This window comes from Stenotrophomonas beteli (genome assembly GCF_001431665.1).
In the GTDB taxonomy this organism is placed as follows: Bacteria; Pseudomonadota; Gammaproteobacteria; order Xanthomonadales; family Xanthomonadaceae; genus Stenotrophomonas; species Stenotrophomonas beteli.
Map to the genome: position 1 here is coordinate 112,875 of NZ_LLXV01000019.1, position 46,276 is coordinate 159,150.

General features: G+C 67.6%; 36 protein-coding genes (1 of these 36 running past the window's edge). 24 read left to right on the plus strand and 12 right to left on the minus strand.

From position 1 onward, the window contains the following. Positions 1–8,430: the 3' portion of a filamentous haemagglutinin family protein gene (locus ARC23_RS04105; RefSeq protein WP_057496058.1), read on the plus strand. It extends 3,963 nt beyond the left edge of the window; only the last 8,430 of its 12,393 coding nucleotides appear in the window; its start codon lies beyond the left edge, outside the window; its stop codon occupies positions 8,428–8,430. Between the two features lie 420 nt (positions 8,431–8,850). Here the strand turns inward: ARC23_RS04105 and ARC23_RS04110 are convergent, their stop codons facing one another. From ARC23_RS04110 to gspH, 3 genes are read right to left on the minus strand one after another with little or no spacing between them, the layout of a single operon-like run. Next, a complete protein-coding gene (locus ARC23_RS04110) occupies positions 8,851–9,465 on the minus strand; it encodes a prepilin-type N-terminal cleavage/methylation domain-containing protein (RefSeq protein WP_057496096.1) in 615 nt (204 codons plus the stop codon). Next, positions 9,462–9,824: a type II secretion system minor pseudopilin GspI gene (gene gspI, locus ARC23_RS04115; RefSeq protein WP_057496059.1), complete on the minus strand. Its 363-nt coding sequence runs from the start codon at positions 9,822–9,824 to the stop codon at positions 9,462–9,464. Before gspI ends, ARC23_RS04110 begins: the two co-directional genes overlap by 4 nt. Next, entirely contained in the window at positions 9,821–10,267 is a 447-nt protein-coding gene (gspH, locus tag ARC23_RS04120; protein WP_057496097.1) for a type II secretion system minor pseudopilin GspH, read from the minus strand. Before gspH ends, gspI begins: the two co-directional genes overlap by 4 nt. A 103-nt stretch (positions 10,268–10,370) precedes the next feature. On the opposite strand from gspH, the gene ARC23_RS04125 reads away from it, so the two are divergent. Then, entirely contained in the window at positions 10,371–10,847 is a 477-nt protein-coding gene (locus ARC23_RS04125) for a general secretion pathway protein (protein WP_203226337.1), read from the plus strand. A 90-nt stretch (positions 10,848–10,937) separates the two neighbouring features. Here the strand turns inward: ARC23_RS04125 and ARC23_RS04130 are convergent, their stop codons facing one another. After that, complete coding sequence (locus tag ARC23_RS04130) at positions 10,938–11,276, minus strand: hypothetical protein (RefSeq protein ID WP_057496060.1); 339 nt, start codon at positions 11,274–11,276, stop codon at positions 10,938–10,940. A gap of 200 nt (positions 11,277–11,476) precedes the next feature. On the opposite strand from ARC23_RS04130, the gene ARC23_RS04135 reads away from it, so the two are divergent. From ARC23_RS04135 to ARC23_RS04160, 6 genes are all read left to right on the plus strand, one after another. Continuing rightward, entirely contained in the window at positions 11,477–13,093 is a 1,617-nt protein-coding gene (locus ARC23_RS04135; RefSeq protein WP_057496061.1) for a ShlB/FhaC/HecB family hemolysin secretion/activation protein, read from the plus strand. A 38-nt stretch (positions 13,094–13,131) separates the two neighbouring features. Next, positions 13,132–14,916, plus strand: a complete 1,785-nt coding sequence (locus ARC23_RS04140) for a DUF2341 domain-containing protein (RefSeq protein ID WP_057496062.1) — start codon at positions 13,132–13,134, stop codon at positions 14,914–14,916. Between the two features lie 10 nt (positions 14,917–14,926). Continuing rightward, the gene (locus ARC23_RS04145) at positions 14,927–15,340 is read left to right on the plus strand and encodes an ExbD/TolR family protein (RefSeq protein ID WP_005409874.1); all 414 of its coding nucleotides are present in this window, start codon (positions 14,927–14,929) and stop codon (positions 15,338–15,340) included. Between the two features lie 39 nt (positions 15,341–15,379). Continuing rightward, positions 15,380–16,045: a cell envelope integrity protein TolA gene (locus tag ARC23_RS04150; protein WP_057496063.1), complete on the plus strand. Its 666-nt coding sequence runs from the start codon at positions 15,380–15,382 to the stop codon at positions 16,043–16,045. A 42-nt stretch (positions 16,046–16,087) separates the two neighbouring features. Continuing rightward, positions 16,088–17,833 carry a putative porin gene (locus ARC23_RS04155; RefSeq protein ID WP_057496064.1) on the plus strand — a complete coding sequence of 582 codons (1,746 nt, stop codon included), beginning with the start codon at positions 16,088–16,090 and terminating at the stop codon, positions 17,831–17,833. A gap of 97 nt (positions 17,834–17,930) precedes the next feature. Further along, a complete protein-coding gene (locus ARC23_RS04160; protein WP_057496065.1) occupies positions 17,931–18,260 on the plus strand; it encodes a hypothetical protein in 330 nt (109 codons plus the stop codon). A gap of 63 nt (positions 18,261–18,323) precedes the next feature. Here ARC23_RS04160 and ARC23_RS04165 read toward each other — a convergent pair whose 3' ends face one another. The 4 genes from ARC23_RS04165 to ARC23_RS04180 form a co-directional block, all read right to left on the minus strand. Next, the gene (locus ARC23_RS04165) at positions 18,324–18,722 is read right to left on the minus strand and encodes an OsmC family protein (protein ID WP_057496066.1); all 399 of its coding nucleotides are present in this window, start codon (positions 18,720–18,722) and stop codon (positions 18,324–18,326) included. A 148-nt stretch (positions 18,723–18,870) separates the two neighbouring features. Continuing rightward, positions 18,871–19,512: a hydrolase gene (locus ARC23_RS04170; protein WP_057496067.1), complete on the minus strand. Its 642-nt coding sequence runs from the start codon at positions 19,510–19,512 to the stop codon at positions 18,871–18,873. A gap of 53 nt (positions 19,513–19,565) precedes the next feature. Then, a complete protein-coding gene (locus tag ARC23_RS04175; protein ID WP_057496068.1) occupies positions 19,566–20,246 on the minus strand; it encodes a hydrolase in 681 nt (226 codons plus the stop codon). 72 nt (positions 20,247–20,318) lie between these two features. Next, positions 20,319–21,185, minus strand: coding sequence for a pirin family protein (locus ARC23_RS04180; protein ID WP_057496069.1), 867 nt, complete (start codon positions 21,183–21,185; stop codon positions 20,319–20,321). Between the two features lie 150 nt (positions 21,186–21,335). Between ARC23_RS04180 and ARC23_RS04185 the strand changes: the two genes are divergently transcribed. The 10 genes from ARC23_RS04185 to ARC23_RS04230 all read left to right on the plus strand — a co-directional run bounded on the left by ARC23_RS04185 (position 21,336) and on the right by ARC23_RS04230 (position 32,779). Next, a complete protein-coding gene (locus tag ARC23_RS04185) occupies positions 21,336–22,262 on the plus strand; it encodes a LysR family transcriptional regulator (protein WP_057496070.1) in 927 nt (308 codons plus the stop codon). 128 nt (positions 22,263–22,390) lie between these two features. Then, positions 22,391–22,894 (plus strand): RNA polymerase sigma factor, encoded by a 504-nt coding sequence (locus ARC23_RS04190; RefSeq protein ID WP_057496071.1) that lies wholly within the window; start codon positions 22,391–22,393, stop codon positions 22,892–22,894. 82 nt (positions 22,895–22,976) lie between these two features. After that, positions 22,977–23,933 (plus strand): FecR family protein, encoded by a 957-nt coding sequence (locus ARC23_RS04195; protein ID WP_057496072.1) that lies wholly within the window; start codon positions 22,977–22,979, stop codon positions 23,931–23,933. 180 nt (positions 23,934–24,113) lie between these two features. Beyond that, positions 24,114–27,230, plus strand: a complete 3,117-nt coding sequence (locus tag ARC23_RS04200) for a TonB-dependent receptor (protein WP_057496073.1) — start codon at positions 24,114–24,116, stop codon at positions 27,228–27,230. Between the two features lie 52 nt (positions 27,231–27,282). Continuing rightward, entirely contained in the window at positions 27,283–28,047 is a 765-nt protein-coding gene (locus tag ARC23_RS04205) for a Slam-dependent surface lipoprotein (protein WP_057496074.1), read from the plus strand. A 90-nt stretch (positions 28,048–28,137) separates the two neighbouring features. Beyond that, positions 28,138–29,592 (plus strand): surface lipoprotein assembly modifier, encoded by a 1,455-nt coding sequence (locus tag ARC23_RS04210; protein ID WP_057496075.1) that lies wholly within the window; start codon positions 28,138–28,140, stop codon positions 29,590–29,592. A 141-nt stretch (positions 29,593–29,733) separates the two neighbouring features. Further along, positions 29,734–30,138 (plus strand): response regulator, encoded by a 405-nt coding sequence (locus ARC23_RS04215; protein WP_057496076.1) that lies wholly within the window; start codon positions 29,734–29,736, stop codon positions 30,136–30,138. Between the two features lie 9 nt (positions 30,139–30,147). Then, positions 30,148–31,734, plus strand: a complete 1,587-nt coding sequence (locus ARC23_RS04220) for a sensor histidine kinase (RefSeq protein WP_057496077.1) — start codon at positions 30,148–30,150, stop codon at positions 31,732–31,734. 70 nt (positions 31,735–31,804) lie between these two features. Beyond that, on the plus strand, positions 31,805–32,146 hold the full coding sequence (locus tag ARC23_RS04225; protein WP_057496078.1) for a type II toxin-antitoxin system prevent-host-death family antitoxin: 342 nt from the start codon (positions 31,805–31,807) through the stop codon (positions 32,144–32,146). Between the two features lie 3 nt (positions 32,147–32,149). Continuing rightward, complete coding sequence (locus ARC23_RS04230; RefSeq protein WP_057496079.1) at positions 32,150–32,779, plus strand: hypothetical protein; 630 nt, start codon at positions 32,150–32,152, stop codon at positions 32,777–32,779. Between the two features lie 72 nt (positions 32,780–32,851). On the opposite strand, the gene proP is transcribed toward ARC23_RS04230, so the two are convergent. Together proP and ARC23_RS04240 are read right to left on the minus strand one after the other, a co-directional pair. Then, the gene (gene proP, locus ARC23_RS04235; RefSeq protein ID WP_057496080.1) at positions 32,852–34,342 is read right to left on the minus strand and encodes a glycine betaine/L-proline transporter ProP; all 1,491 of its coding nucleotides are present in this window, start codon (positions 34,340–34,342) and stop codon (positions 32,852–32,854) included. A gap of 461 nt (positions 34,343–34,803) precedes the next feature. Further along, positions 34,804–35,022, minus strand: coding sequence for a hypothetical protein (locus tag ARC23_RS04240; RefSeq protein ID WP_057496081.1), 219 nt, complete (start codon positions 35,020–35,022; stop codon positions 34,804–34,806). 162 nt (positions 35,023–35,184) lie between these two features. Here ARC23_RS04240 and ARC23_RS04245 point away from each other — a divergent pair, with 162 nt between their 5' ends. The 3 genes from ARC23_RS04245 to ARC23_RS04255 all read left to right on the plus strand — a co-directional run bounded on the left by ARC23_RS04245 (position 35,185) and on the right by ARC23_RS04255 (position 38,378). After that, the gene (locus ARC23_RS04245; protein WP_057496082.1) at positions 35,185–35,601 is read left to right on the plus strand and encodes a baeRF12 domain-containing protein; all 417 of its coding nucleotides are present in this window, start codon (positions 35,185–35,187) and stop codon (positions 35,599–35,601) included. A gap of 5 nt (positions 35,602–35,606) precedes the next feature. Further along, a complete protein-coding gene (locus ARC23_RS04250; RefSeq protein WP_057496083.1) occupies positions 35,607–35,930 on the plus strand; it encodes a thioredoxin family protein in 324 nt (107 codons plus the stop codon). Positions 35,931–36,026: 96 nt separating this feature from the next. Beyond that, positions 36,027–38,378 carry a GH92 family glycosyl hydrolase gene (locus ARC23_RS04255; protein WP_057496084.1) on the plus strand — a complete coding sequence of 784 codons (2,352 nt, stop codon included), beginning with the start codon at positions 36,027–36,029 and terminating at the stop codon, positions 38,376–38,378. A gap of 116 nt (positions 38,379–38,494) precedes the next feature. Here the strand turns inward: ARC23_RS04255 and ARC23_RS04260 are convergent, their stop codons facing one another. Together ARC23_RS04260 and ARC23_RS04265 are read right to left on the minus strand one after the other, a co-directional pair. Further along, positions 38,495–39,868 (minus strand): sensor histidine kinase, encoded by a 1,374-nt coding sequence (locus ARC23_RS04260; protein WP_057496085.1) that lies wholly within the window; start codon positions 39,866–39,868, stop codon positions 38,495–38,497. Beyond that, on the minus strand, positions 39,861–40,535 hold the full coding sequence (locus tag ARC23_RS04265) for a response regulator (protein WP_057496086.1): 675 nt from the start codon (positions 40,533–40,535) through the stop codon (positions 39,861–39,863). The genes ARC23_RS04260 and ARC23_RS04265 overlap by 8 nt, the downstream gene beginning before the upstream one ends. A gap of 62 nt (positions 40,536–40,597) precedes the next feature. On the opposite strand from ARC23_RS04265, the gene ARC23_RS04270 reads away from it, so the two are divergent. From ARC23_RS04270 to ARC23_RS04280, 3 genes are read left to right on the plus strand one after another with little or no spacing between them, the layout of a single operon-like run. Next, positions 40,598–41,845: a TolC family protein gene (locus tag ARC23_RS04270; protein WP_057496087.1), complete on the plus strand. Its 1,248-nt coding sequence runs from the start codon at positions 40,598–40,600 to the stop codon at positions 41,843–41,845. Further along, the gene (locus tag ARC23_RS04275) at positions 41,842–43,014 is read left to right on the plus strand and encodes an efflux RND transporter periplasmic adaptor subunit (RefSeq protein WP_057496088.1); all 1,173 of its coding nucleotides are present in this window, start codon (positions 41,842–41,844) and stop codon (positions 43,012–43,014) included. Before ARC23_RS04270 ends, ARC23_RS04275 begins: the two co-directional genes overlap by 4 nt. After that, the gene (locus tag ARC23_RS04280) at positions 43,011–46,088 is read left to right on the plus strand and encodes an efflux RND transporter permease subunit (RefSeq protein ID WP_057496089.1); all 3,078 of its coding nucleotides are present in this window, start codon (positions 43,011–43,013) and stop codon (positions 46,086–46,088) included. The genes ARC23_RS04275 and ARC23_RS04280 overlap by 4 nt, the downstream gene beginning before the upstream one ends. Positions 46,089–46,276: the final 188 nt, after the last annotated feature.

Consider the following 46,276-nt stretch of genomic DNA (forward strand, 5'->3'; position numbering starts at 1 on the left):
ATCGAGGCCGGTGGTTTCGATCACCTGGCCCTGTTCGGCGACATCCGCGCGCAGGGAGATGTCAACCTGCGCATGGACCAGAGCCTGCGCATCCATGGCATGAATGAGCGCGCCCTGGGGTTTGCAGAAGGCAACAGCGCGGGCAGCCGCCTGTTGCTGAGCGCGCCCTACGTGCGCCTTGCGCAGGGACGCTGGTGGCAGCCGGCGGGGGAGGGCACGCTGCGGCCGGACGAGGCGCGGTTCGACGAAGGGAAGCAACATCGTTTCGATGTGAAGGCGAACCTGATCGACCTGCGCGACGTTACCTGGCTGGCGGGCTTCGACCAGGTCAACCTGGACAGCCGTGGCGACATCCGCCTGCTGGCACCGGCAGCCAGCAGCGCCCAGGAAACTTCGTTGTCGTCCCCGGGTTCGATCGATATCAGTGCTGCCCGCCTGTACCCGGCGGCCCGGGCGCGCGGGCGCATCGTCGCTGGCGTTGCGGACATCGGTCCGTCGGGACAGCCTGCCTGGCAGAACCCGGAGGCTGTATTGCGTATCCACGGCGTTGGCAGTGCCACGCAACCGGCGCCGGATTCGGCATTCGGCCGCCTGGAACTGGTGGCGGCGACGGTGGTGCAGGGCGGCAACGTGCAGGCGCCGTGGGGCCGCGTCCAACTGGGTGGCGGTGAAAGAAACACCAATCGCGCCAGCCACGTCGACCTGCTGGGCGGCAGCGTGACCTCGATCAGTGGCGCCGGCCTGGCGCTTCCGTTTGGCGGTACCGTGGACGGTGTGACATGGCGCCGGAACGGCGCCGAGTTCGATGTGCTGCTTCCTGGATCGATCGATGCCCCGATCGGTGTGGACATCGTCGCCAACACCTTCAACGGTGCCGCAGGCAGCATCGTGGATGTTTCCGGTGGAGGTGAGTTGACCGGCGCTGCGTTCGTCGCCGGGCGCGGTGGCTCGGTCGATGTCCTGCGGCATTCGTTGGCCGATGCCAATCCACGCTATGGCTTCAGTCGCGCGAGCAATTCGGTCTACGCAATCGTGCCGGGCCGAGCGGACGTGCAGGCACCGCTGGCGACCGGTGGCGGCAGCGTCGATCCCCGTGTCGGCCAGGAGATCGTCATTCCGCACGGCGTGCCTGGGCTCCCGGCGGGAACCTACACGTTGCTGCCGGCGAACTACGCGTTGCAGAAGGGAGCATTCCGCGTCGAGATCGGCGCCGAGAGCGCGCAGGGCAACGTCTCGCCGGTGGCGACCGGCACCGGCTCCTGGCGCGTCAGCGGGCACCGCGCGCAGGGCCTGGGCGGGGCGGTGTCGCCGTTGCTCACCGACCTGGTGCTGACCCCAGCGGAGGCGGTTCGCCGTCACGCCGGCTACAACGAAACCTCCTACAACGCGTTCGCGCAGGGCGTGGCCGAGCGGCGTGGCGACGCGCTGCGCTGGCGGACGGTGGATGCCGGAAGCCTCAACCTGGTGTTCGGTGAAGGCGCGGGACGGTCGGGTACCCCGGCGGCGACCTTCCACGGCTTGTCCCGCTTTGGCGCCGGCAGCAGTGACGGGCTCGGCGGCACGCTCTCGGTCAATCTGCGTGTCTCCAATGGCGCAACGCTGGAAATCGCCAGCGAGGGCGCCGATGCTGGCAGCGGGCGCGGCGCTACCGTTTCCGATACCACGCTCAACGCATTCCGTCCGGTAACGATGCTGATCGGCGGCACGCTGCGGCGCGATGCAACCACCTATGCGCTGGAGGGCGGCGCACAGCACATCGTGGTGCGCAATGGCGTCAACCTGACGGCGCAGGAAGTGCTGCTGTCGGCCGCGTTCGGAGGCAAGGGTATCCTGGTCGAGCAGGGCGTTTCGATCGACACGCTGTCCCAGTCCGGCCCGTCGAGCGTGGCGCAGCCCACGGCGCCCTACCTGGTCGCGGGCGGCCTGCTTGCCGTGTCCAACCAGCGCCTGACGGCGCTCAGTGCACAGGGCGGAAGTGCCGGCGGGCCGGTAGCGATCGACATCGGCGGTTGCGAGGCGGACTGCAGCGGGCAGACCCGCTTGCTGTCGGCGGGCAGCATCAACGTGGTCACCGACGGCGCCTTGAACATGGGTGACTCGCTGAGTTACGGCACGCGCCAGCTCGGCCTGGGCATGTCCGCACTCAACCTGGGCAGCACCGAGGCCATTGCGGTGGCGTCGGCGGCCGGCGGCCTGCCCGCAGGCATGACCATGAACCAGGAGGTGCTGCAGCGGTTGCTGCGCGGAAACACCGCCATCGGCGCTCCCGCACTGGAGGCGCTCAGCCTGACCGCGCGTGATGCCATCAACGTGTTCGGCAGTGTCGACCTGGATACGCGCGATGGCGCGACCGGTCGCAGCAGCCTGCGCAATCTGGTGCTGGGTGCGCCGGCCATCCACGGCTATGCTGCCGCCACCGACCGCGCGCGCATCTTCGCCGACACGCTGGTCTGGGATGGGACATTGGCCGGCACCGACCTGCCCGGCGGCGAGCTGGCACAACCGCCCGGCGAGGCAATGGTGGGCCGGCTCGGCCAAGGGCAGCTGGAGATCAATACACGGGTGCTGGAACTGGGGCGTGCGCCGTTCACCCGCCCCAACTCGTCTGTGGCGGCCGGTCGCCAGGTGCTCGGCTTTGCCGGCGTTACCCTGGCAGCGTCGGAGCGCATGCTGTTCTCGGGCAAGGGCAGCCTCGATGTGTTCCAGCAGCAGGGCGACTATCTGGCAGGCAGCGGCTGGCAGTTCAGCGGCGGCGCGCTGGACATCGTCACTCCCCTGCTGACCGGTGATGCCGGTGCGCAGCTGGCAATCCGCAATGGCGGTACGGTGCAGCTGCGCGGTGCCGCAGCCACTGCGGGAAGCGATGGGCTGGGTGCGGAGCTGTCGATCGAGTCCGAACGCGTTGCGATCGACACCCGGCTGGCGCTGGCGTCCGGCCGCTTCGATGCGGTGGCCGGACACGGGATCTCGCTGGGTGCCAATGCGGTGCTGGACATGGCCGGGCGCAAGGTCAGCCTGTATGACGTGGACAAGTACAGCTGGGGCGGCGACGTGACGCTGTCGACCGGCGAAGGCGACGTCATCGCTGACGCGGCTTCGCGTATCGATGTATCTGCCCACAACAACCGTGGTGGCCGCTTGACGGTGTTCGCCCTGGGCCAGCAGGGTGGCCGGGTTGACATGGCTGGAACGCTGCTGGGTGGTGCCAGCGGACGCTACGACGCCGGCGGTACTGAAGTTCCTTACGACGGCGGCGAACTGGTGCTGCGCGCGCGCCAGCTGCAGGACTTCGCCGCGCTGAACACGCGCCTCACGGCCGGCGGCATCACCGGTGGCCGGACTTTCCAGTTGAGTGAAGGCGACCTGGTGATTGGCGATGAGGTGAAGGCCCGCAACGTCGATATCAGCATTGATGGCGGCAGCCTGCAGGTCAATGGCCGCATCGACGCCAGTGGCGAGCAGGTCGGCAGCATCCGCCTTTCCGCCCGTGATGTGCTGCGCGTGGATGGCATGCTGGATGCGCATGGCAGCGGCCTGCGGGTGGACAGTTACGGCAGGATCATCGACAGCCCGAACCGGGCCACGATCGAACTGGCCGCAGCCAATGGTGGGATCCAGCTCGGCGCCGCATCATTGCTGGACCTGCGCGCCGGCACGTCGGTGGGCACGGGTACCGCTGCGGGCCAGAACGATGGGCGGGCACGCGGCAGTGTCAAGCTCAACGTACCGCGTGCAGGGACCGATGATGCGGCGATCGACGTTGCAGGCGGGTTCCGTATCGCCGGTGCCGGGGACGTCCAGGTCAACGCCTTCCGCAGCTATGATTCGGCGCCGCTGGCCAGCGCCCCGGATGTGCACGGGCACCGCCCGCAGGTGATCAACCAGCAGTGGCTGGATGCGGTGGTGGACCCGGACAACAGCCTCTGGATGAGTGCAGCGCTGGCCAACGCCGGGCTGCAGCAGCGCACCGCCGCATTGGGCAGCTACCGCTTGCGCCCCGGCGTGCAGATCGTGGCGCGCACCAGCAGTGACAACCCGCGCGGTGATCTGGTGGTGGCCGGTGATATCGACCTTTCCGGCTATCGCTATGGGCCGCAGTCGAACCGCATGGACCCGGCACGCAGGGGCTTCGGCGAGTCGGCCGCGCTGGTACTGCGTGCGGAGGGTGACATCAATGTCTACGGCAGCATCAACGATGGGTTCGCGCCACCGCCTGCCAATCCCGATGAAGACGGCTGGGTGTTGCTGGAAGGACGCAGTACGGGTTCACCGAATACCGCGTTTGGCGGTGACCTGATCGTGCCGGGCGAGGGTGTCCAGCTGCAGCGCGGCACCGAGTTCCGCGCCGGTGCCACGCTGAATTACGCGCTGCCGTTCCAGGCGGCAACCCTGCCGGCCGGAACCGTACTACCGGCGGAGATGGTGTTGTCCGGGCCGCTGCTGCTGCCAGCCGGAACCGTGCTGGGCGCGCCGGTGACCACAGACAACGGACAGGTGATGGCCGCCGGTACCGTGCTGGCACAGGCGCTGGCGTTGCAGGCCGGTTCGCGCCTGGGCGCCGGCTTCCGCCTGCGCACACCGGCGCCGGTGGCCGCACAGATGTGGCCGGCCGGCGTCGCCCTGCCCATGGCGATGAAGCTTTCAGGCGCGCTGGACCTGCATGCCGGTGCGATCATCCCGTCGATGACCAAGGTGGAGCTGGCCGGCGATGCGCCGGTGAAGCTGCGGCCAGCCGACGCCAGCGGGCGCCAGGGCCGCAACTGGGCGCTGGCGGCCATGTTGCCCGAAGGCACCACGTCGTGGGACCTGACCGCGGTGGCCGGTGCTGATACGACCGCCGCCGATCCACGTACCCGGCGCTGGGGCAGTGAGGGCAGTATCGTGCTGGCCGACAGCCACTACAGCACCATCGGCACGGTGACCACGACGACCGAATGGAAGGGCGACCGCGTGATCACCGTGGATGGCTCGCTGGATCTATGGGGCGATGAATCGTGGGCCGGAAAGCCCGTAGCGGATCTCGCTCGGGAGCTTGGCATGACCGAGAGCGATGTCTGTGATTCCGGACCCTACTGCGGTCCGGCCCCGCGCCTGGTCGACAAGGAAGGCTCGCTGGCATGGTGGGGCGATGAATCGTGGGTCGGCCGCCCGGCTACGGAACTCGGGGCCGAGATGGGCATGTCGGAGGAAGAAATCTGCGCGGCGATGGGCTACTGCTATGGCGGCGGCACGCTGACTGAAGTCACGACCTATGGCAAGCGCCTGGGTGCACCGGCCTGGAGCGTCCTGCGCACCGGCAAGGGTGACCTGGCGCTGCTGGCCGCGCAGGATGTGCGCATGAAGTCCGGCTTCGGTGTGTACACCGCAGGTGCGCCGACGGCGCTGGGTGATGGCCGTGACGCGCAGTTCAACCCTGGGCGGGCCCCAGTGCCCAGGAACACCGCGCTGCTGGGCCCGGTCCAGGCGTCCGGCCGCTACGATGCCGCCATCGCCACTTACCAGGCGTGGTACCCCGACCAGGGTGGCAATCTGCACGTGCAAGCGGGCCGCGATATCACCGGTGATACCTGGGGCGCGCGCGCAGAGGCGGGCACGCCGCAGCGCGACCAGGCCGGGCATTCCAGCGCCGCGGTGGGCAACTGGTTGTGGCGCCAGGGATCGGGCACGACCACTGGTGTCGTGCAGAGCGCAACCAGCTGGTGGATCAATTTCGGTACCTACAGCACGGTGGGCCCTGAACTGGATGCGACGCCTCGCCTGGTCGGCTTTACCGGCTTCGGCACGCTGGGCGGCGGCAATCTGTCCCTGGAAGCAGGCCGTCACTCGGGCGTGATAGCGCCGATGGGCAATGCTCTGGGATTGTTGACGGCGCCCCATTCCAGCGCGATCGTCGCTGCGGTCGGGTCGACCGGACGCGTCAGCAACGGTGAACTGCATCTGACGGGGGGCGGAGACCTGACGCTGCGAAGCGGCGGAGCGGTCAACCCCGGCCTGCGCGCAAGCGCGCAGCAGCCCGAAGGTTTCCAGCAGGATCTGGATCTCAACGGCACCGTGACCAATCTACGCGGCAGCACACTGCTGCAGGCGGCGCGCATCGGCGGTCTCAGCGCGATACAAAGCAGCTACGGCACGTTGGGCCTGAACAATCCGTTCGTGGCCGACGCACCCGTTGCGATGGCCGGGCCGGTGCTGGTGCTGGGCGATTCCACCGCCCAGGTGCAGGCGCGCGGCGATGTGGTACTGGGTAGTGCCGCCGATCCCGGCCGGGTTCCCGTGGCCAATTTCAACGATATCCTGCTGGAAGGGGGCGGCCACGCGTCGGGCACAAGCTGGTTCTCGCTGTGGACGCCGCGCACCGCGCTCGACCTGTTCTCCGCAGGCGGAAATCTCTCGCCGGGCCTGGTTGGCACGCAGCACACGACCGGCAGCAACCAGGGCAGGGAGGTGATCAGGATCAACCCCAGCAATGGCGATGCCTATCTCAACTACTGGTTGTATCCCTCCCGATTCACGGCCATCGCGGCCTCCGGGAACATCAATCTCGCCAGTCTGCGCAGTGGCAGCGTGCCCGATGCCCAGGACGTCATCGTGCTGGCGCCCTCGGCGTCGGGTCGGCTGGAGGTATTGGCGGGAGGATCGATCCTGGCTACCGACCGGGCCACTCAGATTGTGCGCTCGAGCAGTGATGCCCGTGTCCCCGGCCCATTCAATCCGGGCTTCATCGCGCAAGGCCCCGGAAACGCGGGAACCGTGCGCAGCAATGTACCCGCGGACGGGAAAAGCGCCAGTCCTGGCACCACGCTGCCGTACTTTGCCTTCGGTCCCAACACCGCGCTCGGCGTGCTGTTGCCAGCCACACCGACCGTGGCCAGCCGGTTCTATGCAGTGGCCGGCGATATCATCGGGCTGGGAAGCGGCGACAGGCGGCAACTGTCGCGCAATGCCGAGAACGGCGCGCGTACCGTATTCGACTGGTACGAAGCGGGCTCAGCGGTACAGCTGCGCGCCGGTCGCGATGTGATCGGCGCCGATGTCACCGCGCTCAACACCAGCGGTACCGATATCAGCGGGATCGAAGCGGGCCGGGACATCATCCGCAGCAACCTGACGGTGGCCGGCCCCGGCAACGTCGAAGTGAGTGCGGGCCGGCAGCTGCGCCAGGAAGAGGCCGGAAGCATCGTGAGCCTGGGCGGCGTCGTGCAAGGCGATGCCCGTCCCGGCGCCAGCATCGCAGTGACTGCCGGCAACCAGGGCATTGATTTTGATGCACTGCGCACGCACTACCTGGATCCGGCCAACCTCGCCGATCCCTCGCAGTCGTTGGCTGCGCAGCCGGGCAAGGCGGTGAAGATCTACGACAAGGAGTTGAGGCAGTGGCTGCAGCAGCGCTTCGGTCTGGCCGTCGAGGGCACCGAAGCAATCGTGGTGTTCGACCGGTTGCCGAAGGAACAGCAGCGCATCTTCCTGCGCCAGGTCTACTACGCCGAACTGCGTGAAGGTGGGCGCGAGTACAACGATCGGAATGGGCCACGCGTTGGTTCTTACCTGCGCGGCCGCGAGGCCATCGCCACGCTGATGCCGGACAAGGATGCGACGGGGGCGACGATCCAGCGCACCGGCGACATCCTGATGTACGGAGGCTCCGGCGTGCGTACCGAAGCCGGCGGCAACATCGAGCTGATGGCGCCGGGCGGACAGATCGTGGTGGGTGTGCAGGGCGTGGTGCCGCCGGCCAGTGCCGGGCTGGTGACCCAGGGCCAGGGTGACATCCGGCTGTTCAGCCAGGACAGCGTGCTGCTGGGCCTGTCGCGGGTGATGACAACGTTCGGCGGTGACATCCTGGCCTGGTCGGAGCAGGGTGACATCAATGCCGGCCGTGGTTCGCAGACCACCTTGTTGTACACGCCCCCGCGCCGCGTCTATGACGGCTGGGGCAATGTGCTCCTGTCGCCGCAGGCGCCGGCCAGTGGTGCAGGCATCGCGACGTTGAACCCCATTGCCGAAGTGCGACCGGGAGACGTCGACCTGATCGCGCCGCTGGGCACCATCGATGCGGGCGAAGCGGGTATCCGTGTCTCGGGCAACATCAACCTGGCCGCGCTGCAGGTGCTGAACGCGGCCAACATCCAGGTGCAGGGCGAGAGCAAGGGCCTGCCTGTGCTGGCGTCGGTCAACGTCAATGCGCTGGCCTCGGCCAGCGCGGCAGCGAACAGCGCAAGCCAGGCCGCGCAGGACGTGATGCGCAAGAGCCAGGATGATGCACGGCGCAACCAGCCGTCGGTGATCAGCGTGCAGATTCTCGGCTTCGGCAGTGGCACCAGCAGCATCAACCCGCCGGCGCGTGGCAACACCGCCAACGGCGGCTACGACGCCAACAGTGCCTTCCAGTTCCCGCAGGCAGGTCGCGATGAGGGCACGCAGCGCCGGTAGGCAATCCATGCCCTGGAAGATGCCGACCTCGGTCGGCATCAATCGCTGCTGATCGCGCTCGGCAGTAGATCCACGCCATGCGTGGATGCGACGGGTCCGGAAGAACGAACAGCATCGGGCCAGCCGCCACGGAACGGCAGCGGCCCCAGCCAGGACGGCACGGAGGGCAGGGAGTGGCCATCGGCGGTGAGGACCACCCACACGGCGCCGCCGGGTGCAGGAGTGCGCCCGGCGGCGGGAGCGGCGAGCGAATGTCCCCGGTCGTTGCCGACCTGGGTCGGAAGCAGTTCCACGCCATGCGTGGATGGCGTTGCCAGCTCCAGTGCCGACCAAGGTCGGCACCCACCAGGGCAGGCTCGGCAGCAGAAGCCTCTCGGTAGTAGATCCGCACCGTGCGTGGGTGCGTTGCGGGCAAGCGCCCTAAAGCGCCAGCACCCGCCGGTAGCTCAACGGCCCACGTCCATCGCGCAGGCCCAACCGCAGTTCCAGTCCGGTGGCCGGCAGCACCTCGCCGTCGCCCGGCAACATCGCCCACCCGGCACCCGGTTGCCACGCCCGCACCTCGAACCGCTGAACCTCACGTGCCACTGCGATGCCCTTCGACAGTTCCGGCGCTGGCAGCGGATACCGGTCCGATGACGCACCACTGGCCCGCCACAGCGTACTGCCCTGCCGCCACCAGCGTACCCGCTGCCAGTGCGGTCCATCGCTGCCGACGCTGCGGGTGATTTCCAGCGCGAAGCTGCCGTCCGGATGCCGCTCGCTTACCAGCGAAGGAGGCAGCAGCCGCTGCGGTTGATCGGCCGGGCGCACTGCGCCATTCATCAGCGCATCGTCCGCGCGCATTTCGATATCGCGCTGGAACTGTTGCACTACCCGCAGCGCGGTGGTGGTCTCGGCATCGGCCTGGCGCAGGCGCTGATCGCTGCTGGCCACGCTGTCCAGCGCGCGCCAGCAGATCAGCGCCAGGATGCCCATGATGGTGATCGCGATCATCACCTCGATCAGGGTGAACCCGCCGGCCGGGCGTTTCATGGCGATGATGTCCATGGCAGTTGCATCCGTGCCAGCGCCTGCGCCGGCGCATCCTCGGCAACCACGCTCAGTTCCAGCTGCGGTTGCCCATCCGCGCCCGCCCCGAGCTGTTGCAGCACCAGGAAGCTGCCGCGCCCCTGCACGCAGCGCTGTCGCCCCTGCTGCGGCGCATGCCCGGAAAGGCGCAGTTCCTGCCAGCGATCCTGTGCGCACAGCAGCGCGAGGCGGCGATCCCGCAGGCGCGATTGATCGTCGGTGGCCACGGCCACCGCGCGCATCACTGCGGCCAGCGCGATCGACACGATCGCCAGCGCGATCAGTACTTCAATCAGGGTGAATCCGCACGTGTTCCGCTTCATTGCACGACCTGCAACTGTCCGCTGCCATCATCACGAAGACGCACGTTGCGACCTTCCAGCGACAGCGCCAGTTCCCAGGAAACCCCGATCCATTCCGGGCTCAGTTCGATGGCGGTGGCGGGCTGTACCGTGACGCCTGCCGCCTGCCAGCGTTGTGGCCGCAGCAGGTCATCGCGCTGCACGTCCACCCAGTGGGCGCCGTCGCGACGGCTGAACCGATAGCCGGAGGCATCGGCCTGCCAGCGCAGCGTCCTGCCATCGATGCGGGCCTCGTCGCGCGCCACCTGCAGGCGCTGCGCCAGACGTTCCGCCTCCTGCCGCAGCTGGCGGGCGGGGTCGAGCAGGCTGCCCAGCCCCAGGCCGATACCGGCCGTGCAGATGCCGATGATCACCAGCACCACCATCAGTTCCAGCAGGGTGAAGCCGCGCGGAATGCGCTGCATCGACATCGCCTCCTGTCCTTGCCGACGCTTCGCAGCGTACGCGTCCATGATGAAACAAAAGCGTCAGCGGCGGCTGCTAGCGTGGGTGCACACGAAGGTGGCGATGGTGCGGAACATGGATGGCGGGCGCTGGGATCGCAATCGGGTGTTGACTCTGTTGGCAGCCACGCTGCTGCTGGCGGTGGTGGTCTATTGGGGCGTGACCCTGGCTGGCCCGGTGCCGGCGGTTGCCGCCAGCGAAGCTCACCCCGGCCTGCCCGCGCGGCCCGCCTTCGATGCCGCTGCAAGCGTGCCGCTGGTGCGGCTGCTTTCACCGGGCGCGGTGCGCACCGACGTTACCGTGCTGGGCGTGGTGGCCGGCGAACATGAACCGCTGGCGCTGCTTTCGGTGGATGGCCGGCCCGCCGAGGCCTACGCGCCAGGACAACGGCTGGGACCGTCTACGGTCCTGGCCAGCGTCGGTGCCAGCACGGTGGAACTGGCACAGGCCGGGCAGTCGCGCAGCCTGCCGGTTCCCGCGCTGCCGCCGGTGCCGACCGATGGCATCGTACCGGCCTCCCCGACGGGTGGCTCACCGTAGCGCCGAGCCCACGCTCGGCTGCCTTTGCATGAGTGTTGAAGGACACGCAGGAGGAGCCGAGCGTGGGCTCGGCTCCAGGGCCAGGCAGGCTCAGCGCGCAGGTCGCTGCGGCACCACCGAGCGCCCGAAGGCATCACCCATGCGCTGCCGCGTGCCTTCCAGGTTGTACTGCATCCGCTCATTGCCGGGCTGTCGCATCAGTCGTTCGGCCTCCGGCAGTGCCGATGGCTTCGTTGCTTTCGGTGCCGGTGCAAGTTTGCGCTGCAGGCAATCCCAGGCCGGAACACGCTCGCCATTGACCTGCACTTCGATGCAGGGCGCAGCATCGTCCTGCTTCTTCGCGGTGGCGTCAGCGCGCGCCGGTGGCTGCGCCAGCAGCAGGGCCAGGGGTAGGGCAGCGCGCAGGCCCGCCATCAATGATCCACGCATCTCGAATTTCCCGCGGCTATCGACGTTCTGCAATGAAGACGTGTGGCGGAGGCAGGGTCCGCCTGCGCGCGTTGCGGCGCTGGCAGAGATGACAGTGCTGTCACAAAAGTGTTGGCGGTTTTGACGCGATGTACACGTCCTGTTGGTAGATCCACGCGCCGCTCCCTGGCCACTCCCTTCGATACGACGCGATGCCTTCGATGAATCCTGTTCCGTGCCGAGCCGTCCGTCCTCCGCTGCGCCTGCATCCGTTGATGCTGGCCCTGGTGGCGCTGCCGCTGCCGTTGTTCGCTCAGGAGGCAGCGCCTGCGCCCAGCGTAAACATCAATGAGTACATCGTGCGCGGCAATACCGTGCTCGATCCGCGCCAGATCGAGCGCGCCGTCGAGCCCTTCCTCGGCCCGGGAAAGACCCTGGCAGATGTCGAAAAGGCACGCGATGCTGTCAATGCGCTGTACCAGCAGGCGGGCTACCAGTCGGTCTACGTGGAGCTGCCCGAGCAGCAGGTCAGTGGTGGCGTAGTGCTGCTGAAGGTACAGCAGACACCGATCGGCCAGCTGCGGGTGGTGGGCACGAAGCACGAATCGCCCGAACGCATCCGAGAACGTGTACCGGCGCTGGCCGAGGGCAAGGTGCCTGACTTCGACCAGGCGCAGAAGGAACTGACCGCACTGAACGAAGGCGGGCGTCGCCAGGTGATGCCGCTGGTGCGCGAAGGCCAGGTGCCGGGCACGATGGATGTGGACCTGCAGGTCGAGGAGAAGTCGCCGTGGCGTGCCAGCGCGTCACTCAACAACGACCACAGTGCCGACACCGAGAAGCTGCGCCTGAGTGCGTCGCTGGCCTACGACAACCTGTGGAAGCGCGGGCACAGCGCCAACCTCGGCGTGTACCTGGCGCCGGAAGATACCAAGCAGGCCAAGGTGTTGTCGGCCTCGTACACGATGCCGTTCGAAGGCACGCCGTGGAGCCTGGAAGCCTCCGGCTACACGTCCGACAGTCGCGTGCTGAACGCGGGCGGACAGGTCGGTACCGGCACCGGCACCAACGTGATCGGCAACGGCCATTCGATCGGCCTCAAGCTCAACTACCGCCTTGCCGGCAGCAGCCAGTGGTGGCGCCAGCTCAGCCTCGGTGTGGATTTCAAGGACACCGAGGAAGACACGCAGATGGGCAAGGACAGCCTGAAGACACCGCTGAAGTACGCGCCAATTACCCTGGCGTTCGTCGGCGTGCGCCAGGGTGAGCAGGATCAGCTGAGCATCAACACCCAGCTGGTGGCCGGTACCCGCCGCCTGTTCGGTTACGGCAGCGACGCCACCGCGTTCGGCCAGAAGCGCTACTGGGCCGACCCGAGCTTCGTGGCCTTCAAGGCCGACGTGGCCAACACCCACACCTTCGGCAACGACTGGCAGTGGTACGCGCGTGGCTCGCTGCAGGTGACCGACGCGCCGCTGGTATCGGCCGAGCAGTTCGCCGCCGGCGGCATGTACACCGTGCGCGGCTATCTGTCGGCCGAGGCGATCGGCGATTACGGCGGCCTGGCCAGCCTGGAATGGCGCACGCCTGCGTGGTCGCTGTGGAGCGGCACCGACCTGCGTGTCTACAGCTTCGCCGACGCGGCTTACCTGCGCCTGCGCCAACCGCTGCCTGAACAGCGTGACAAGTACAACTTGGCCTCGGTCGGCCTGGGCGCGCAGCTGCGCCTGGGTGAACACCTGCAACTGCGCCTGGACTACGCCTGGCCCTACGCCGATGGCCCGGTCACGCGCAAGGACGACCCGCGCCTGCATTTCAACATCAGCACCAGCTACTGAACCTTTCCTTGAACATGCGTTCTCCGGAGACCCTTCGCATGGACCGTTTGCTTTCCCGAGTGTTGTTGCTGCTGGCCGCGCTGGTTGCGCTGCCGGCCGCTGCGGCCGATGCCAATTGGTGGCAGGCCGAATGGAAGTACCGCAAGCCGATCACCGTCGACGCCGGCCCGCAGGGTGCAGGCCTCGCCGGTGACCCGGGCCGCACGCCGCTGCTGCTGCGCCTGCATACCGGCAACTTCGGTTTCGACGGCACCCAGGACGCGGGCAACGACCTCCGGTTTGTCTCGGGTGATGGCCGCACCGTGCTGGCCCACCAGATCGAACAGTTCGATCCCAAGCTTGGCCTTGCCCTGGTCTGGGTGGACGTGCCGGCGGTCAGCGCTGCGGCACCGCAGACGATCTGGATGTACTACGGCAACGAGAAGGCGCCAGCCAGTGGCAACGGCCAGCAGGTATTCGATCCGGACTACACGCTGGTCTATCACTTCGCCGAAGCCAACGCCCCGGCGCGTGATACCACCGCCTACGGCAACAACGCCGGTGCCGTGGCTCCCCCGGCGGAAGGCTCGGTGATCGGTCGCGGCGTGCAGCTGGGCACCGCGCCGCTGCCGCTGCCGGCCAGCGCGTCGCTTGTGCAGGAGGCGGGCGCGCCGCTCACTGTTTCGGCCTGGATCAAGCCAGGCAGCAACAACGCTGCACAGGCGATCTATGCCCGTCGTGACGGTGCTTCCGAACTGGTGCTGGGCATCGAAAACCGGGTGCCGTTCGTGCAGCTCAATGGCCAGCGCAGTACGCCGGCGCAGCCGATTCCGGAAGGGCAGTGGGCGCATGTGGCGCTGACGGCGGACAAGGGCGCGGTTCAGCTCTACCTCAATGGCCGCGTGGTCGCCCAGCTGAGCGGCGAGCTGCCGGCGCTGGCCACCGCGCCGGTGGTGGGCGCCGATGCGCCGGGCGCGGCGCAGCCGCTGGCCAGCTTCGAAGGCGCGCTGGATGAGTTGCGTATCTCACGCGTGGCACGTCCGGCCGCCCTGCTGCTGGCCGATGCCACCGCTCAGGGCGCCGACTCGCGCCTGATCAGCTACGGCGCCGACGAGCAATCCGCCGGGCAGAGCCACTTCGCCTTCATCCTCAAGGCGATGCCGTTCGATGCCTGGGTGGTGGTCGCCATTCTCGGCCTGATGATGCTGCTGTCGTGGGCGATCATGATCGCCAAGAGCCGCCACTTCGGTCGTACCAGCAAGGCCAATGCGGTGTTCACTGAGAGCTTCGGCAAGCTGTCCGGCGTGCCGCTGCGCACCCTGTCCGACATGGACCGCCAGGGCAAAGCGCCGGCCGCCATGCATGATGGCTCGCTGTGGCGCATCTACCAGGTGGCAATCGATGAGATGCAGCAGCGCCATCAGCGAGACGGCAACAGCGGCTACCTGAGCGGGGCCACCATCGCCGCGATCCGTGCCTCGATGGATGCAGTGATGGTGCGCGAGCAGGAAGCGATGGCTCGCCGCATGAACTGGCTGTCGACCACCATCGAAGGTGCGCCGTACGTGGGCCTGTTCGGCACCGTGATCGGCATCATGCTGGTGTTCGTGGTGGCGGCGATGGCCGGCGCGGTGGACATCAACTCGGTGGCGCCGGGCATGGCCGCGGCACTGCTGTGCACCGCAGCCGGCCTCGGCGTCGCGATCCCGGCGCTGTTCGGCTACAACTACCTGGGCGCGCGTGCCGAAGCGATCGGCGCGGACATGGCGGTGTTCATCGACGAGTTCGCCGCGCGCTTGGCCGAAGAGCAGGACGGGCGCGGCCCGGCCGCGGTCCAGGGCTGAGGGGCGCGCCATGGGCCAGAAGGCGAAGTTCGGCATCAAGAAGCGCGAGAAGGGCATCAACGTGACGCCCTTCGTCGACGTGCTGCTGGTGGTGCTGGTGATCTTCATCCTGACCAGCAACGCCTCCATCCCCGGCATCGAGGTCAACCTGCCGAAGGCCAGCAACAGCGTCGCGCTGGAGAAGCCGAAGACCAAGGCGATCACCATCGACCCCAGTGGACAGGTGTTCCTGGATGCCTACCCGGTGACGATGGCCGAACTGGAAGACCGCCTGCGCACTGAGCGCGCGACCACGCCGGATTTCCCGGTGATCGTGCGCGGTGATGCGCAGGTGCAGTACGCCCGCGTGGTCGAGGTGCTGGACCTGCTGCGGCGGCTGGAGCTGGCCCAGGTCGGCCTGGTCACCGGCAAGGCGCAGGGCTGAGGCATGACGGCCCATCAACCCCCTCGGCCGGAGCCCGGCATGCGCGGCCGCCAGTTGCTGGTGACCGTCGCGCTGGTGCTGGCCGCGTTGCTGGTGCTCGGCATCGCCGTGTGGTGGATGCTGTTCAGGGACACTGCCAGTACCCGTCGGCCGGTGGTGCAGCCGCCGATGCTGGCGCTGCCGCCGCCCCCTCCGCCGCCACCGCCACCACCGGAAAAGCCGCCGGAACCCGAAACGCCGCCGGAAGAGACCATTCCCGAGCCGGAGCCGCTGGATCAGCCGACGCCGGCCGAAGAGCCGGCGCCAACCCCGGACAACGCCGACCCGGTGACGATGAATGCCGACGCGCAGGCCGGGGGTGACAACTTCGGCATCCAGTCAGGCAGCGGTGGCGGCTCGTCCGGCGTCGGCCGTGGCGGTGCCGGCAATGCCACCTATGGGCGCTATCTCGGCTACTTGATGCAGCAGGCGATTTCGCGCGACGACAAGGTCAAGCGCCTGGCGTTCCAGCTGCAGGTGAATGTCTGGCTGGGCGCGGATGGCCGGCTGGAGAGGGTCGAGCTGGTGCGCGGCAGCGGCAACGAGGAGGCCGACGCGGCCGTGCTCGACGCACTGCGCCGCATCGGCAAGGTCGACCAGGCGCCGCCACCGTCGCTTGATTTTCCCGCCCGCGTGTTGATCCAGGGCCGCCGTCCCGGCGCCTGATTCCCGACTTCCGTGATTTTCCTTCTTTGGATGAGAACCGTGATGAACGACCACGACCGCGCACGAACCGATTCCCGCCGCCTGCGGCCGGCCCGACGGGCGCTGCTGTGCTGCGCCGTGCTGCTCAGCCTGGCCGCGCCGGCCGGTGCGATGGCCGCTGAAACCACCATGGTCAAGCTGATCAAGGGCCTGATTGCCAGCGGCGCATTGAAGCCCGAAGACGGCCAGGCATTGCTGCTGCAGGCCGAGGCAGAAGCCGCTGCCGCGCAGCGCGCGGTGGCCACCGGCGGTGCTGCCGCCAGTGGCGGTGTCGCCCTGGAAGCCGGCGACGTGCGTGTACCCTATGTGCCGCAGAGCGTGCGCGACGGCATCCGCGATGAAGTGCGCCAGGAGGTGATGGCGCAGGCGAAGTCCGAGGGCTGGGCGGCACCGAACGAAGTGGCCGAATGGACCAAGCGCATCAAGGTCACCGGTGACATGCGCGTGCGCAGCGAGTCGCGCTTCTTCTCCGAACGCAACAGCGACATCGTGAGCAACTGGTCGTCGATCAATTCCGGCAACGGTTTCGACACCAACACCAACACCAACCTGCAACTGCCACCGCTGCTCAATACCCGCCAGGACCGCCGCAACCTGTGGCGCATCCGCGCCCGCCTGGGCATCGAGGCGACCATCGGCCAGCACACATCCGCCGGCGTGCGGCTGGCCAGCGGCAGCAACAATGGCCCGGTGTCGACCACCGAACAGCTCGGTGGCGGCCTGAGCAAGAAGGACGTGTGGCTGGACCAGGCCTGGCTGGCCTACAGCCCGGCCGGCTGGGTGACGGTGCGCGGCGGTCGCTTCGGCAATCCGTTCTGGAGCAGCGACACGCTGTTCTCCAACGACCTGAACGTTGATGGCCTGGCCGCCAACCTGACGTACGACGTCGACGGCGGTGATCTCGGCCTGTTCGGCACTCTGGCCGTGGTACCGCTGGAGTACACCTCCGACAATGCGCCGAACCGCAACCAGGTGAAGACGCCCAACGAGAACAAGTGGCTCTCGGGCGCGCAGGTGGGCGTGAACTGGCGCTTCAGCGAGGGCAATGCCCTGCGCGCCGCGGTGGGCTACTACGATTTCAAGAACATCAGTGGCCGGCTGTCCTCGCCGTGCCTGCTGTATGCCGGCGCCGACGGTTGCGATACCGACTGGTCGCGGCCGGCGTTCATGCAGAAGGGCAACACGCTGATGCTGATCCGCGACATCGCGCGCAACCCGCTGGATCCGGCCAACACGCCCACCCCGCAGTACGTCGGCCTGGCCTCGGCATTCCGCCTGGCCACGCTGAACCTGCGCTGGGATACGCAGCTGGTGCAGGGCATCGGACTGCGCCTGGACGGCGACTACATCCGCAACCTTGCCTATGACAAGCAGGCGATGTTCAACCGCGCCAACAATGGCATCGTCAACAACTACGGTGCCGGCGGTGCGGCCAGCATCGACACCTTCCGCAGTGGCGATACCGCGTGGATGCTGCAGGCCACCTTCGGCGCCACCGACCTGAAGGAGAAGGGCCAGTGGCAGGCGCTGCTGGGCTACAAGCGCATCGAGGCCGATGCGCTGCCGGACGCCTACAACGACCCGAACTTCCACCTCGGCGGTACCAATGCCCGCGGCTACTACGTGGGTGGTGCCTACGCGCTGGATGCGCGCAGCTGGATCAGCGGCAAGTGGATGGCGGCCAAGGAAGTGTCCGGTGCGCCGTTGTCGATCGATGTCTTCCAGCTGGAGTTCAATACCGGCTTCTGAGTGGCGGCGTGATGCGGTTCACGGAGTGCGTGGCGGGGGCGCAGCGATGCGCCCGTCTAGGGAAAGGAGACCACGCGTTGCATATAAGGAGGAGTGGATGAGCCGTCGCAAGCTGTTCGAAAGTTCCGAACCGTCCAGCCAGATGCTGGGCATCGGGCCGGCCTATGTCTCGGTGGAGGGCCTGCGCCAGCACCTGGCGGAGTTCCTGCTGTATGCGGGACGGCCGGTGGTGATCATGCGCGGGCGCAGCGAAGTGGGCTACTTCCTGCCGGCGCGGTGCTGGCGCCAGCGCGACGATGACCCGCTGGCTGCGGCCGCCGCTGGCCAGCTGCTGGATGCGGCCGGCTTCCAGGCCGAGGACATCCAGCAGGTGGAGCAGGAATTCAACGCGATGCGCCAGCGCACCGTGCTGCATTCACGGCGCTGAGCCGTCCGTAGCGCCGAGCATGGGCTCGGCTCTACCGTAGATCCACGCCATGCGTGGATGGGGTTATGCTGCACCTCCACGCTCACTGGTGATGCGTGCGCCTTCGCGCATCACCAGCGTCACCGGCGTCTTTTCCACCACCTCCAGCAACCGTTGCCACTGCGCATCGCTCAGCTCGGCGCTGGAACGTAGTACGCGGTGCACATGGAAACTTCCATCCTCGTCACGGTCCGAGCGCAGCTCCGCATGGAACTCACCCAGTTCCCAGCCTTTTCGCTGCGCGTACATGCGCAGGGTGATGGCGGTGCAGGCCGCCAGCGAGGCCAGGTACAGGTCGAACGGCGCGAAGCCCTTGCCCTGGCCACCCAGCGAGGCGGGTTCATCGGCATCCACGTCGAAGCCGCCATTGCTGATGTGGTGCAGGTAGTTGTCGCCGGTCGAAACAATGCGTGCGTAGGCCATCACATTCTCCATCTGTCCATGGCGTCGAGCCGTGCTCGGCCAGCCCCACTATAGGGCCGGGCCATGCTCGACCAAACCCACTGTAGAGTCGAGCCATGCTCGACTGCTCCAAAAGGCGGCGCCAGCCAGTACCGGCGCCGCCACCCAATCACTCGGTACGATCGTACGAGAACTGGATGCCCGCCGTACCACCGGTTTCAATGAAGAGGCTCATGAAGGCCGGCACCGTTTCCGAACGGGCCCAGTCGCGCTGCAGCTCGCAGAACAGCTGCGGGACGCTGATCAGCTGGCCACCGGCCTGTTCGATGCGGCGCAGCGCCGCATCGTGCGCGGCCAGCGAGGTGCCGCCGACGGCGTCGACCACCACGTACACCTCATAGCCTTCCTTCAACGCATCCAGGGCCGGGAAAGTCAGGCACGCCTCGGTCCACAGCGCGGTCATGATCAACTTGCGGCGGCCGGTGGCCTCCACCGCGCTGCGGAACTCGACGTCTTCCCAGGCGTTGATGGTGGTGCGGTCGTAGGTCGGGTAGCCACCCAGCACCTTGCGCAGCTGCGGAATCGGCGGCTTGTTCAGGCCGGTCTTGACGTTCACCGTCGAATGCACGATCGGCAGGCCGTAAGCCACAGCGGCTTTGGCGGTGCCGACGATGTTGTTGACCAGCAGCTGGCGGTCCATCGAGGCGATGGAGTTCACCTGCACCGGCTGATAGTCGATGATGATGAAGGCGGAATTCTGCGGGGTCAGCAGATGATCGCTGGCCGGGTCGCGGATCGGTTCACTGGACATGCTGGGTCTCCTGTTCGGGGAAGTGCCGAGGATCGGCGGTCAACCGGGGCAGCTCAGCTGCGCTGAGAATCCAGCTGTTCGTGGTTCTTCTGCACGTCCTGTGCCTTCAGGTAGCTTTCGATCAGCAGCTGGTAGTTCGGGAAAATCCTGGTGTAGACCTCGGCCCACTGCTGGGCATCGTCGCGGTTCCAGGTGCGCTGGATCTCCGAGGCCACCGCGGCGGTGTCCATCGGCACCACGCCGGCCTGCACCACCCGGGCCAGGGTGATCTCTTCGGCCATCTTCGAGTAGGTGCCCGACGCGTCGATGACCGCGAACACCTGGTAACCATCGGCAACGGCGGCGATCGACGGGAACGCCATGCACACGCTGGTGATGGTGCCGGCAATGATCAGCTGCCTGCGGCCGGTGGCCTTCACCGCAGCGACGAACTCGGGATTGTCCCAGGCGTTGATCTCGCCCTTGCGCGCCACGTACTGGGCATGCGGGGCCGCGTCGTGGATCTCCGGGATCAGCGGGCCGTTCGGGCCCTGCGGGACAGAGGCGGTGGTGATCACCGGCATCTTCGCCAGCGTGGCCATCCTGGCCAGCGCAGTGGCGTGGGCGCGCACGCGGGTGAACGGCATGTCACCGATGGTCTGGAACAGGCCGCTCTGATGGTCGATCAGCAGCATCGCGGCATTGTCCGGATCGATCACCGGGCGGGCACCTTTGAAGTTGGCGGGGGTACTCATGGTCAGTCTCCTGGAGAAGGTGGGCGATGGCCCGGAAGGTGTGGCGGGCCAATGCCCGCCGCATTGAAACGATCAGTGCGCGATCTGGCCGAAGCGGCCGCTGTTGAAGTCGTTGACCGCCTGCGCGATCTCGGCCTGGCTGTTCATCACGAACGGGCCATAGCCCACCACCGGCTCGTCGATCGGTTCACCGCTGAGCAGCAGCACGGTGGCGTCGCTGTCGGCGTCGACGAACACGTCCTCGCCGCTGCGGTCGAAGGTGACCAGCTGTGCCTCGCCGACCGGCTGGCCGTCGTTGATCCGCACCGTGCCCTTCAGCACCACCAGCGCCAGCGTGCGGCCATCGGCCACCGGCAGTTCGGCGTGGTGGCCCTGCTGCAGGCGGATGTCCCAGACATCCATCGGCGTGTGCGTCCGGGCGGGGCCGGCGTGGCCGTCGAAGCGACCGGCGATGACCCGCACGCGGCCGGCGCCATCGGGCAGATCCACCGAGGGAATCTCTGCGTCGAGCAGGGTCTGGTAGCCCGGTGCACCCATCTTGTCCTGCGCCGGCAGGTTCACCCACAGCTGCACCATGTCCAGCGTGCCGCCGCGCCTGCTGAATTCCGGCGTGTGGAATTCCTCGTGGAGGATGCCGGAGGCCGCGGTCATCCACTGCACGTCACCCGGGCCGATGGTGCCGCCGGCGCCGGTCGAATCGCGATGCGCGACCTCGCCCTCGTACACGATGGTGACCGTCTCGAAACCACGGTGCGGATGCTGGCCGACACCACGCGGCGTATCGCTGGGCGCGAAGGTGTAGGGGCCGGCGTAGTCCAGCAGCAGGAACGGGCTGAGGTGCTGGCCGTGGGTGTTGTAGGAAAACATCGAGCGGGCGGGGAATCCGTCGCCCACCCAGTGCGGGCGGGGGGCACTGTAGGTACCGGTGACACGCTTCATGGCGATCTCCTGGCCGGGGCTGCCGGCCGCTGTTCTTCGTTGCGAAGACGATATCGCCGTGACAATTGGCCCAGTAGACGCCAATATTTGCCGTCATAGTCCTATCTGGTGAACAATGCTCGCAGGCCGTGGGCCGCAGGAGACCGCCCCGTGTTCATCGCAGATATCCGCCGTTGTGACCTCAACGATCTGTTCTACTTCGCCATGGTGGTCGAGCACGGCGGCTTCTCGCAGGCTGGGCGGGCGCTGGCCATGCCGAAGTCGAAACTGAGCCGGCGCATCGCGCTGCTGGAAGAACGGTTGGGCGTGCGCCTGATCCAGCGCTCGACCCGGCGTTTCTCGGTCACCGAAGTCGGCCAGGACTACTACCGCCATTGCAAGGCCATGCTGGTCGAGGCCGAAGCGGCCGAAGAAGCGATTGCGATGTCACGCGCCGAGCCGCGCGGCACCATCCGCCTGGCATGCCCGATCGCGATCCTGCATGCGCGCATCGGCACGATGCTGGCCGACTTCCTGGCCCTGTACCCGCAGGTGACGGTGCAGCTGGACGCCACCAACCGCCGCGTGGACGTGGTGGGCGAGGGTGTGGACGTGGCGATCCGGGTGCGGCCGCCGCCACTGGAGGACAGTGACCTGGTGGTACGCGTGCTGGCGCGCCGGGTCTGGTGCACCTGTGCCAGTCCGGCGCTGCTGCAGCGGCTGGGCACGCCGCAGGTGCCGGCCGATCTGGCGATGATGCCGACCGTCGATCTGGCATCGCCCAGCCAGCAGCATGCCTGGGAATACACCGGCCCGGACGATGTGCTGGCCAGCGTGCACCACCGCCCACGGCTGGTCAGCGATGACATGATCGCGCTGCGCACCGCCGCGGTGGCCGGGGTGGGCCTGCTGATGCTGCCGCGGATGATGATCAGCGACGAGCTGGCCCGTGGCGCACTGGTGCCGGTGCTGCCGGAGTGGGTGCCGAAGCATGGCATCGTGCACGCGGTGTTCCCGTCGCGACGCGGCCTGTTGCCAGCGGTGCGCGCGTTGATCGATTACCTCGCCGAGCGTTTCGAGGCGCTGGAGGAACCCTAGGTCTTCCATCCACACCATGCGTGGATGATGCCGGGGCCGTGGCTTGCCGCCTGCGGCCGTGCAGCCCACAATCCACGTCCGGACCGTCGCCATCACGCCCATCATTCCCCGGTCCGGCCTTGGCACCTATGTCTCCCAATGCCCTGGCGCTGGTCGAGCTGCTGATCCGCGAGCGCCGTGCGTTGTCCCGCTTCATCGCGCGCTACCTCGACCCCGCCAGTACCGAGGACACCCTGCAGAACCTGTACCTGAAGGCCAGCAGCGTGCCCGGTGATCCACCGATCCTGGAGCCGCGCGGTTATCTGTACCGGATGGCCTATCACCACGCGCTCAACCGCAGCCAGTCCGACGCCCGCGAGCGGCGTGCCATGGCCGAGTACGCCGTCGACATGGCCGGGGCCAGTCGCGATGGCGAGGCGCAGGCACTGGACCAGGCGCAGCTGCGCGAGATCACCCAGACCATCCTCGCCTTGCCGGCGCAGGTGCGCGAGTGCTTCGTGCTCAACCGTTACCTGGGCCTGAGCGAGCGCGAGATCGCCACCCGACTGGGAATCTCCAAGAGCCTGGTCGGCAAGCATGTGCTGCGCGCGGCGCTGCTGATCCAGCAACAACAGCAGGGAATGCGCCGATGAGCGGCGATTGCCGTGGGCAGATCGCGCCCGCCGTTGTCACAACTGGAAAGCGCACCCCTTCGTGGTGCGGCAGGCCACAACCATGACCACGTCCGAACCCTCGCCGCGTCAGGCCAGGCAGGCGTTGCGCTGGGTGATACGGTGCAGTGCAGGCCCGCTGCCGGAACGCCAGCAACGAGCCCTGCTGCGCTGGCTGCAGGCCGACCGCCGCCATGCGCTGGCCTGGCGCCAGCAGCAGGCTTTCTGGCAGCGGTTGGACGCTGCCGGGCCGGAGGTGCTGGCCGCGCTGCCAGAGGTGACCGCAGATCGGCAGGGGCTGCGTCTGATCGCACCGCGCCGCCGGCTGCCGTGGCTGCTGGCCAGCGCAGCGGTGGTGGTGCTGATGGTCGCGGCCGCGCCGCAGGCGCTGATGCTGGCGCGCAGTGACCTGCGCAGCAGTGATGCGCCGCGCGTGGTGCAGCTGGACGACGGCAGCACCGCGGTACTCGATGCCGGCACCGCGTTGGCGCTCGAGTTCGACGATCAGCAGCGGCGCGTGCGCCTGCTGCGCGGGCAGGCCTGGTTCCAGGTGGTGCATGAGCAGCGGCCGTTCCAGGTCGAGGCCGGCGGTGGCCAGATCCGTGATGTTGGCACCGCGTTCAGCGTGTCGATGCAGGGTGCCACGATCACCACCCAGGTCAGCGAGGGCGTGGTTGATGCACGCCCCGGCGACGGCAGCATGCAGCGCCTGCGTGCCGGGCAGGCGGGCGCGTTCCGTGACGGGCGTTGGCTGCAGCCGCTGCGGCAGGTCGACCCGGAGGCGATGGCGCCGTGGCGCCGTGGTGAGGTGGCCATCGACGATCTGCCCGCTGCACAGGCCATCACCGACCTCGGCCGCTACCGCCGTGCACCGGTCTGGGTGCTGGGCGGGCAGGGCGCCCGCGTGCGGGTCAGTGGCCTGTTCCATCTGCAGCAAGCGGACGCGGCCATCGACGCCGTGGCCGCGCAGGCGGGACTGCGCGTGCAGCGCTTGCCTGGTGGTGCGTTGCTGGTGTGGTGAAGGACCTGCGGAGCATGCATGAGCCGGCCGCATGAAAAAAATGAAAAAACCGTGGGCAGTCGTCGCACCCCGCTGTCTATAGAGGTATAGCCAGAGCGAAACAGCGTTTCTCCTCGAGCCAGACACACTGCCGGCATCGGATGTGCCGGTGGTCCCGCCCCGCTTGAGGAGTTCCTGTCCATGCCGTCCACGGCATCTGCCTGTCACCGTCGCGCCACTGTTCTGGCCCTGGCCATCTCCACCGCACTGCTGCCGATGGCCTGGGTGCCGAGCGCGCAGGCGCAACCGTCGGTTGTCGCGCCGTTGCGCACGTACGCCATTCCCGAACAGCCCTTGGCCGATGCGGTGCGTGCGTTCGGCCGCCAGGCCGATGCGCAGGTGGTGTTCCGCAGTGACCTGGTGGAGGGCCGTCGCTCCAGCGCGGTGAACGGCGAGTACAGCCAGATGCAGGCCCTGCAGCAGCTGCTGCGCGGCAGCGGCGTGCGCGCACAGCGCGGCCTGGACGGCACCTGGAACCTGCGTGCCGCAGCGGAGGCGGGTGAAGGGGAAGGGGCGCGGGTGACCGAGACACTGGACGTGGCCGGTCGCCTGACTTCGGAAGGGGGCGAGGCCCGCGATCGGCGCGGCTACGATGATGTGTTCGCGCTGGACATGACCACCGCGTATTCGGGGCGCGACCGGGTGGAGCGCTACCGCGGCTCCAATCCGGCCGACGTGGTCAAGGATCTGGTCGGTGTGTTCAGCGGCGATGCGCGCAACAGCGGCGCGCTGGACATCAACATCCGCGGCATCCAGGGGCCGGGGCGGGTGCCGGTCAGCATCGACGGTGGCGAGCAGGCGTTGACCGTGTGGCGTGGCTACAACGGCGTCAGCAACCGCAACTACATCGATCCCAACCTGATAGGTGGCATCCAGGTCATCAAGGGGCCAGGCCTGGTGCGCGACGTGCACAGCGGGATCGGTGGCGCGCTGGTGATCAAGACCATCGACGTCGATGACATCGTGGAAGCGGGTGAGCGCTTCGGCGGGGAGCTGAAGATCGAAGGCAGCAGCAATGCGGTGGCGCCACGCCTGCCGCGGCTGCATACCGGCGAGGACTACCGCACGGTGCCCAGGTTCCCGCAGGGCTCGCCCTCGGCACCGTATGCCGACAGCACGCTGCTGGTGCCGGTGAAGTCGCGCGGTTCTGAAACCCATGTGTTCGCCGGGGAAGACCAGGCCTGGCGCCTGGCGCTGGGCCTGCGTGGCGAACACGTGGACCTGATGGCCGCCTATGCCTGGCGCAAGCGCGGCAACTACTTTTCCGGAACCCGGGGCGCGGCGTACTACGACCAGGATCCGCGCGAGCAGTTCGAGTACAAGGGCCTGGACTACATCACCACGCTGGCGCGCTACTTCAAGCCCGGCGACGAAGTGCCCAACACCTCCAGCGAACAGGAATCGTGGCTGCTGAAGGCAACCTGGCAGATCAACGACGACCAGCAGCTGCGCGCCACCTGGCGGCGCACGCTCTCGCACTACGGCGAGATCATGCCATCGCGCATCCTGTCCGCGCCCGACTACGGCCGCATCCAGTGGCCGCTGAGCCGCGTCGATGCCGATGCCTGGAACCTGGAATACCACTGGCAGCCCGCCGGCAGCCGCTGGCTGGACCTGCGTGCCAACCTGTGGCGCACCGAAACCACCAGCGATACCTACACCGCCGGCGGCTTTCCCAACTTTGCCAGCAATCCCGACGCGAACCCCGGCAGCAGCCCGATCCTGCGCAATACCGCGCTGGCCAATGCTCGCAACGACCGCACCGGCCTGACCCTGAGCAACCGTTTCGCGGTGCATTCCACCCTGGACCTGACCGTGGGCGGCAACTGGCAGTTCGAGCAACTGCGCTCGGCAGACCCGTACTTCGGGGTCAGCGATGGCTGGCGCATGTACCCGCGCGCCGGGCGCCGCCAGGAAGGCGAGGGCTACCTGGTGCTGGACTGGCGGCCGGTGGATTTCCTGTCCCTGAGCGCCGGCGTGCGCTACGCGCGCTATTGGGCCTTCGATGATTTCCTGCAGGAACATCCCGAGCTGATGACCACCCCGGTGTTTCCCAAGGAAGCCCGCTACCGGGTCAACGAACTGCCCGAACGCCCGGCCAGCCTGCAGGGCGAGATCGACGCCATCGAGTCGCAGCGCGCGTTCTGGGACAGCATCGGCATGGGCTTCATCGTTGATGACCTGTTGAAGGGCCTGCTGAGCAGGTATGAGACGCCGGTGGCGGTGGAGCACGGCATTCCGTGGCTGCCGGATGCGGACGGCAACTACCGCCGTGCCAGCAATCCCTGCCTGAATGGCGAGGTGGCGGCCATTCCCGGGCTGTTGCCGGTACAGGGTGCGCAGATCCTGTGCAGCATCCAGAGCGGGCGGCCGCAGGCGGTGTCCGGGCGCAATGAGCGCAGGCGCGACCATGCCTGGCTGCCGACCTTCTCGGCCACCGCGCATTTCTCGCCTCACGCCCGCGCCTATGTCCGTTACAGCGAGGCGATGCGTTTCCCCAGCATGTTCGAGAGCACCATTGCGTTCTCCAGCAGCCTGAACCCGCTGTATCCGCTCAAGCCCGAGCATGCCTACAACTACGAAGTGGGCTATGTGCACGAGCTGTCGGGGCTGTTCGGCAACACCGCCGATGCCGACGTGAAGCTGGCCTACTACGTGCACAGGACACGCAACGTGATCGAGCGCGACGGCAATTTCCTGTTCGACAACCTGGACAAGCAGCGCATCCGCGGCGTGGAGCTGCAGGCGCGGTTCGACAACCGCCGCGTCTTCACCGACCTGGGCATCAGCCGCACGCTGGAAAACAAGGTGTGCGACGAAAGCATGGCGGTGCAGCTCGATGCGCTGGCCGGCAAGGTGCCCAACTGCGTGCAGGACGGCTTCGTCAGTGGCTACCTGCTGACCCAGGCCATTCCAAGGTTGTCGGTGAACGCGTCGCTGGGCACCCGGCTGTTCAATGAGCGCCTGGAGCTGGGCAGCCGCATCGTGCATTACCAGCGCCACCAGAACCCGGACCTGCAAGCCTATCGTGACCGCCTGTACGCCGGCAGTGGTGGCCTGGTCTGGCAGAACGTGCCGTTCACCTGGGGAAACATCACCACCGTCGATGCCTACGCGCGCTGGCGCTTCAATGACCACGCCAGCGTCGAGCTGGTCGGCATCAACCTCGGCAACCGCTACTACGTCGACCCGGCCACGCGCTCCACGCTGCCGGCGCCGGGGCGCACGCTGAAGCTCGGTGTCACTGCGCGCTTCTGATCACCTGTTCTGTTGTTGTACCCGTCGTTCCCTCAACCCAAGGAGTAGTTCCATGAAGATGATCTCCCGTTCCGTACTGGCCATGGCCGCCACCTTCGCCCTGGCCGGTGCCGCCCAGGCCGCCGACATCGTCGGTGTGGCCAGCCCGGCCACCGATGCGCAGCTGTACGTCAAGGTCGGTGCTTCCGAAGTCAACGGCGGCCCGCACAGTGCAGGCAAGGCCGGCATCGGTGTCGGCACCGTCTCCAACGGCAAGCCGGTCGATTTCCAGGGCCTGGCCGCGTACTCGGCGCCCACCACCGTGGGCAACGTGACCGTGCGTACGCTGGCCATGCCGATCACCGGCACGCCGGGCAACCATGCCGGCATGGGCCACTTCAACTTCGTCAAGGTGGGCAGTGGCGATGTGTGGTTCGGTGAATGGTCCAAGGATGGCGCCGCGGGTGGCTTCAACAACCACCAGGTGTACTTCGCTGGCGACCGCACTGGCACCACGCTGCCCAGCGGCACCGCCACCTACGCGGTGGCCGGCCTGAACAGGTTCAACGGCAGCAACCTGCTCAGCGGTACCTTCGCCGCGAACTTCGCTACCGGCAAGCTGACCGGCGGCCTGACCGGTGCTGGCCAGACCCTGGCGATCAGCGCCAACATCAACAGCGCCGATGCGTCCTTCGCCGGCACCGCCGTGGCCAACGGTTCGGTCACCGGCAACAGCCAGGGCCAGTTCTTCGGCGCCAACGCTGCCACCCTGGCCGGTATCGCTACGTTCGCCGGCAACAGCCAGTACGACACCGCCTTCGGCGGCACCAAGAACTGATTGCCACGCCCCTGACGGGGCAGGGCAGGGACAAGCCGCGATCCGCCAGTCCCTGCTTCGGCCCGCTGCATGCACCGCCACGGATCGACCATGCGCCCCCCCATTTTCCTTGTGATCCTGCTGCTGGTTGCCACCGACGTGCGCGCCCAGCAGGACGATCTGCGCCGCGTGCTCGAACAGGGCAGCGAACTGCGCCACCAGCAGCAGGACCAGCAGCGCCTGCAACAGGCCGAATCGCAACGGCCGACGCTCACCATCGATGGCCAGACCGTGCGGGTGGAGCGCACCGTCGATGATCTCGGCCAGGCGCTGTACCTGTCGTTGCAGCACCAGCAGTGGCCGGCCGCTGCGGCGTTCCTGGCTGAATACATCGAGCTTCCGGGGCACGATCCGCTGCTGCGCCACTATGCGCAGGGTGCGCTGGCGCGCGCGGCCGGTGACCATTCGCGCGCCGCACAGGAGCACGAAGCGCTGCTGGCAGCGCAGCCGGACTTCCTGCCGGCCCGCCTTGAACTGGCGCGTGTCTATGCCGAAGACCAGCGCGACCGCGAGGCGGTGGCATTGTTCGGTGCAATCAAGGCCGGTATCGACAGCAACGATCCGGCCACCGCGGGTGTGCGCGCACGCGTGGACAGCTATCTTGATGCGTTGCAGGCACGCAGGCGCTGGAAGGGTGCGGTCGCCGCCGGGCCTGCATGGAGCGACAACATCAACCGCAGTTCGGCCAGCCGCACCTGCCTGTTCGGTGTCGGCGACACCTGCCTGATCGAACGCACGCTGCCCGGAGCGCAGCGCGCCATCGGCCTGGACTACGACGCCAACCTGGAACGGCGCTGGGCGTTGGCCGGCCATCATGGGCTGTACGTGCGTGGGCTGGCGCTCGGCCAGGCCTGGCGTGGCTACAGCGCATACAACGAGCTCAACGCCAGCGTGCAGGCCGGCTACAGCTGGCGCAGTGCACGGCACACCCTGCAGCTGGCGCCGAGCTATGACTACCAGGCGCTGGGCAGCCACGCCCTGCAGGGCGGCAGTGGCATGCACGGCGAATGGCAGTACGCGCTGGACGCGCGCAGTCTGCTCAAGCTGGAGGCCGACTGGAAGCGCCAGCGCTACCGGCGGCCGGGCCTGGCCGACAACTACGATGGCGAACTGGCGGCGCTGTATGCCACCTGGTTCCGCGCGCTCAACCCGCGCTGGACCCTGTTCGCGGGCGTGGACCTGACCGGCAGCAGCGCTGCCGACCCGGCCAACGGCCACCGCCAGCGCGGCCTGCGGCTGGGCGCGGCCCGGCAGTGGCCCGGCACCACGGCCACGGTGTTCGTGTCGCTGCGCCACCGCGACTACGGCGCCTGGAGCGCGTTGCTGGAGGCGCGCAGGCGGGATGACGAGCAGAACCTGATCGCCATCGTCCGCAGCGAGCGCCTGGCCGTGGCCGGGCTGGTGCCCAGCCTGAGCCTGCGCTATGCGCGCATCGACAGCAACGTCGGCTGGCTGTACAGCCACGATCGCAGCCTGTTCAGCCTGAAATGGGAACGGGCCTTCTGAACGCACTGCTGCAATGCCGGGGTGAACGGATCGCGGTCGCAGTCTTCATCGATCATCACGCGCTCTTGTAGCCCGGTTCGCGCATCCTGCGGGCGTTGCGGCAGAACTGGGCCGCGTGCATCGAATCGAGGAGCGCCGGTCGTGCTGGAAGCGGGCAATAAACCAGAAGGCCTGAAAGGGCTGCGTGTACTGGTGGCGGAGGATGAATTCGCCATCGCGATGTTCCTGGTCGATTATCTGGAGTTGAAAGGGGCACAGGTGGTGGGGCCCGCTGGTGACCTGCAGGCGCTGGGACAGCTGGTCGATACCCATCCCATCGATGTGGCATTGCTGGACATCAACCTGGGCGGTGAGCAGGTCTATCCGCTGGCCGACCGGCTGACCGAGGCGGGGACGCCCTTCCTGCTGACCTCCGGTTACGACGACAACCTGCCCAGCCGCTTCGTCGGCGTGCCGCGCTGTACCAAGCCCTATCACATCGAAGCCCTGGTGCAGCAGCTGGCCGGGCTGGTGGCGACGCCGCAGGTCTCTGCGGGCATCGCCTGATTGCGCGGTATGTCGCGCCGTCCTGAAGGCATCCATGCCACCGGGGTGCGTGGCGCAATGCCGCCTGCACCGCACCCGCATGCGCGCCACGATGGCATGGCGGCGCGCATTGCCCACCATGACTGGGCATCCACCCCTCTGGGAGCGTTTGAACGATGGCCGCCGCACCTGCGCGCCACCGTCGACCTGATGCTGGCCCACGGCTTCCCGATGATCGTGCTGTGGGGCGAGCAGCTGGTGCAGCTGTACAACGATGGCTATGCCGAGATCCTGGCCGACAAGCATCCCGGCGGGCTCGGCCAGCCGACCCGTGAGTGCTGGCCTGAGGTGTGGCATATCAACGGGCCGATCTACCAGCGTGTGTGGCAGGGCGAAACCCTCACTTACGAAGACAAACTCTATCCGTTGGCGCGCCGCGGGCGGCTGGAAGATGTCTGGTTCACCATTACCTACAGCCCGATCCGCGGCGACGAGGGGCGCATCAGCGGCGTGCTGGTGACCATGTTCGAGACGACAGCGGCGCACGTGGCCCAATCGGCACGCGAACGCGAGGAGCAGAAGCGTCGCGAGGCGGACCGTCGCCTGGCATTGGCCTTCAAGGTGCTGCCGGTGGGCGTCTGCATTGTCGACGCCGAGGGGCGCCTGCAGCTGTCCAACGACCAGATGCGTACCTACCTTCCTACCGGCAAGGTGCCCTCCACGGATCAGCCCAACCAGGACCGCTGGCAGGGGTGGCACCCCGACGGCTCGCGCATTGAACCCAGGGATTTCGCCATCGCCAGGGCCTTGCGGGGGGAGACGGTGGTGCCGGGGCTGGAGTTCCAGTTCATCCATGACGACGGGCGCGCCCGCTGGACCCGCGTGGCCGCCGCGCCGTTGCGCGATGCAGACGGCGAGGTGACGGGGGTATTTGCCATCGCCGTGGATATCGACGACCTCAAGCGTGCCACCGAGCGTCAATCGGTGCTGCTGGCCGAGTTGCAGCACCGCGTGCGCAACATCATGTCGACCATCCATGCCATTGCCTGGCGTACCCGCGAGTCGGTCGGCAGCGTGGATGAGTATGCTGAACGGCTGTGCGGGCGGCTGATGTCGCTGGCGCGTACGCAGAGCCTGCTGACCCGTGGCGCCAACGCCGGGGTCTGCCTGCGTGGCATGCTCGACGAGGAGATCGCGGCACAGGCGCCGGCGGCAGCCCCCTACCGCCTGCAGGGTGAGGACGTGCTGCTGCCGCCCAAGGCGGCCGAAGTACTGTCCCTGGCGATCCATGAGCTGGCCACCAACGCGCTCCGGCATGGCGCACTGACCCATGAAGACGGCCGGATCGAAGTGACCTGGGACCTGCAGGTCCAGGACGGGCAGCCCTGGCTGGGCCTGCACTGGTGCGAGCGCCACGCCGAGGTCGAGGGCTGGCAGCTGCCCCGGCAGCGTGGCCTTGGCCGGGCGCTGATCGAGCAGCGCGTGCCGTACGAGCTGGCTGGCAGCGGCGAGCTGCGCTTTGGCCCACAGGGGCTGGATGCCTGGATCCGCTTCCCGCTGCGCGAGCGCGACAGTCTGCTGCAGACCGACGCCCCGGGCACCGCGCCGCCTGGGTAAAACGGGATTTATCTCCAATTTGGCCAAATTGGGTATAGTGGTGCTCATCCATCCTGCCTGGAGCCGTGCCATGACCCTGCCGCTGGACCTGCCTGGCCTGGAAAAGGCCCCTGCCTCGTCGGTGAAGACCCGGGGCTGGCCGAGCCTGATGCGCACTGTGCGCGAGAAGCAGGCGCTGGTCATCACCAACCACAATCACCCCGAAGCGGTGATCGTGGATATCCGCACCTATCAGGAGCTGCTGGCCAAGGCTGCTGGCGGCGATGCCGATGAGCGCAGCGAGGAACTGCTGCGCCTGCGCAGCGAGTTCGACCAGACCCTGGCCGGGCTGCAGCGCGGGGAAGGGCTGGGCAAGGTACTGGGCCAGCCGATCCGGCGCGGCCGCAAAGTCACCCTCGGCCGTCCGCTCTGATCGATGGGACGCATCCTGGCGCTGGCCGGCGTCAATGGCGCCGGCAAGAGTTCGCTGCTGGGCACCTGGCTGGACGCCGAAGGGCTGGGCTGGTTCAACCCGGATTCCTTCACCCGCCGCCTGGTCGACGCCGGCTGGCCGCTGCCGGAGGCCAACGCCGAGGCCTGGCAGGAAGGCACCCGCCGCCTGCGCCAGGCCATGGCCGAGGGCACCGACTTCGCCTTCGAGACCACGTTGGGGGGCAACACCATCCCGCGCCTGCTGCGCGAGGCCTGCGACCACCACCACGTGGCCATCTGGTTCTGTGGCCTGGCCAACGTCGAGCTGCATATCGCCCGCGTTGCCGCGCGGGTCGCCGCCGGTGGCCATGACATTCCAGTGGAGAAGATCCACGCGCGCTTCGATTCGGCGCGCGCGAACCTGCTGGAACTGCTGCCGCACCTGGCCGAGCTGCATGTCTACGACAACAGCGCCGCGGCCGATGCGCACGGCGGCGCGGTACCGCTGCCGGTACTGGCCATGGCCGCAGGCGAACTGCAGTACCCCATTGCGGTCACCGACCTGCTGCACACACCGGGCTGGGCCAAGCCGATCGTGATGCGTGCGATGGAATTGAACAGCCCGCGCGATTGAGGGCGCGTACGTTGTGGAGCCGCGCCTGGGCTCGGCTGATTCCCCGAACAGCAGCCGAGCGCGGGCCCGGCTCTACAACGCCGGCTTCACCGGCTCGGGTCCGGAAGCCTCCGGCAGCGGGGGCAAGGTCGGGTCCACCGTCACCGGCGCATCGCTCTTCAACAGCGCAGCCGCTTCCCTTTCGCTGCCGACCGCCGGCGGTGAACCGCGCAGCGGCAGGCCGGCGGTCTCCTTCACGAACAGCATGGTCACCAGGCCGATCACCGCCGCGCCCATCAGGTAATAGGCCGGCACCAGCGGGTCGCCGGTACGCTCCACCAACCACGCGGTCACCAGCGGCGTGGTACCACCGAACAGCGACACCGACACATTGAAGGCGATCGACAGCGCGCTGTAGCGCACCGGGGTGTAGAACAACGCCGGCAGCGTGGACGGCATCGAGCTGGTGAAGCACACCAGCGCCAGCCCCAGCAGCATCAGGCCGAGGAAGATCAGCCCGTCATTGCCGCTGCCGACCAGCAGCAGGCACGGAATGGCCAGCACCAGCAGCGCGATGCACGCACCGATGATCATCGGGCGGCGGCCCAGCCGGTCACTGAACAACCCGCCCACGATGTTCAGCGGCATCATCACCAGCATCACGATGATGATCAGCAGCAGGCCCTTGCTCTCGGCATAGCCCATGGTGACGCTGAGGTAGCTGGGCATGTAGGTCAGCAGCATGTAATCGGTCACGTTGAACACCAGCACCAGGCCCATGCACACCAGCAGCTGGCGGCCATGCACCTGGAACAGCGCGCCCAGCCCCGGCCGCTCGTGCTCACGCTTCTCGGCTTCTTCGGCGAAGGCGCGGAATGCCGGGGTTTCCTCCAGCTTCATGCGCATGTACAGGCCGAGCAGGCCCAGCGGGCCGGCCACCAGGAACGGAATGCGCCAGCCCCAGTCCAGCATCTGCGCGCTGCTCAGCAGCATGTGCAGCGCGGTGACGGTACCGGCGCCGGCGATGTAGCCGCCCAGCGTGCCGAACTCCAGCCAGCTGCCCATCAGGCCGCGGTTGCGGTCGGTGGAATACTCGGCGATGAAGGTGGCCGCGCCGCCGTACTCGCCGCCGGTGGAGAAGCCCTGAAGAACGCGCGCCAGCAGCAACAGCACCGGCGCCCAGATGCCGATGCGCTCATAGGCGGGAATCAGGCCGATCGAAAAGGTACCCAGCGCCATCAGGATCATGGTGAATGCCAGCACCTTCTGGCGGCCGTAGCGATCACCCAGTGGGCCGAACACCAGGCCGCCCAGCGGCCGCACCAGGAACGCCACGGTGAAGGTGGCGAACGCAGCGATCACCTGCGCGGTGGGGTTGCTGGACGGGAAGAACACCTGTCCGATGGTGACGGCCAGATAGCCGTAGACACCGAAGTCGAACCACTCCATGGCATTGCCGAGTGCAGCGGCGCCGACGGCGCGCTTGAGCATGGGCTTGTCGACGACGGTGATCTCATCGACCTTCAGGTGGCGGCGGCGCTTGAACCAGCCGAAATGGGCATGTGCATCGGGGGTGTCCTGCATGGGGGCTCCCTTGTAGGCAGAAGAGGGGAAATGAGCGGTGAGGTAGGTCCCGGAAATCGGAAACGGCGATGCAGGCGCAGGTGGCGCAGGGGCATCGGGGGCAGAGGGAATGTGCGCACGCACGGCGCCACGCGCACGACAACGCACCGCCGTAACGGTGGACATGCGGAAACAGAGCGCCGCAGCCGCGCAATCAGCGGCCAGCGGTCACATCAGCGTGGGAATGCAGGCAGAGCGTCTGCGGGCGTCATCCGCCAGGATCCAGCGCGAGGCGGTGGAACGGCAGGGCGGGAGCCATCGTGGCAAGCGAAGCGCCGGTCGGCAGTGCTTCCCACGTAACAGGTGCGCCCGTCACGTAGTGGGTCGTGTCGATCATTCCTTCATCTTAACGGCAACGGCGTGAGCGTGCAGCGAAGCGGGCTGATCTGCACGCTCTGTTCCACGCTGCCTGTTCAGATGCCTCAGGCCGATTTGGCCATCAACCCGAACACGGTGCAGGCCATGGCCAGTGCGCCGGGAAGCGCCAGCCGGCGCGTGACCAGTGCCGCGCCGATCATCGTCAGTACGGAGAACATGATGGCCAATGCGAACAGCGGTTGGCCCAGCAGGAACTGATGGATGCAGCCGGCGATCGCCAGGCTGGTAGCAAAGCAGACGTGGAACAGTGAGCCAGCGTACACAGAGGTTCCTCGCGATGATGGAGGCCATAGCGGCAGGCATGCGGACAAATTTAGCGCTGATTGCAGATTGCGATGACGGGATCACATCCTGTGCGCGCGCTGGTGACATCGGCGTGCATAAGGTGGAGCGCACACCCACTTTTCGGATTGATGGAGGATGCAATGGCGCGGATGATTCCCGAAGGAACCCTGATCGTGGTTGCCGACGGTGGTTCGGCACGGGTGTTCACCAACGTGGGCAGCAACCACCAGTTGACCTTGAAGCAGGAAGGCGAACTGCGCCTGCAGGACATCAGCGAACAGGGTGTATCCGGGCAGGGGCCTGCGGGTGCAGTGCCGAAGGATATGTCGGTCTCGCAGCTCAATGAGGCCACGTTCGCCAAGCAGGTGGCGGAACAGCTCAATGAGGATGCGTTGAAGAACCGCTATGCACATCTGGTGTTGATCGCGGATCCGACCACGCTGGGTCGCATCCGCCCGCTGCTGCACAAGGAAACCCAGGCCCGCCTGCTGGGCGATATTGCCAAGGACCTGACCAACGCACCGCTGGCGGACATCCAGAAGGCGCTGGCGGCGTAGCGCGGATGCCTTTCATGCGCGATCACCTGTCGGCGGAGCCCGACCGCTCGGATGTGGAGGCGCAGGTCGGCTGGCAGCTCCTCGAGTTCGGTGCACCCTGGTGTGGCCATTGCCAGGCCGCGCAGCCCGCCTTGCAGGCCTTTGTCGAAGCGAACGATCTGCCGCACTGGAAGATCGAGGATGGCAAGGGAAGGCCATTGGGGCGAGCGTTCAAGGTAAAGCTGTGGCCGACGGTGGTGCTGCTGCACGATGGAGAAGAGGTTGCGCGGGTGGTAAGGCCGCTGGATCGTGCGGATCTGACGTCGTTGCAGACCGCGCTTCCCGATTGAAGATTGAACTGGGCATGGGAAGCCGGGCAGTCGCACTGCAGCATGCGGCGCGACAGGCCCGGTGCTAGGATCTGACTATCACCTGAATCGATCCAAATGCCGATGCCCACGCTGGACCGTCGTCTCCTGATCGCTGTCGCCGCTACGGCGATGTTCGCTTCCGGCCTGGCCACTGCGGCCCCGGCCCGAACCGCCGCCGACAAGGCCTATGCCTCGGTGGACCCCTTCATCGGCACCGGCGGGGAAGGCCACACCTACCCGGGCGCCACGCTGCCGTTCGGCATGGTCCAGCTCAGCCCGGACACGCGCATCCAGCCGCGCGAAAAGGCCTATGGCTGGGCAGCGGGCTATCGCTATGACGACAGCAGCATCGTCGGTTTCTCGCACACGCATTTTTCCGGCACGGGCCATTCGGACCTGGGCGACATCCTGCTGATGCCGTTCACCGGCAATCCCGGCCTGGAGCGGGGTGATCCGGAAAAGCCGCGCAGCGGTTATGCCTCGCGCTTCCGACACGCTGACGAGAAGGCCGAGCCGGGCTACTACGCGGTCACGTTGGACGATTACAAGGTGCGTGCCGAGCTGACCACCAGTACCCGCGTGGGTGTGCATCGCTACGCCTTCCCGAAGGGCACCGACGCCAAGGTGCTGCTGGACATGCGCACCAGCATGTACGACTACCCGGGCAAGGTGTTGTGGTCGCGGGTGCGGGTGCGTGCTGACGGCACGGTCACCGGCTTCCGCGAAACCCGCGGCTGGGCGCCGGGCCGCCAGCTGTACTTCGCGATGCGTTTCTCGCGCCCGCTGGCCGGGCATGAATTGCACAACACCGAGCAGGACATCGTCTACAAGGGCTTCCCGCCGCCGGGCGAGAAGGATCCGTCCCAGCGCGCACAGATCGAGGGCCGTCAGCTGGTCGGCACGTTCGCATTCGGCAAGCTGGATGCACCGCTGGTGGTGAAGGTGGCCATCTCGCCGGTCAGTGAAGCCGGTGCCATCGCCAACCTGGATGCGGAAGTGGCCGACTTCGATTTCGATCGCGTGCGTGCACAGGCGAAGCAGGAGTGGACGCAGGCACTGTCCGTGCTGGACATCGACGCGCCGGAACATGCTCGCCGCAGTGCCTATACCGCGCTGTACCACACGATGCTGGGGCCGACGCTGTTCATGGATGCCGATGGCCAGTATCGCGGTTCGGACAACGCGGTGCACAAGGCCGACGGCTTCACCAACTATTCGACGTTCTCGCTGTGGGACACCTACCGCGCGCTGCACCCGCTGCTGACGCTGGTGCAGCCCGAGAAGCGCAACAGCGACTTCATCAATTCCATGCTCGCCCACCACGAGCACAGCCCGTACGGCATGCTGCCGGTGTGGTCGTTCCATGGCCTGGAAGACTGGTGCATGATCGGCTACCACGCCGTGCCGGTGATCGCCGATGCCTACGTGAAGGGCATTCGTGGCTTCGATGCCGACAGGGCATTGAAGGCGATGGTCGAGACCGCCAACTACGGCCCCTATGACGGCATCGCGCAGTACCGCGAGCTGGGCTACGTGCCGATCGATGAAGAGGGCGAAGCGGCCAGCAAGACACTGGAGTACGCGTTCGATGACTGGACCATCGCACGCATGGCGCAGGCGATGGGCAAGGCCGATATCGCGGCGACCTTCGACAAGCGCGCCGGCAACTGGCGCAATGCGTTCGACAAGGACACCGGCTTCATGCGCGCGCGCAAGCGCGATGGCAGCTTCCGTACGCCGTTCGACCCCAGCGCCAGCGGCTACGGCACCGACTACACCGAGGGCAACGCCTGGCAGTACTCGTGGTACGTGCCGCAGGACGTCGCCGGGCTGGCCGCCGCGCACGGGGGCAGCGACAAGCTGCTCGCGCGCCTGGACGAGGTGTTCAATGCCAAGGTGGATCCATCGATCTTCGAGCACATGGAAGACATCACCGGCCTGATCGGCTGGTATGCGCACGGTAACGAGCCCAGCCATCACGTGGCCTACCTGTACTCGTACGCCGGCCAACCGTGGCGCACCCAGGCGCGGTTGAAGCAGATCATGGACACGCAGTATGCCGACCGCCCCGATGGCCTGGCCGGCAACGATGACGTCGGCCAGATGTCGGCGTGGTATGTGTTCACCGCGCTGGGCTTCTACCCGGTGGCGCCGGGCTCGGGCGAGTACATCCTGGGCCGTCCGTTCCTGCCCAAGACCGCGATGCGCCTGCCCAACGGCAAAACGTTCACCATCGTGGCCGAGGGGCTGGAAGACAAGCACACCTACGTCGGCAGCGTGCGTCTCAATGGCAAACCGCTGCAGCGCACCTTCCTGCGCCATGACGAGATCCTGGCCGGTGGCGAGCTGCGCTTCAGCATGCAGGCCGAGCCGAACAAGGCGTGGCCGGGGCAGGGCGCGCAGGCGCCCTATTCGATGAGCCGGTGATGCGCACGTTTCACGGCTGACCTGGAACCTGTAGAGCCGAGCCCATGCTCGGCTGCTTTTGGCACGGTGCCTGAGCCGAGCATGGGCTCGGCTCTACAAGGGCAATTCGACAAAGGTCAGCGAAACCGCAACCCCACCCGCGCACCACCAATCGGGGCGGTATCAATCATCAGGGTCGCGCCATGCCGCTGCGCGATCTCGGCCACGATCGCCAGTCCCAAGCCGCAGCCATTGCCTTCGCTGCTGGCCCGGTAGAAACGTTCCGTGACACGGCTGCGCTCGGCTTCGGCGATGCCGGCGCCGTCATCGTCAACCCATACCTGCACGCCGTCAGCGTCCTGCCGAACGCCGAGGGTGATCACACCGGGCGCGGCGCCGTAGCGCAGCGCGTTGTCCAGCAGGTTGCCCAGTGCCTCGCGCAACAGCTGTGGATCGCCCTGTACCTGCACGCCGTCGTCGGGTCCGTCGTAGCCCAGGTCCACGCCCGCTGCCAATGCGCGGTCGGCACAGCGCTCGACCACGCCCCGTGCCAGCGCGGCCAGGTCCAGCGGCTGCAGCGGCAGTGCGCTGCCATGCGGATCTTCCGAGCGGCTGAGCATCAGCAGCTGGTTGACCAGATGCTGCAAGCGCGCCAGCCCGGCCAGCGTGCCGGACAGCGCCAGCTGCTGCGCCTGCGGATCATGCTGGCGCAATGAACTTTCCAGCTCGATCTGCATGGCTGCCAGCGGCGTGCGCAGCTGGTGCGCGGCATTGCTGACAAAGCGCCGTTGCGCCGCCTGCATCGCATCCAAGCGCTGCAGCAGGGCGTTGTAGGCCTCCACCGCCGGCCACAGTTCGCGCGGCGCCTCCTGCGCCGGTTCCAGCGGCGCCAGCGGGTCGGGGCGTGGGCTGGCCAGCCGCCGCGCCACCTGGTTGGCGTGGCGCGCAGCCGCGCCGGTACCGGACCAGGCCAGCCACGCGGCCAGCGCCAGGATCGCGGCCTGGAACGGGATGCTGGTCAGCAGCAGCTTGCGCTCCAGCCGGTGGCGCTTTCGAAGCGTCTCGGCTACGCGCAGACGGATATCGTGGCCTGGCCCGGCGCTGACCACCACTTCCACCATGCGCACCGGCTGCCCGCGCAGGCGCGCGTCGTAGTAGACGGCATCGTCGCTGCCGGCAGCGATCACGGGGCGGGGCAGCGCTTCGGGCAGGTCGCCATACAGGCGCTCGCCCGCGGCGTCGACCACTTCGCCATGCACTTCGTCGGCGGTATCCCAGGTGAACATGCGTGACACCGCGGGCGTGATCTCGATCGAGGCACGCCCGTCCTGCACCTTCACCAGCTCGGACAACGACATCGCCGAGTCCAGCAGCCAGCGGTCATAGACCTGGCCGGCGTAGAAGCGGGCCAGCGCGAATGAACCGACTGCGCTGCACAGCAGCAGCACCAGCAAGGGCAGCCACAGGCGGCGCAGCAGCAGGCCCCGCAGGCTGTGCACGCGCTCAGTCACCCCCGGCCTCCAGCCGATACCCCAGGCCACGCAGCATGCGGATGCCGACGCCAGCGCGTGCCTGCTCCAGCTTGCGGCGCAGGCGGCTGACATGCACTTCGATCACCGACAGGTTGGCCTCGTGGTCCCAGCTGTACAGCGCGTCGAACAGGCGCTGCTTGGTGACGGTGCGGCCGGGATGCTGCATCAGTGCCTCGACCAGCGACAGCTCGCGCGCGGTCAGTTCGATGCGCTGGCCTTCCACCTGCACTTCATTGCGGATGCTGTCGAAGCACAACCGGCCCAGCCGCTTCTGCGCCGGTGCGTCGCTGCGGCGGCGTGACAGCGCACGCAGGCGCGCCTCCAGCTCACCCAGTGCAAATGGCTTGGCCAGGTAATCGTCGCCACCCCGGTCGAGGCCGAGGATGCGGTCCTCCACACCGTCGCGCGCGGTCAGGATCAGCACCGGCAGGGTGACGCCGTCATTGCGCAGGCGCGAGAGCAGGTCCAGGCCATCGACGTCGGGCAATGAAAGGTCCAGCACCATCACGTCATACGACGCGCTGGCCAGTGCCGCCGGCGCGTGCAGTCCACGCGAAAGGTGGTCGCACAGATGACCGGCACCCTGCAGGGCGCGGATCAGTCCATCGGCCAGTGCGGCGTCGTCTTCGATCAGCAGGATTCGCATTGCAAGCTTCGTGCAAGGTTGGGGCAAGTTTGGCGCAAGTGCGTCACCTTACCGTGACGCGCATGAATTTCTCCCCTCGTCTTGCGGCCGCGCTGGCCGCTCTCCTGTTCGCGCCCGTGGCTTCAGCGTTGTCGCTGGCGGAAGCGCAGCGTGCCATGGAAGCGCACAATCCGGACCTGCGCGCGGCGGCATTGGAGCTGCGCGGCGTGCAGGGCGATGCACAGACCGCCGCGTTGCGGCCAGCGGCCGAGCTGTCGATCGGCAGCAGCAAGATCAGCCCCGCGCATGGCATCGGCCCGGGGCGCTGGCAGGACAAGCGGATGGACAGCACGCTGGGCCTGGGGTTCACCTGGGAACGCGGCGGCAAGCGTGCGCTGCGCATCCGCCAGGCTGAGGCGTTGCTGCAGGTGGCCGGGCTGGAGATGCTCGACACGCGACGCCGCCAGCAGGTGGCGCTGCATGAAGCCTATTTCGGACTGAAGGGCGCACAGGAGCGGGTGCGGATCGCCGAGGCCAACCGGCAGAGCTCGGCCGAGCAGCTGGCCGCCGCTGAAAAGCAGGTCGCCAGCGGGGCGATGGCACCGGTGGATCGTGCGCGACTGGCGGTGGACGACCTCGCCGTGGCCGATGCGGCGCGCGAGGCAGCGCTGGACCTGCGCGATGCGCGGCATGCATTGGCCCTGCTGCTTGGCCGTGATGACAGCCATGAGCTCAGTGCCGATGATCCGTGGCCAGATCCAGGCAACATCGCCGATACGCGCGTGTTCGACCCGCAGCAGCGCGCCGACCTGCGTGCGGCGCGCTCGCGCCTGGCCGCTGCCGATACCGGCGTGGCACTGGCACGCAGCGAGCGCCATCGCGACATCCAGCTGGGCGTGGAAGCCGAACGTGAGCCGACTGACATCAGCGGCGTCACCTGGGGGGTATCGCTGACCATCCCGCTCGGCGGCCCGTCACGCGCACGCGGTGCGATCCAGCGTGCCGAGGCCGACCGTGACATTGCCGCGCTGGAACTGCAGGTGCTACAGCGCGAGGCGCGCGCCGAACTTGACCGGTTGCAGGCCAGCGCGCAGTCGGCCGCGCAGCGTCGCAGCGACTACGAGGGGCTGCAGTCCGACGCCGCACGCAAGGCGGTGCAGGGCATCGAACTGGCGTACCGGCGCGGCGCCGCCAGCCTGACCGATCTGCTGGATGCACGCCGCAGCTGGCGCGACTTCGAGGCCGCGCTGATCGAGGCGCGCGCCGACCATGCCATTGCCCTGGCGCGCTGGGAAGCCGCCACATCCGTTGCTGAAGGAGAGTCCCGATGAAGTCCACCGTCGCCCATCGCCTGAGGGCGCGCCACGCCGTGCTGCCGACCCTACTGGCGCTGGCCCTGCTGGGCGGCTGCGGCCGTGAGCCGGCGTCCTACACCGAGGATGCGCCGCAGATCAGTGCCGGCCAGATCCAGTTTCCTGCCGGCAGCCGCCAGCTGGACGTGCTGCGCAGCGAGGCGGTGACCGCCGGCGCCAGCGCCAGCCTGCAGCTGCCGGGCAGGGTGGTCTGGGACGAGACCCGTTCCAGTGCACTGCGCACGCCGTTGCCGGGGCAGGTGGCGCGCATCGAGGCGCAGCCGGGCCAGAAAGTGAAGGCCGGCCAAGTGATTGCCTGGATCACCTCGCCCGAGTTCGGCCAGGCCCAGGCCGACGGCGTGCGTGGCCGCGCCGAGCTGCAGCAGGCGCGCAAGGAGCTGGAGCGCACCCGCGAGCTGCATGCGGCGGGTGTGGCGTCGGGCCGCGAACTGGACGAGGCCGAGGCCAACTTCGCCGGCAGCCAGGCCGATCATGCGCGTGCAACCGCGTTCGCAAGGGCCTATGGCAACGGCCAGCGCGTCGACCAGCGCCTGCCGCTGCGCGCGCCGATCGATGGCGTGCTGGTGGAGCGCCGGATGAGTCCGGGCATGGCGGTCAGCCCCGACAGCGAACAGCCGTTGGCGGTGATTGGCGATCCGGACCGCCTGTGGTTGCAGCTGGACATTCCCGAGGCCTTGGCCGGACGCCTGAAGGCCGGCATGCACGTCAGCCTGAGCGCTGCCGACGGCCAGCCTTTGCAGGCCACGTTGCAGCACGTGGATGACTTCGTCGACAGCGAGCGCCGGGTGGTGCAGGCGCGTGCCGAGCTGGACAACCGTGCACGGGGTTTCAAAGCGGGCCAGTACGTGCGTGCGCAGGTTGCATTGCCGGCCGAGGGCGGTGTCTCGCTGCCGGATGCCGCGGTGCTGCTGATCGACGGCAAACAGGTGGTGTTCGTCGAAGAGGGCAAAGGTCGCTTCGTGCGTCACGCCGTCCATGCCGAGGAGCTGGGCGATGGCCGCCTGTGGGTGCGGGAAGGGCTGGCTGAGGGGGCCAAAGTGGTGGTCGAGGGCGGCCTGCTGCTGCAGCAGCTGGCGGACAGCGCGCCGGCAGCCGCCGGCACCGGCACAGGGCACGCCGCCCCATGATCGATCGCCTGATTGCCTATTGCCTGCGCCAGCCGCTGATGGTGATGTTGGCGCTGCTGCTGTTCATCGGTGCTGGCATTGCCACGTTCCGCGTGCTGCCGGTCGAAGCCTTCCCGGATGTATCCGATACCCAGGTCACGGTGGTATCGCTGCACCCGGGCCGTGCCGCCGAAGAGGTGGAGCGCGAGGTGACGATGCCGCTGGAAGTGGCGTTGTCCGGCATCCCGCATTCGGTACGGGTGTTCTCGCATACGCAGTTCGGCTTGTCGATGATCATCCTGACCTTCGATGACAAGGCTGATGACTACTTTGCTCGCCAGCAGGTGCTGGAGCGCCTGCAGGGCGTGGAGCTGCCGGAAGGGGTGACGCCGGAGCTGGAGGCGATGAGCTCGGCGGTGGGCGAGATCTACCGGTATGTGCTGAAAGGCCCGCACCTGACGCCGACCCAGCTGCGCACCGTGCAGGAATGGACGATGGAGCGCAGCCTGCGCACCGTGCCGGGCGTAGCCGATGTGATCAGTTTCGGCGGCTTCGCGCGTACGTTCCAGGTCAAGCCGGACCTGGACAAGCTGCGTGACCGCGGCATCAGCCTGGGTGAGTTCGCCGAGGCGCTGCAGAAGGGCAGCTCGAATGCGGGTGGCGGTTATGTCGAACGCGGCCAGCAACAGTTCCTGATCCGCGGCGTGGGCCTGATGCGTTCGCCGGCCGACATCGGCAACGTGGTGGTGGCCCAGCGCAGTGGCACGCCGATCCTGGTGCGCGACCTGGCCGGGATCGCCGACACCGGCCTGCCCCGGCAGGGCCTGGTCGGCCAGGACGACAACGACGATGCGGTGTTCGGCATGGTGCTGATGCGCAAGGGCGAGAACCCGTCCGACGTGCTCGATGCCCTGCATGCGCGCATCGCCGAGATCGAAGCGAACCAGCTTCCGGCCGGGGTCAGCATCGAGCCGTTCTACGACCGCTCGTGGCTGGTCTCGACCACGCTGAGAACCGTCTTCAGCAACCTGCTGGAAGGCGCGGTGCTGGTGTTCCTGGTGCTGTGGCTGTTCCTGTACAACGCCCGTGCCGCGCTGATCGTGGCGGCGATGATGCCGCTGGCGCTGCTGTCGACCTTCCTCGGCCTGCATCTGTGGGGCGTGCCGGCCAACCTGCTGTCGCTGGGCGCGATGGACTTCGGCATCATCATCGACGGCGCGGTGATCGTGACCGAGCACATCGTCTCGCGATTGTCGAAGCTGCCCCCTGCGGCAGACCGGAAGACACGGTTCTCGACCATTCTTTCGGCAGCGTCGGAAGTGGGCCGTCCGACGTTCTTCTCGATGCTGATCATCATCGCCGCGCATATCCCGATCTTCACCCTGCAGCGCCAGGAAGGCCGCATGTTCGCGCCGATGGCGTACTCGGTGACCTCGGCATTGATTGGTGCGTTGATCCTGGCGCTGACCGTGGTGCCGTTGTTCTGCTACGGGTGGCTGCGGCGCGATCGAATGCGCGACGGCAATCCGCTGATGGACCGCCTGACCGGCTGGTACCGGCCGGTCCTGGAGCGCGCACTGGCCCGCCCGCGCGCGGTGGTGCTGACCGCGGTGGTACTGCTGCTCGGCACGCTGGCACTGGGGACGCGGCTGGGTTCGGAGTTCCTGCCCGAGCTGGACGAAGGATCGATCTGGCTGACGGCCACGCTTGATCCGAGCACCAGCCTGGCCGAAGCGCAGCAGCAGTCGCGGCGCATCCGTGAGCTGGTCGGCACCTTCCCGCAGGTATCGACGGTAGTGGCCAAGCTGGGGCGCCCGGAAGATGGCTCCGACGCCAAGGGCGCCAACCAGATCGAGGCGCTGGTGGCACTGAAACCCGAGAAGGAATGGCCGAAGGGCGTGGACAAGCGGCAGCTGGTAAGCGATCTGCAGCGCATGCTGGAGCAGCGCATTCCGGGGCCGGAGTTCTCGATCTCGCAGCCGGTGCGCGACAACATCCTGGAGAGCATCTCGCAGATCAAGGGCCAGGTGGTGATCAAGGTCAGCGGGTCGGATCTGGACGTGCTGAACCGGCAGGCGCAGGCGATCCTGGGCCAGGTGCGTGGGGTGGAGGGCGTAGAGAGTGCCTTCATCGACCGCGACGGCTCATTGCCGCAGCTGCAGATCCAGATCGATCGCGACCGTGCTGCGCGCTATGGCCTGAACGTGCGCGACATCGACGAGGTGATCGAGACCGCACTGGGCGGGCGCCAGGTCGGCGAACTGTGGGAAGGTGACCGCAGGTTCCCGATCACGCTGCGCCTGGACGACGCCGACCGCGACCTGCAGCGGTTGCGCACCGTGCCCGTCGGAACCGGCGATGGCCACACCGTGACACTGTCCGACGTGGCCGACTTCCGCATGGCCAGCGGCGCGATCAACATCTCGCGCGAGAACGCGCAGCGGGTGAAGGCGGTGAGCATCTTCATCGCCGGGCGTGACATGGGCAGCGTGGTGGCTGACATGCGCAAGCGCGTGGAGGCCCGCGTGCAGCTGCCGGAAGGTTACCGGCTGGAGTGGTCGGGCGAGTTCGAGAACCAGCAGCGGGCGATGAAGCGGCTGGGCTGGGTGATTCCGCTGTCGGTGCTGATCATCTTCGTGCTGCTGTTCGACGCCTTCAAGGACATCAGCAGCGCGGCGCTGATCCTGGCCAACGTGCCGCTGGCGATGATCGGCGGCATCCTGGCCTTGTGGTTGACCGGCATCCCTCTGTCGGTGTCGGCGGCGATCGGGTTCATCGCGTTGTTCGGGCAGGCGGTACTGAACGGGGTGGTGATGCTCAGTCGCTTCGCCCAGCTGCGCGAGCAGGGCATGGACCTGCTGCAATCCGTGGTGCAGGGCTCGCTGCAGCGCCTGCGCACGGTGCTGATGACCGCGCTGCTGGCGATGTTCGGCCTGCTGCCGATGGCGACCTCGCATGCGATCGGCGCCGAGACCCAGAAGCCGCTGGCGGTGGTGGTGATCGGCGGCCTGCTGTCGGCGATGCTGCTGACCCTGCTGGTGTTGCCCACGCTGTACTACTGGGTACACCGGCGCCGCGAGGCCCGTAGCGCCTGACCCGACTGTAGAGCCGAGCCCACGCTCGGCTGCGTCTGGCCTTCGCGCGAAGAGCAGCCGAGCATGGGCTCGGCTCTACAAGGGTGTCGCGCCATGCGTGGATGCCATCTGTGCGATCTACACCATTCCGCCGTTGGCACGCAGGACCTGGCCGTTGATCCATCCGCCATCGGCACCGGCCAGGAACG

Bases quoted from the DNA above. Each gene is read 5' to 3' on its own strand.
- ARC23_RS04205 (WP_057496074.1), top strand. From the start codon at position 27,283: ATGAAGATGATCTCCCGTTCCGTACTGGCCATGGCCGCCACCTTCGCC.
- gspI (WP_057496059.1), bottom strand. From the start codon at position 9,824: ATGAAGCGGAACACGTGCGGATTCACCCTGATTGAAGTACTGATCGCG.
- ARC23_RS04265 (WP_057496086.1), bottom strand. From the start codon at position 40,535: ATGCGAATCCTGCTGATCGAAGACGACGCCGCACTGGCCGATGGACTG.
- ARC23_RS04195 (WP_057496072.1), top strand. From the start codon at position 22,977: ATGACCACGTCCGAACCCTCGCCGCGTCAGGCCAGGCAGGCGTTGCGC.
- ARC23_RS04150 (WP_057496063.1), top strand. From the start codon at position 15,380: ATGCGCGGCCGCCAGTTGCTGGTGACCGTCGCGCTGGTGCTGGCCGCG.
- ARC23_RS04125 (WP_203226337.1), top strand. From the start codon at position 10,371: ATGGTGCGGAACATGGATGGCGGGCGCTGGGATCGCAATCGGGTGTTG.
- ARC23_RS04225 (WP_057496078.1), top strand. From the start codon at position 31,805: ATGACCCTGCCGCTGGACCTGCCTGGCCTGGAAAAGGCCCCTGCCTCG.
- ARC23_RS04250 (WP_057496083.1), top strand. From the start codon at position 35,607: ATGCCTTTCATGCGCGATCACCTGTCGGCGGAGCCCGACCGCTCGGAT.
- ARC23_RS04170 (WP_057496067.1), bottom strand. From the start codon at position 19,512: ATGTCCAGTGAACCGATCCGCGACCCGGCCAGCGATCATCTGCTGACC.
- ARC23_RS04220 (WP_057496077.1), top strand. From the start codon at position 30,148: ATGTCGCGCCGTCCTGAAGGCATCCATGCCACCGGGGTGCGTGGCGCA.
- ARC23_RS04155 (WP_057496064.1), top strand. From the start codon at position 16,088: ATGAACGACCACGACCGCGCACGAACCGATTCCCGCCGCCTGCGGCCG.
- ARC23_RS04175 (WP_057496068.1), bottom strand. From the start codon at position 20,246: ATGAGTACCCCCGCCAACTTCAAAGGTGCCCGCCCGGTGATCGATCCG.
- ARC23_RS04230 (WP_057496079.1), top strand. From the start codon at position 32,150: ATGGGACGCATCCTGGCGCTGGCCGGCGTCAATGGCGCCGGCAAGAGT.
- ARC23_RS04135 (WP_057496061.1), top strand. From the start codon at position 11,477: ATGAATCCTGTTCCGTGCCGAGCCGTCCGTCCTCCGCTGCGCCTGCAT.
- ARC23_RS04180 (WP_057496069.1), bottom strand. From the start codon at position 21,185: ATGAAGCGTGTCACCGGTACCTACAGTGCCCCCCGCCCGCACTGGGTG.
- ARC23_RS04130 (WP_057496060.1), bottom strand. From the start codon at position 11,276: ATGCGTGGATCATTGATGGCGGGCCTGCGCGCTGCCCTACCCCTGGCC.
- ARC23_RS04145 (WP_005409874.1), top strand. From the start codon at position 14,927: ATGGGCCAGAAGGCGAAGTTCGGCATCAAGAAGCGCGAGAAGGGCATC.
- ARC23_RS04190 (WP_057496071.1), top strand. From the start codon at position 22,391: ATGTCTCCCAATGCCCTGGCGCTGGTCGAGCTGCTGATCCGCGAGCGC.
- ARC23_RS04270 (WP_057496087.1), top strand. From the start codon at position 40,598: ATGAATTTCTCCCCTCGTCTTGCGGCCGCGCTGGCCGCTCTCCTGTTC.
- ARC23_RS04110 (WP_057496096.1), bottom strand. From the start codon at position 9,465: ATGAAACGCCCGGCCGGCGGGTTCACCCTGATCGAGGTGATGATCGCG.
- ARC23_RS04140 (WP_057496062.1), top strand. From the start codon at position 13,132: ATGGACCGTTTGCTTTCCCGAGTGTTGTTGCTGCTGGCCGCGCTGGTT.
- ARC23_RS04275 (WP_057496088.1), top strand. From the start codon at position 41,842: ATGAAGTCCACCGTCGCCCATCGCCTGAGGGCGCGCCACGCCGTGCTG.
- proP (WP_057496080.1), bottom strand. From the start codon at position 34,342: ATGCAGGACACCCCCGATGCACATGCCCATTTCGGCTGGTTCAAGCGC.
- ARC23_RS04280 (WP_057496089.1), top strand. From the start codon at position 43,011: ATGATCGATCGCCTGATTGCCTATTGCCTGCGCCAGCCGCTGATGGTG.
- ARC23_RS04200 (WP_057496073.1), top strand. From the start codon at position 24,114: ATGCCGTCCACGGCATCTGCCTGTCACCGTCGCGCCACTGTTCTGGCC.
- ARC23_RS04210 (WP_057496075.1), top strand. From the start codon at position 28,138: ATGCGCCCCCCCATTTTCCTTGTGATCCTGCTGCTGGTTGCCACCGAC.
- ARC23_RS04245 (WP_057496082.1), top strand. From the start codon at position 35,185: ATGGCGCGGATGATTCCCGAAGGAACCCTGATCGTGGTTGCCGACGGT.
- ARC23_RS04165 (WP_057496066.1), bottom strand. From the start codon at position 18,722: ATGGCCTACGCACGCATTGTTTCGACCGGCGACAACTACCTGCACCAC.
- gspH (WP_057496097.1), bottom strand. From the start codon at position 10,267: ATGCAGCGCATTCCGCGCGGCTTCACCCTGCTGGAACTGATGGTGGTG.
- ARC23_RS04255 (WP_057496084.1), top strand. From the start codon at position 36,027: ATGCCGATGCCCACGCTGGACCGTCGTCTCCTGATCGCTGTCGCCGCT.
- ARC23_RS04160 (WP_057496065.1), top strand. From the start codon at position 17,931: ATGAGCCGTCGCAAGCTGTTCGAAAGTTCCGAACCGTCCAGCCAGATG.